This window comes from Novosphingobium sp. BL-A-41-Hi4A-0G, from assembly GCF_055521735.1.
Genome location: NZ_CM145501.1, coordinates 57,672 through 111,148 on the forward strand (window position 1 = coordinate 57,672; position 53,477 = coordinate 111,148).

Sequence of the window (53,477 nt, forward strand, 5' to 3'; positions counted from 1 at the left end):
ATGCCTGTCATCAGCGAACGTGCTGAATGGTATTGCGAAAACACGCCGACCGAGCAGTCCACAACGGTTGCGGCAGTTTCTGCGGTGATCGATGTCGAGTTGTCCGATTCGCTCTCGCTCACCTCGGTTTCGGGGTTCCGTGATCGCGAATACCTCGTGATCAGCCGGGACTTCTCGCGCCTGACCACCGCTCCCGCTGCACGCCAACAGCGTACCGCTGAAGAGTCCAACGGCTTCAGCCAGGAACTTCGTCTGAACTATACCGGAAACGGCTTCGACGTGGTGGGCGGGGTGTTCTACACCGACTTCGCGTTCGATCGCACGCCGATCGGCGAGCCGGTGATCTTCGGCAGTGCGCTGCCCGCCGAACGCGTCGGGTTCAGCGTCTGCAACTTCGCCGGAACCGTATGTCCCGTGCCGATCAGCTTCACGCGGGAAATCACGAACAACCGCACCTTGGCAGCCTTTGCCGACGTGACCGTCAACCTTACCGAACAGATCGAACTCTTCGGCGGTCTGCGTTACGACGATTACCGCAACACCACGCAGATCCAGGTATTTCGCAGCACCCCCGGTCCCGTCCGCACGCTGGAGCTTGAAGACGGCAATCTCTCGGGGCGTATCGGCCTGAGCTACCAGCCCAACGCCGACGTGAACATTTTCGGTTCGTTCTCGCGTGGCTACAAGCCGCCGGCAGTGGGCACCGATCCGTCGGGCGCGCTGTTCGTGCTCGATCCGGAATTGTCGGACGCTTTCGAAATCGGCGCGAAACTCGGAGTCGGGCGTCTCCAGCTTTCGGCCAACGCGTTCTACACCAAGCTGCGCAACTTCCAGAGCCAGGCGAACGTGCTGATCGGCGGGGCCCTGATCTCGCGGCCGCTCAATGTTCCGGAGACTGTGTCAAAGGGCTTCGAGCTGACCGCATTCGGCCAGATCACGCGCGGTTTCAGCGTGAATGCCGGATACCAGTACAACGATGTCCGGTATCCCACCGGGTTCGTGGGTGAAGATGGCCAGTCCCTGGGCGGCACCCAGCTGATCAATGCGCCGCGCCACAAGATCACGCTCTCTGCCGATTATGGCCATGAGGTGTCTGACGGGCTCGAGTTCTTCGCGAACACCAACGTTGTCTATCGCAGCGCCACACTGCTCGCGCCGCGGGCAGACCCGATTTACCGGTTCCGCGCCAATGCTCTCGTCAATCTCGGGCTTGGTGTGCGCCATCCCGAGGGCACCTGGACGGCGGCGCTGTTCGTGCGCAACCTGACCAAACAGCGTGTGCCGGTGGCCTATCTCGCCCACACCTTTGCCAATCTGCCCACCGGTGCCGTTCGTGCCCTGCCGGCGGCCGGGCAGACCGCGAGAGTGGTTGGCGCAAGGGTGGGTTTCCAGTTCTGAACCACCTGATGTGAAAACGGGGCGCGCCATCTTGTTGATGGCCGCCCCGCCGGATCCCGGACGCGCGAGGGGGAGCGGCCGGGATCACCCTGAAAGACGCATCCTGTCGCGCAGAACGTCGATCGCGATGCGCTCGATCTCCTCGGCAGGGCGTTCGGCGACGAGCAGGCGGCCCAGGGAGCGCTGTTTCTGGGCGATGAGGTCGATCGCCTGAAGTTTGTCCATGTGTTTCATGGCGATGTCCATGTCCATGCACAGGGATGCGCCGAGGGCTTCGACTTCCTCGGCGAGCTCCTCGAGCACGACGGCGATCTGCCGGTGCGTAGCCTGTTTGGGGGTGACTTCGGCCATGAGGCGGCGCTCCCTTCGCTCAGGCGGCTTCAGCAAGCTGGGCGCCGTCGGACAGCGCGGCAAGATTCAGGACCATGACCATGCGGTCCTCGATTGCGGCGAGGCCTTCGAGAAACGGGACGACGGTGTCTCCGGCCGAAGTCGGCGGCGGGGGCTGCAGCGTCTCGCTGTCGAGCGTGACGATATCGCTGACCGAATCGACGATCCAGCCCGAGATCTGCGCGCCCTGCTGGGTGACGATGATCGCGTGGCGGGGCGTTGCTTCGGTGGCACGCCAGCCGAGGCGGGCGGCGAGGTCGATCACCGGCAGGACGGTGCCGCGCAGGTTGACGACGCCTGCGACATAGGACGGCACGCGTGGCAGGCGCGTGGTGGGCGACCACGCGCGGATCTCGCGGATGGCCATGATGTCGAGGCCAAAGACCTGTCCCTCAACCTCGAACGTGATCAGTTCGCGCAGCATGGTCGGACTCCTCTCAAGAGATATCAGTGGGCTACGCGCCGGACAGCGGCGACGAGCTTTTCGGGATCGAAAGGCTTCACGATCCAGCCCGTAGCCCCCGCCGCGCGGGCACGGGCCTTCTTCTCGTCCGAGCTTTCGGTGGTGAGGACGAGGATCGGACGGTCGCGGTGGCGGCTGCCCTCGCGCAGGCGTTCGATAAGGCCGAAGCCGTCGAGGCGGGGCATGTTGATGTCGGTAATGACGACATCGACCTCGTTCATCGCCAGCCAGTCGAGTGCGGCCATGCCGTCCTCGGCCTGCGCCACGTCGAAGCCGTGGCCGGACAGGGCGTGATTGAGGAGGGCCCGCATGGACGGGCTGTCGTCTACAGTAAGGATCCGGGTGGTGTTGCTCATGGGATGGGCTCGCTTCTCGAAGATCAGAACAGTTCGACGTCGCCGCGGTCCACGGCCGGGCGTTGCGTGGGTTGGACGGGGGGCGCGAACCGGTCTTCCACCGTGCGGAGGCGGACCTGGCCCGATGCCGGGCGGAAATCGACGCGGCGGGCATTGGTGCCGCCCAGATCCTCGCGCATCAGGGCAATGCCTTCGCGCCGGAGGAATTCGCGCGCGAACTCGGCATTCATCGTGCCGATGCGCATCATGTTGCGGTTGACGTTGGCGCCGCCATAGAGGTGCGCCTTGAGGTTGGCCTTGCGCGCGCCGCGGCTGAGCATCTGGTTGACCAGCAGTTCCATCAGATAGACGCCGTAATGCTCGTCGACCTGCGCGCCGGGAACATTGGCGGGCGGTTCTGACAGCAGAAAGTGATTCATGCCGCCGACGTGGGCCGCTGGATCGAAGAGGCAGGTGGCGACGCAGGAGCCGAGCACGGTCGAATACTCGACCGAAGCACTGGCGCTGGCAAGCGCCTGTCCCTGCATCACGGTGATGCGGTCGAGCGGCGGGGTGCCGGGGATGGGGAGTTCAGCACTCATATCATGCGGCCTTGCTGAAGGCGTGGCGAGCGATGGCGCCCAGAGGAGCGACGATGCGCGCAGCGCCGAGGTTGATCGCAGCGCGGGGCATGCCGAAGACGGTGCAGGTGGCCTCGTCCTGCGCGATGGTGCGCGCGCCCTTCTGCGCCATGGCGAGCAGGCCCTGCGCGCCGTCTGCGCCCATGCCCGTCAGCAGGATGCCGACCGCGCGGGCACCGACGACCTCGGCAACCGAGGCGAACAGCACGTCGACGCTCGGCAGGTGGCCGGAGACCGGCGGACCGCTGCGGAGCTTGCAGTGGTAGGAGGCGCTGCCGCCAAGCGAGAGATGGCGTTCGTCGCCGGGTGCGAGGTAGACGTGGCCGTCCTTGAGCGGCATGTCGGGCTCGGCAACGAGGATGCGCGGCGGGCATGACTGGTCGAGCGTGCGCGCGACAGCCGGGGCGAAACGGGCGTTGATGTGCTGGACGATGACAGTTGGCGGGCAATCCGCCGGGAAGCCTGCCAGCACCGTCTGCAGTGCCTCGACCCCGCCGGTGGACGAGCCGATGGCGATCAGGGCGGGGCGGTCAGCCAGAAGGGTGCGCGCTTCGTTGGCGACAGTGCTCGCGGGGCGGGGTGCCGGACGGCTGGCCTGATGGTTCGATTGCGCGGCGCGGGGGGGGAACTGCACCTTGGCCGCCTCGCGGATCATCTGGGCGAGCTTGCCGGCATCGTCGAGGCCGGTGCCGCCGCCCGACTTGGCGTAGCAATCGACCGCGCCCAGTGCGAGCGCACGGGCGGTCATCTCGTTGCCCTGCTGGGTCGAGCCGGAGACAATGATCACCGGGGTGGGGCGCAGTTCCATGATCTTGGCGAGGAAATCCAGGCCGTTCATGCCGGGCATCTCGATATCGAGCGTGACCACGTCGGGGTCCAGCTCGCGGATCATCTGGCGCCCTTCGGCGGCATTGGCGGCAGCGGCCACGACTTCGATGTCGGGCTCCTTGCTCAGCCGATTGGTGAGGATCGCGCGCATGGTTGGCGAATCCTCGACGATGACGACGCGAATGGTCATGCGGCCCTCTTGCGGTAGATGGTGGGACCCTGGGTGGAAAGCAGATCGAGCGCCGGGCCGGTGACGCGTTCGGAATGGCCGATGTAGAGCCAGCCTCCGGGCGCGAGCTTTTCGGCAAAGCGCGCAACGAGGCGCTCCTTGGTCGGGCCGTCGAAATAGATCATCACGTTGCGGCAGAAGATCGTGTCGAACTGGCCCTGCATCGGCCATTCGCCGAGCAGGTTGAGAATGCGGAAGCGCGCGATCTGCTGGACTTCCGGCGCGATCACGGTCTCATCGCCCGAACTGCGCGTCCATGCCCGGCGCAAGCCTTCGGGCACGGGCTTGAGGTCTTCGCTGCGATAGGTTGCGGCACGGGCCTTGTTCACCGCGTGGGTGGCGATGTCGCTTGCGAGCAGGCGCAGGTCCTTGCGGGCGATGGCGGTGCCTTGCGAGGTATCCTCGCCGAGCAGGGTCATCAGCAGCGACCAGGTTTCCTCGCCGCTGGAGCAACCGGCCGACCAGAGGCGGATCTTGCCGCCGCGCTGGAGGCGGTCGAGGTAGCCGGGGCGGACGTCGCGGGCGAAATGCTCGAAGTGGTGGGCTTCGCGGTAGAAGAAGGTGTGGTTGGTGGTCAGCGCGCAGATCGCCCTCTGGCGCTCGGCAGCGTCCTCGCGGATGCGCATGACATAGGCACCGAAGGTGGCGCAGCCTGATTCACGGACCAGCGGGGAGATGCGCGAATAGACCAGCATGGCCTTGCCGGCAGCCAGCACGATACCGGCCTCGGCATGGGCGATTTCCGAGATGGCGCGGAAATCCGCCTCGTCGAACACCCCGGGGCTGACCCCGGGCATCGACGCATCGAGCGCGTCCATCAGGCTCATGCGGCTTCGGCCAGATTGGCGGCAGCATTGCCTGCAGAAGCGAGACTGCGCGAGACGAGGCTGTCGACATCGACGATCAGCGCGACACGGCCATCGCCGAGGATGGTAGCCCCCGCGACGCCCTCGACCGAGCGGTAATGGGTGTCGAGGCTCTTGATCACGACCTGGCGCTGGTCGCAGATCGCATCGACCATCAGCGCGGCCCGGCCTGCGCCTTCGGTCTCGACCACGATCAGCACGGCCTCGCGCGGATCGCTGACAGCCCGGGCGGCACCGACCGACTGGGCCAGCGAGATCACCGGAATGAAGCGGCCCCGCACGTTGATCATGCTGCGGTTTGCGCCCAACCCTTGCACTTCATGCGGTTCGGGACGCAGGCTCTCGACCACGTTGGCGAGCGGGACGACGAGCGTCTGGTCGCCGACGTTGACGACCATGCCGTCGGAAATCGCGAGGGTGAGCGGCAAGGTGAGGGTGAAGGTGGTGCCTTTGCCGGGCTCGGAATCGATGGTGATGCGCCCGCCCAGGTCCTTCACGTTCTGGCGCACGACATCCATCCCAACGCCGCGGCCCGAGATGTTCGAGACCTGCTGCGCGGTCGAGAAGCCCGGCGCGAAGATCAGGAGGTCGATCTCCTCCTTGGACAGGATGGTGTCGGCAGTGACGAGGCCCTTCTCGATCGCCTTGGCGAGCACGCGCTCGCGGTCGATGCCCTTGCCGTCGTCGGCGATGCGGATGAGGATGCGGCCCGAGCGGTGCTCTGCCGAGAGGGTGAGCGTGCCCTCCGCGGTCTTGCCGGCAGCGATGCGCTCGTCGGCCGGTTCGATGCCGTGATCGACCGCGTTGCGGATCAGGTGGGTCAGCGGCTCGCCGAGGCGTTCGATCACGGTCTTGTCGAGTTCGGTGCTTTCGCCCGAGACTTCGAGGCGGACGTGCTTGCCGGTGGACGAGGCCAGTTCGCGCAGGATGCGCGGCACGCGGCTGAATACCGAGCCGATCGGCTGGGCGCGGATGGCCATGGCCGATTCCTGGATGTCGCGGGTCAGGCCTTCGATCATCGCCATTTCCTCTGCAACGGCGAGACCTTGTCCGGCAAGTCGCTGTGCCATCATCGCCTGGGCAATGACCAGCTCGCCCACGGCATCGATCAGCTTGTCGAGCTTGTTCAGCTCGATGCGTATCGACTGGCCGGGTGCAGGAGGGGCGGGCGGCGCGGAGCCATTTGCGGGGGGAGGGGCAGCGCGTGCGCTTTCGCCATCGCTGGGCTTGACGGCTGCAACCGGGACGGATGGCGCAGCCGCAGCGGGCACGGGATCTGCCGCGGCGATGACGGGTGTCGGCGCCGGTGGAGCCACTTCGCGATGCTGCACAGGGGGCATCTCTGCGTCCGCACCCAATGCGAGCGAGCAATCGTCGCCGACGAAGTCGAAGACATCGCGCACGCTGGCTTCGCTGACATCGGCGGGAAAGCTGAAGGTCCAGCCGAGGTAGCCGGTGCCGGTATCGAAGGAATCGAGCGGGGGCACCGACGATACGTCGCAGACCTCGCAGCGGCCGCCGAGGTCGCTCATTTCGCGCAGCATGAGCAGGGGCTCGCTGCCGTTGCGCATGGCACCGGAATGCGGGCGCAGGCGAACGCTCCAGCGAGCTGGTGCGGGGGCGGCCTCGGTGGCATCTGCCTCGGGCTGAATCTCGCCGGAGATATCGTCGAGCAGGGCATCGAGATCGAGGTCGAAATCGAAGTCGTCCGACGAGCTTTCCGGTTCCGGAGACGTGGCGGCGACGGGTTCGGGCGGCGGCGCGACTGCGGGCGCAGGCGCAGGGGCCGCACCGGCATTGGCAGCCATCGAGGCGGTCAGTTCCGCCAGCAGGGCGCCGTCTTCGGGTGGCTCGCCGCCGTCCCGCGCAGCGGTAACGTGATCGCTCAGCGTATCGAGTGCGCGCAGGAGCAGGTCGGTGAGCGGTTCGGTGATGGCAACGGTGCCGTCGCGCACATCGGACAGCAGCGTCTCGAAGACATGGGTGAAACCCTGGAGCGCGACATAGCCGAACGCGCCCGCACCGCCCTTGATCGAGTGGACGCCGCGGAACACGGCGTTGACCGTGTCGCTGTCCTGCGTGCCTTCGCGGCAGGCGGCGAGGCCCTGCTCGGCGGCGGCGAGCGATTCTTCGCATTCGGCGAAGAAGATCGCCTGAATTTCTTCGGCGGTCATGCGATCAATCCGGAGAACAGTTCGTCGGTCAGACCGGTGAGCGCGGCAACGTCTTCCAGTGCGCGCGAGGGCAGGATCACTGCGCCTTCGCCGGTCTGGCGGGCGCTGACGAGGAGCTGCAGCATGGCCTGGCCGATCTGCTGGCACTCGCGCGCGTCTATCTGCAGGGCACCGGACCCCAGTGCCGCGATCATTTCCGGCAGCAGGGCTTCGGCAGCGGCGCGATCGCAGCGGGCTGGCAAGGTGATCGACGTCATGGAGATGCTCTTCCTCCGGCTCGTTTGGACCGGACCGACAGGACCGGCGCGGCAACAGGCTTTCCGGAATAGAGCAGGAGCGGAAAGGCAGGCTTTCGCGGGGCCTACGGTGAGATACGTAAGGCATGGCACAGGAATTGATCGGTGCTTCGCGCGTAGGACGGATGCAGGCCAAACAATGCCTTTGGAAGGTTCCGTTCAACATGAATGAAGCACGCGTTCTGGTTGTCGATGATTCCGCAGCGATGCGGGCACTCTTTTCCGACATTCTCGACCAGTCGAAGAACGTGACCGTGATCGGCGCGGCAGCGAATGCTGCAGAGGCACGCGAGCAGATCAAGGAACTGCGCCCGAACGTGGTCACGCTGGACGTTGAAATGCCCGGCATGAGCGGGATCGAGTTTCTGGAGGAGATCATGGGCAGCAATCCGCTGCCGGTGGTCATGCTCTCGAGCCTTACGCAAGCGGGCACCGAGACCTCGCTCAAGGCCTACGAGCTGGGCGCGGTAGAGTGCTTCCCCAAGCCATTGAAGGCAACGCCCGAGCAGTTCAGCAAGACCGTGGGCAAGCTTGGCAAGATCGTTCTGGCCGCGGCCAACAGCAACGTCAAGGACCGCAAGGCCCCGCGCGAGCGCAAGGTGGCCGATACCAACTTCGAATGGAACGGGCACATCCTTGCGATGTCGGCCTCGATGGGCGGCATCGACGCGCTGACGCAGCTTCTGGAGGATTTCCCCGAGAAGTGCCCGCCAACCGTCATCGCGCTCAATGCCGAACCTGGCATCGTCGAAACGTTCATCAAGCGCATGGAAAGCGAACTGAAGTGCTCGGTCAAAGCGGCAAAGGATGGCACGCCGCTGACCCAGGGTTCGATCCACATTGCCTACGATCCCGATCGCCACATGGTGATCGAGCCGGGCAGCCCGGCCAAGCTGCGCCTGATCGACCGCGATCCGGTGGAGGGAATGCGGCCTTCGGCAAACCTGCTGTTCGGATCGATCGCGCGTGGTTCGGTACCAGCGGCAGGTGCGGTGCTGACCGGCATGGGCGCCGATGGGGCCAAGGGCCTCAAGCTGATGCGCGACAGCGGCTGCAAGACATTCGCGCAGGATCGCAAGAGCGCGCTGGTATCCGAAGCGCCGGGTGCTGCGATCGATGCCGGGGCTGCGGAAAGCGAGCTCGATCTTGACGATCTTGGCACAGCGCTGATCGCGGCGTGCAGCATGGGATAGGTTCGACCCTGGAGTTCCCCCGCGTGCACGTCCCCTGCGCGCGAGGGAAACAAGCCCGGAGCCAGCAGTGGCCCCGGGCTTTTCCTGTTTCGATATTGCGTGAGTTCAGGCCGCTATGCTGCGCAGCATTGCTTCGCGTATCTCGCTGAAATCCTGACGGATCGTACGGAGCGTGTCGGCATCGAAGCGCGTCACGCAATCGAGGATCGCGTTGCGTGCAGACTGGTAGAGCTGGACCAGCGCGGCAGCGGTGGGGTTTGACACGTCCACGCCCATCTGCAGCGCGGTCAGCGCGGAAACGGCGCGGGTGAGCGCGGCGCTCTTGGCCGCGTTGTCCTGGCGCTCGTGCGCATGAATCGCGCGGCCGACAGAGCCAATGACCTGCTCGAGGCACAGATCGACAAGCTGGCGCGAATCCGCACCGCGTACGCGAGCGTCGAAATCGACGCGGCGGTAGGCTTCGGACGGGTCCTTGCGATGGTGCAGCATGTCAGTTCTTGCCCGATGCGTTCCAGGCGTCGATCTGCGCCTGTAGGAAGGTAAGCGTGGATTGCGAGCCGCTGACGCGGGTGTTCATCGATGCGAAGCGCGAAACCAGCTGCTGGCGCAGCGCTTCCTGCTTCTCGGTCAGGTCCGATGTCTTCTCGGTCGCACTCTTCTGCAGTGCTGTGTAGCGCGTGATCGAGCTGCCGAGCGAGATGCCGGTGGTCGAGGATGCCGCGCGGGCAATCTTGTCGACCGTGGCGAAGACGCCGAAGATGCCGGTGATCCACATCGCGCCCGCTTCCTGCGGGCTGGCCTTCAGCGTGTTCGAAAGACGCGTGCTGTCGAGGCTGAAAGTGCCGTCGCGCTCGATCTTGAGCCCGAGGTCGGCAAGGGTCGAAGGTTTGCCATCGGCAGCGTTGGGCATGATCTTCGTGCCCGGAAGTGCGGTCAGCGCGGTGCGCAGGGCGCGGGCACCGGGATCGTTGTTGAGCTCGCCGCTGGTCTTGTCCGTCGCGGTGTTGAGCTGCGAGACGACCTCGTTCAGTGCGTCGACCAGATCGGTCATCGCCGTGCTGATGCCGCCGGACGGATCGCTGAAGCTGATCGTCGCGGGATTGTCGATGTTGGTTGCGGTCAGCTTCATGCTGAGGCCGGGAACGATGTCGTTCACGGTATTGCTCTTCGACGTATAGCCGATCCCGTCGATGTTGAAGGCCGCGTCCGATGCCGTGGCCTTGAGGCGCGTGCCTGCGCTTGCCGGGGTCCATGCGAGATCGGCAAGAGCCTCTCCGCCGACATCGGGGGTGGTCTCGATGACGAAGCCGTTGGCCGCGCCTTCCTGGCCCTTGAGCACGATCTGCGCGCCCGCAGAGCCATTGGCCACATACGCCGTAACGCCTGTGTTCGCGTTGTTGATCGCGGTGGCAACGTCGGCCAGCGTCGCGCCCGTGGGGATCGCGATGTCCACCTGCGAGCGGCTGGCATCAGGGTTGAAACTTCCGCCCGACACCGTGCCGAAGCGCAGCGTCAGCGTACCCGAGCCGACCGTTGCAGTGGACGAGGCATAGGCGGGCGTCACCAGCTTCTGCGCATTGGCAAGGCTGGTCACTTCGAGGCTGTAGGTGCCGCTGCCGGTGGCCGTGCCCTTGCTGACGCTGGCGACGCTGCCGGCCGAGATCGACGGGTTCACGGCAAGGTCGCCGGTGCGGATCAGCGAGCCGATCGAGGATGCCAGCGTGGTCATCAGCGACCGCAGGTTCGAAGCGCTGGAGATCTGCGCGGTGAGCTTGTCATTCCGGGCAGAAAGCTGATCGAGCCGCGCCGCGAACTGTGCGGCAGCAAGCTGTTCGGCAAGCTGCGCGGTGTTGATCCCGCTGCCTCCGCCCAGCGCCGAGACGATCTGCGCGGTGGCCGAAGTCGAGGCGGTCGATGAAGGAGTTGTTGCCATGGGACTTAGGACGGCCGCGCGGGCGCGGTCTTAAGGTCGATCACGGCTTCAGGCCGCCCGTCTGCGTCGAACTGCATGTGGATCGGCAGGTCGATCGAAGGGAGGTCGGGATTGTCGCCGCGTTTGAGCGAAAGGACGAAGGCGAGGACCGAGGCGACGGCGGCGTAGAGGTCTTCGCGGATCATCTGGTTCTCGCGCGTGGTGAAGTAGACCGAGCGGGCGAGCGGCGGGATTTCTAGCGTTGGCACGCCCAGTTCCGCCGCCAGTTCGCGCATCGCCAGCGCCTTTTCGCCGCGGCCCTTGGCGAGGACGACGGGCGCGGGCGCAAGCTCGGGATCATAGACCATGGCGACGGAGAAGTGCGTCGGGTTGGTAATGACGAACTGCGCCTTCTGCATCGCCTGCTGCATGGCGCCCATGGCGAGCTGGCGCTGCTTGCCCCGGATCGCGGCCTTCTTTTCGGGCGAGCCCTCGGCGTCCTTGTGCTCGTCCTTCACCTCCTGCAGCGTCATGCGCAGGCGCAGGAAACGGCGCACCCACTGGATCGCGAAATCGACCAGCGCGATGACGATCAGGCCCGAGGCAAGCGCGAAGGCGAGGGATACGATGGTGTCCCATGCGGCGACGAGCTGGCCATGAATGCTGCCCTGGCCGAGGCCAACCATTCCGGCAATGCGGCCCGATGCCCACGAATATGCGATGGCGCCGAGCAGGATCAGCTTGGCAAGGCTCTTGGCGAGTTCGATCCACCCTTGCGCGCCGAACATGCGCTTGAGCCCCGAGAGCGGATTGATGCGCGAGGCCTTGGGGGCAAGGTTCGAGGGTATCCAGCGCCCGTCGGACAGGCCGATCTGCGAGAAGACCGACGCGGCCAGCACCATCAGGCCAAGCAGCATCACTGGCGGGAGGACCGCGATCAGTGCGCCGGTCAGCAGCTTGGCGGGGGCGAAGTCCTCGATGGCCGCGCGATCAAGCATGAACGAGGCGCGCAGGGTGTCCTGCAGTGCATCGAACATCCAGGGGCCGGCAAACTTCAGCCAGACCGCGCCGACGAGCACGCCGATGGCCGTGGTGAGGTCCTTGGAGCGCAGGACATCGCCGTTCTTCGCAGCGTCCTTCTTGCGCTTTTCTGTCGGGGCAAAGGACTTCTCGCCTTCCTGTTCGGCCATGCCCGCCTCCTATTTCAGGACCAGCGCGCCGGCGTTGGCGACGGCAGTGGCGGAGATGTCGACCATGACGTCGGTCAGCATCGGGGCGGCGGCGATCATCGCGGCAAGGCCTGCGAGCACGCCTGCGGGAAGGCCTAACGAGAACAGGTTGAGGCTGGGGGCAGAGCGGCTGATGATGCCGGTCGTAACCTGCACCAGCAGCAGGATCAGCGTGACGGGCAGGGCGATCAGGATCGCAGTCACGAACATCTGCGTGGCGAACTGGCCGATCAGGTCGATCCGGTTTGCCGCCAGCCACGAGGTGCCGGGCGGGAAGGTGCGGTAGCTGTCGACCAGCAGCGCGATCCAGTTGAGATGCGCCCCGGTGCCGAGAAAGATCACGGTGAGGACGACGGCGAAATACTGGCCCATCGCAGGCGAGTGCGCGCCGCTGACCGGGTCTGCGGTGGTAGCGATGGACATGCCCATGCCACCGCCGATCACTTCGGCGGCGAGTGTCGGGGCGGCGAAGGAGAGTTGCAGGGCAAAGCCCATCGCAAGGCCGATCAGCACTTCGTTGGCGGCAGACAGGATGCCGTTGATCGAAAGAAGTGCCGTCGGCGCTGCGACATCGGTCCAGCCACAGACCAGCAGGGCGATGGCGCCCGAGGCGACGATGCGGATCTGGTAGGGGACCGTTCCGGTGCCGAACAGCGGCGCTGCGAACATGGCGGCGGCGATGCGCGTCATCACGAACATCCAGCGCCAGAAGTCCGCCTCAAGCGCGCCGAAACCGAAGTCCATCTGCAGCACGTCAACTGTGCCCCGTCATGGCGATCTGGTCGAAGATCTCCTTGGTGAAATCGCCGATGAGGCCAAGCATGGCCGAGCCGAACAGCACCAGCACGATGGCAGTGACCGCAAGCTTGGGCACGAAGGTCAGCGTCTGCTCGTTGACCGAAGTCGCCGCCTGGATCACGCCGACGACGAGGCCGACCGCGAGCGAGGCAATGAGGATCGGCGCGGCGACGAGCGCGGTGATCCAAAGCATCCGGTCAGCGAGCGCGAGGAGGGAAGCGGTGTCGTCCATTGCCGCTTACCCGAAGCTTGCCGCGAGGCTGCCCATCAGCAGCGCCCAGCCATCGACGAGGACGAAGAGCAGCAGCTTGAACGGGAGCGAGACGATGGTCGGGCTCATCATCATCATCATGCCGAGGCTCATCAGCACGGAGGAAACGACGAGGTCGATCACCAGAAACGGCAGGAACAGCATGAAACCGATCTGGAACGCAGTCTTCAGCTCGCTGGTGACGTAGGCGGGGAGCAGGATCGAGTAGGGCACATCGGCGGGGCTGGCGAACTTGGGCGCCTTGGCCATTTCCGAGAACATGCGCAGGTCCGTCTCGCGGGTCTGGCGGATCATGAAGGCGTGGAATTCCCGGCCACCTGCCACGAAGGCCTGCTCCGCGCCGATCTGTCCGCTGGCATAGGGCTGGATCGCGTTTGCGTTCACCTTGTCGAGCGTGGGGCCCATGATGAACAGCGAAAGGAACAGCGACAGGCCGATCAGCACCTGATTGGGCGGCGACTGCTGCAGGCCCATCGCCTGGCGCAGGATCGACAGCACCACCAGAACCCGGGTGAAGCTGGTCATCATCAGGATCAGCGACGGCAGGATCGTCAGCAGCCCCATGATGAGCAGGAGCTGCAGCGACAGCGACAGCGACCCGCCGCTCTGCGCGCCGGCCATCTGGCCGAAGGCGCGATCCAATGCGCCCGAGATGGCGGCGGGCTGCTGGGCCGGGGCAGGGCCGGTGGCCTGTGCCATGGCGTAGTGCGGCAGTAGCATGAGCGCGGTCGCTGCCGTTGTCAGGAGCCGCTTCACTGGGCGTCCTCCGCTTCTGCCTTGGGCCGCGCGGGGGCTTCGGCGAGGCGGACTAGGCCGTTCTTGCCAGCGGATACGAGGATTTCGCGGCCGTGGAATTCCAGCACGGCAAGGCGCAGCGTCGGGGACAGCATCTGCGTTTCGACGATGCGGACCGATTTGGGCGCAGACCCGGCCATGAAACGGCCTTCCATGCGCTTGGCGAACTTGAGGCTGGCCCATGCAAGGCCACCGATCAGCGGCAACAGCACGAGCAGCTTGAGGATATACCAGAACATCAGTCGTCCCCGCCCTTGGCCGGTTTCTTCGCGGGGGTGGCCGCAGATGCTTCCTCCGGCTCGCTTCCCGCCAGTTCGACGATCCTGAGGCCGAAGCGATCGCCCTGTGCCACCACCTCGCCGCGCGCGATCAGCTTGCCGTTGACCATGACGTCGAGCAGCTCGTCGGTCATCCGGTCGAGCGTGACGACGGATTCCTCTGAAAGTGACAGAACGTCCCTGAGCTTCATCGCAGTGCGGCCGAGTTCTACGGTCAGGCGGACATCGACGTCCTTGAGGAAATCGAAACCGCGGGGCTGGAAGGTCATGTGCTGGTGGCCTCTTCGTGAAGTCAGGAAAGCTGGGTGATCTGGATGGCGACGCGATCATCGAGCGCGCCGATGGTGCCGTGGGCATAGGTCTTGGCTCCGACCTTGACCGGCACGTTGCGGGCGATGGGCACTGGCAGGACTTGTCCGACGCTGAGGGCCGAGACGGTGGCGAGCGGCAAACTCATGTCGACCAGCACGGCGGTGAGATCGATCGGCATGTCGGCAAAGGGTGCATCGGTCGGCTGGGCGGGGCCGCGCGCGGGCTTTGCCGGACGCTTGGCCTCGCCATGCGCGAACATCGCTGCCAGCGTGTCGAGCGGGAAAGCGAAGTTGATCGCCCAGGGCATTCGGCCCTGTTCCACAACGTTGAGCATGAGGCTGGCGACCGGCGTGGCATCGGGCATCGCCTGAAGCTGCGCCAAGCTGGCATCGCGCCGGATGCTGCGCACCGGGCCGCCCGCTCCGCCAAGCGACAAGGCAAGGCATGTGGCGAGCAGTTGCTCGATCCGGCCGATCATCAGGTCGGCGGAGAGCGGGAATTCCTTGGGCAGAGAGGAAGGCGTGTCGCCGGGGCCGCCGAAAGCGCGGTCGACCAGTCGCAGCACGTTCTCGCCCTCGATGCTGACCATGAACGGCGCGCTGCCGATCTGCATCAGGCTGTTGGCGGCAAGCCGCGGGATTTCCGAGCAGAAGTCGGCAAAGTCGGTCTGCATCGGCTTCATCGGATTGATCTGCGGTTCCGCCCCGCCGAGCAGCGGGATCAGCGCGCCGCGCACGGCTTTGGCCAGGCGCTCGCTCATCCGGGCGAGTGCCGGGACGAGGTCCGCCGCGCTGGGGCCGGAACGCAGCAGGACCGGATCGTGCCGGGCAATGGCACGTTCGGCGATGAAGGCGCGTTCGGGTTTCATGGGAGCCTTGTGGCCTGAGCCATCACTGGACGATGAAGGACTTGAAGTAGACGTTGTCGACGCCGCCAAAGCCCTCGTTCTCGGTGAGGACCTTGTTGATCGCTGCGGTCAGGCGCTTTTGCAGGCGGCCCTTGCCTTCGGGGCTGATCACGTCTTCCTCTGGCGTATCGGCGATAGCGATGAGCAGGGCCGAGCGGATCGCCAGTTCGTGCTTCTTCATCCACAGCACCACGCGATAATCGCGGCGGGTGGAGGCCGAGACGTTGACCTGCAGCAGCGCGTCGGTGTTCTTGAGGTTGGAGGTGAAGTCCTCGGGGAAGTTGTAATAGACGGTGCGGAACTCGCTGCCGCCTTCTCCCTCGACGTTGGCCATTTCGCCTTCGCCCTCGCCTTCCTTGGCCTTGGGGGCATAGGGGTCTTCCTCGCCCTTGCGGATAAGCTTGGGGCTGTTGTCCTTCTTCTCCTCTTCGGCATGGCCGCCGCCGATGACTCCGGCCGCGACGAGGCCGAACACGCCCCCGCCGCCAACGCCGAGCAGGGCCACGGCGCCGATGACCTTGACCATCATGCCGCCGCCCTTCTTCTTCTTAGGCTTGTCGTCCTTGTCGCTCTTGTCACTCATGCGGGTTCTCTCGAAGTTCGGGGGTCAGGATCAGGCGTAGATGTCGCGCGTATCGCGGCTGGTGGAGGCCTGTTCGGCCGATGCGTGGCGAGGCGCGGCGTTGGTGGCCGGACGCTGTCGGGCTTGCTCGTCCTGCGGCTGATGGCGCTGGCCTTGGCCCTGGCTGGTGCGGGCGTCGGCTGAGGACTGCTGGCGCGGAGCTTGCCCTGCGGTTTCGTTGCTTGCTGGCGGAGCATCGGCGGCGGCGCTGACCGCGCGGGCAAAGCCGGGGTCTGCGCTGCTCATTGCCACCGACAGCCCATTGTCCTCGTCACGCTCGAAGCGCAGCGAGACGCGACCGAACTCGGCATGGGTGACCGAGGCATGGATGGCGTGGGGCGATGCTTCTTCGCGGGCACGGGCGAGGGTGTCGACGAGCGTGGCGAAGTCGACCCGTGCCGGCGCGGGCTCTGTCCGAGAGCTGGCCGGGGCCTGCGGCTCAGTGCGCGATGGCTGGTCGAGGACGAGCAGGCCGACAGCTTCGGGATCTGGCGTTTCGGTGCCTAAGCGCTCATCGTGCGTGACCGCCTGTGCCTGCTGCGAACGCGTTGCGAGGGTTGCGAGAGTTGGGGGACTGGCGGCTTCGGGTGCAGTCGGCATGCGCTGCAGTGGGGCGCGGCGGCGTGTCGCGGCACTTGATGCGCTTGCGGCTGCGAGTTCCGATGAAGCTTCAATGTTCCCCGCGACAGCAACCTCGCTGGCATGCTGTTTCCCGGGCCTTGCTGCAGGCAGCAGTTCGATTTGCGCCGTGCTGGCGAGCGCCACGGTGGCCTGGGGTATGTTCGCCGGTGCAGCGCTAGATTGAGGCACCGCCACGAGTGGGCGCTGATCGGATGTCGTTGTGGCAACGGCATCCGGAACGAAAGCGTTCGCGGGTGGCAGGCGGTCCGGCGCCGCGAAGATTGCCGAAAGGATCGCCATGTCGGGCACAAGCATGTCCTGTTGTGGTTCCTCGGTCGGGAGCGCCGCATCGGCTTCCGTCTCTTCCTCCGGCAGGCGTTGCAGGCCCTTGCGTTCGATCTGGGACGGCGGGAGCAGGCGGGCGTTTGCCGGGTCCGGCAAGATCTTGCCGCTTTCCGGCAAGGCGATTGCCGGGGCAGGGGCCACGGATTGCAGGGCAAGCAGCGCGCCGAAACAGGGTGCAGGCGCAGGTGATGCTGCAACGCCTGCCGATTCCGTCGCGATTTCCGGCATCACCGCCTGCATTGCGGGGGCGGGCTGAAGCGCCGTTGGCAAGGGCAGGGCGGAAAGATCGAACATCGGCAGGGCTCCGTCGCGAAGGCGTCAGCCCTGACTATTCAAGGCCTGTGCCAGACCGCTTGGCCGAGGTGGCGGTAGGTATTGTTGCGGATTCGACCTTGCGGGCGATCAGCCGGGCCTGGGCCTCGGCGCGCTCCTCGACAGCCGCGCGGCGACGTTCGGCAGCGGCGGCCTCCTGCGCCTTGGTATCGGCTATGCGCCGCGCGGTTTCAGCATCGGCGCGGGTTCCGGTAGCGATGCGATCAAGCCCGGCGACGAAGTGCCGCAATTGCTGGAGGCCATGCGCGTCGCGAGCGTCTGTGCGCGCGGCGTAGTCAGCAGAGAGGCGCTGGGTTCGCTCGACCAGGCCTTGCAGTTGCGCCAACGTGCCCTCGGCCTTGCCCGCTTCAGCAAGAGCGTTCTGGCGGGCAATGTCGCGGATGCGTTCGAGGCGCTTGAGCCGGGCCAGGCGCGCGCGCTCGGCCTTCACGGGCCGATCAGCCCGGTCAGCGCGGCAATGCTCTCAGCCATCGGCACGACCTCGCGCTGGGGCTGGCCGATGAAGCCGGACAGCGCCTCGTGCATGGCTATGGCGCGGTCGAGCTGCGGGTCCGCACCTGCGCGATAGGCCCCCATCAGCACGAGATCGCGGTTCGCTTCATATGCGGCAACGAGCGCGCGGAAGGTGCGCGCGGCGCGCTGGTGGTCGGGCGCGGTGATGTCGTTCATCACGCGGCTGAGCGATGCGGCGATGTCGATGGCAGGGTACTGCCCGCGCTGGGCGAGATCGCGCGACAGCACGATGTGGCCATCGAGGATCGAGCGGGCGGTATCGACCACCGGGTCGTCCTGATTGTCGCCATCGGCGAGCACGGTGTAGAGCCCGGTGACCGAACCGCCGCTCTGCGCCGAATTGCCCGCGCGCTCGACCAGCTTGGTGATCGTGGCAAGTGCAGAGGGTGGATAGCCGCGTGCTGCGCCCGGTTCGCCCAGCAGCAGCGCGATCTCGCGTCCGGCGTGGGCGACGCGGGTGAGGCTGTCCATGATCAGCAGCACGCGCTTGCCCTTCGCCCGGAAGTATTCGGCAAGGCTGGTGGCAAGCATCGCCCCCCGGATGCGCAAGTTGGGCGCGTGGTCGGCAGGCACGGCAACGATGACCGAACGCTCGCGCTTCGACCTCTGCATGTGCCGTTCGACGAAATCGGACACTTCGCGCGCGCGCTCGCCGATCAGGCCGACGATGACGATTTCGGCCTCGGCCCCATGGGCGATCATGTCGAGCAGCACCGATTTGCCGACGCCTGAGCCTGCCATGATGCCGATGCGCTGGCCGACGCCGAAGGTGGTGAGGGCATTGAGGGCGCGCACGCCGGTATCGAAGCTTTCGCGCACCGGGGAGCGATCGAGCGCGGCAGCGCGCACGCCGCCTGCGGGCCATTCGCGGCGGCTGTGGATCGGGCCCATGCCGTCGATCGGCTTGCCCTCGCCGTCGATGGCGCGGCCGAGGAAGGCCTCGCCCACCGGAAGCATGCCGGGGCGGCCTTCTGGGCGCACCCTTGCGCCGGGGCGTAGCAGCACCGGATCGCCGAGCAGCATCATCAGCGTGCGGCCATTGCGGAAGCCGACGGTCTCCGCCGTCAGTGAGCCGGTGCCATGGGCGATGCGGCATTGCGTTCCGATGGGGACGGAGAGCCCTGAAACTTCGAGCATCCCGCCATCGCAGGCGGCCAGCAGGCCATAGCGCGACGGGGTGAAATCCGGCTCGCACAGCGCGAGGGAATCGAGCGTGCGTTCGAACAGCGCAGGCGTCGTTGCCTTCAGCACTGGCGCAGGGCTTCGTTGATGGCGCGGCGCCATTGTTCTGGGCCGTCCTCGACGCCACCCGCCGCGCCTTCGACGCGCAGCGCGCCACGCTCCAGTCCGGCGTCAGGTTCGAAGTGCCACTCCTCGGGCAGGCGCGCTGCAATCAGCGCGAGATCTTCGGGATGCAGCCGGATCACGCGCTGGTCCTCTGCGCGGGCAAGCATGGCGGCTGCCACCTGAACGCGCCGGGTCAGGGCATCGGGATCGAGCGCGGCGGGGGCAATCGCTGCCTCGCACAACGCGATCACGGTTTCGCGCAGGCGATCCTCGAGTTCGGATTGCATGGCGGCGTCGAGCTTGCCGAGGCCGAATTCGATGCGGCTGCGCGCTGCGTCCTGTTCGGCGATCAACTGCGCGGCGGCCTCCTGCGCATCGCCGAGCCCCTTGGCATAGCCTTCGGCCCAGGCTTCGGCCACGGGATCGCGCGGCTCCGCCGGATCGTGCTCGACCGGCGTGGTTTCTGGCTCGGGACCGACAAGCTGGCGGAAGAAGCGGCGGTCCCGCGCAAAGCCCGGCGAGGCATGTCCAAGATCCGCCAGCGAAACCGCACGCACGGCATCAGACATAGTCGTCGTCGCCCGCGCCGAACACGATCACGCCTTCGGCCGAGAGGCGGCGGGCGGCAGTGACCATGGCTTTCTGCGCTTCAATCACCTCCGCCATCTTCATACGGCCCCGCGCGGCGATTTCGTCGCGCACGCCATCGGCGGCGCGGCTCGACATCGAGCGGAAGAAGACTTCGCGCTGGTCCTCGGGGATGCCCTTGAGCGCCGCAATCAGTGCATCGCTGTCCACCTCGCGCAGCAGTGCGCCCATCGACTTGTCGTCGAGTACGAAGAGGTGCTCGAACTTGAACATCTCGTTCTCGATGGCCTTGGCCAGCTGGCGGTCCTGCTTTGCAATCTCGGGCATGACCCGCTTTTCCACCGCGCGGACCGAGGCGTTGATGATGTCTGCCGCCTCGCGCGGGCCACCCATGGTGAGCGCGCCCGTACCATGGCATTCGCCGATCCGCCGGTTGAGCAGTTCGTCGAGCATGGCGATGGCCTCGGGCGCGACCGGGCCGAGCGTAGCGATGCGGTGCACGACTTGCGGTTGCATCTCATCGGGCAGGCCATGCAGCACGGCGGCGGCCACCTCGGGATCAAGTTGCACCAGCAGCACGGCGATCGCCTGCGGATGTTCGTCGCGGATCAGCGGCACGATCACCTGCGGGGTTAGCCAGCGGGCGAGTTCGATGGTGGGGGTGCGCGAGGGATCGTCGGGCACGATGCGCTGCATCAGGCTGTCGGCCTTCACCTCGCCCACCGCCCGCGTCATGAGCGAACGCACCTGGCCTACGCGATCGTGCGCAATCAGGCCCAGGCGCTCGGTCTTCTCGACGAACCCGGCAATCGCCTGGGCAATGGCAACCGGGCCGATCTCGCCCAGCGCGCACATCTTCTCGCCGAGCAGGCGCAGTTCGGCAGGCTCCAGCTGCGCAAGGATCTGCGCGGCCTGATCGTCCTCCAGCAGCATGACCATCACGGCCGCGCGTTCGGGATCGGAAATGGCGGTCTCGGACATGGCGGGGGCCTCCATCAGGTCGCTCATGCGCTGGCACCTTCCTCTTCAGGGGTCTTGAGCATCTGCTTGAGCGCAACCACCGCGCTGTCGGGCTTCTCGACGACAAGGCGCTGCGCAAGGCTGACCTGCCGGGCGAGCGCTTCGGCATCGACCACGCCGGTCTGCGGGTCCTGCGCGGGCTGGATGGCCTGAGCCACTTCCTCGGGCGTGACGGCTTCGGGGCTCTCTTCGGCGTCGCCTTCGCCGTCATCATCATCATCATCGTCTGCGGCTTCGCCCTTTTTCCGCTTCTTGAGCGGCTTGCCCTCCGCGCTGGCGGGCTCTCGTTTCAACGCCTTGATGAGCGGCCTCACGCCGAGCAGCAGGACCAGCAGCACCGCAATCAGGGCGACCGCGTTGCGCAGGATCGTGGCGAACCACGGCGTCTCCCAGAACGGCGCCGGGGTAACCTCGGCGGGCTTGAACGCGCGCACGGCCACGGCAACCTGATCGCCGCGCGTGGCATCGGCACCGACGGCAGCGCTGACCAGTTGCTTGATCTGTTCGATGTCCTGCGGCTTGGCCTTGGCCATGATCTCTGCACTGAGCGCGACCGCGACCGAGAGGCGCTTTATCTTGCCCGGCGTCTGGTTCGATACCGCAACTTCGCGACCCAGTTCATATGTGCGGGTCGAACTGGATTCGCCATTGGCTCCTGCAGGAGCAGCGGCGGTCGTCGGCGTGCCTTGCGGCGCTCCGGCCTGCGCGGTTGTGGCAGGTGGCGGCGTGTTGGCAGTGACACCGGGTACGCCTTGCGCCGTGGTTGCGCCTGCCTGTTGCGAGGCGCTCTGCGTTTCGGAGCGGACGACGCCCTGCTTGTCATAGCTTTCCCGGGCCGATGTCACCTGATCCATGTCCAGATCGAGCTGGATCTCGGACGAGAAGTTGCCCTCGCCGAGCATGGGGGTAAGCAACTGGGCAACCTGCTGGCGCAGCTTCTCTTCCATGCGCTGTTGCAGTTCGAGCCGGTCGCCATCGGGTCCGGATGGGTCAGACAGCAGCGCGCCGTGCTGGTCCACCACGCGCACCGCATCTATCGACAGACCGGGAACCGACCCTGCCACAAGATTGACGATCGCGCGGACCTGGCTTTCCGAAAGCTGCCGCCCGCGCTTCAGCTTGACCATGACCGAGGCCGAGGGCGGCACGTTCTCGCGCACGAACACCGATTTTTCCGGTTCGGCGAGGTGAACCCGTACGGCTTCGACGCCGTCGATCTCCATCACCGTCAGTTCCAGCTCCCGCTCGCGCGCGGCCTGCAGGCGCTGCCCTTCAAGGCCGCGGCTCGCGCCCATCGGCAGCTTGTCGAGCATCTGCGTGCCGGTCTCGGGCGTGGCGATGGCGCCATCGGAAGCTGCGGCCATGCGCGCCTTGTAAAGATCGTCCTCGCCCACGGTGATCGCGCCGGTTGCGCTGTCGATCTGGTAGGGGATGCCCGCCTTTTCGAGGCTGGCGGTCACTTCGGCGCGCTCGCCGTCGGAAAGCTGGCTGTAGAGCATGCGCTGGGGCGCCGGGGCCATCGTCAGCCACAGTACGCCGGTCAGCCCTGCGGCAGATGCACCCGCGAACCACGGGATCATGCGCCGCACCGATGGCTGGGCGAGCATGGCTTTGGCCCGCGCGCCGATGCCTGTGCCAAGCGGATCGGTCAGTGAGACTGCGGGCGTGCCGGAAGGATTTGCCTCGGCCATTCAATCACACTCCCATCCGCATGATGTCCTGGTAGGCCGTCAGCAGCTTGTTGCGGACCTGCAGCGTCGCCTCGAAGGCAACGCCCGATTCCTGCCGGGCAAGCATGACCTTGGCGATGTCGACCGTCTCGCCGCGCTCATAGGCCTCGGTGATCGCGCTGGACTTCTGCTGCGCGGCATTGACGCTGTCGAGCGCGCCCTTGAGGCTTTCGGTGAAGCTCCCGGCGGGGCCGCTGGTGGCGCTGGCCGAAGTTGCGGTCTCGGGCGATCTGACCTGCTGGAGCAGCTGCGAGCGCTCCATGATCTGCTGGCGCAGGGCCATGATGTCCTGGATGCCGGAAGCCCGGCCGCCGATGCCTGAGACGCCGCTCATCGCCTGCCACCCATAGCACGACCGTTCACTTCGATCCCGGCATCACGGAAGCTGGCAAGGCGATAGCGCAAGGTCCGCTCGGAAATGCCAAGCTGGCGTGCTGCGGCAACGCGGCTGCCGTTGCAGGCCTCCAGCGTCGATAGGATCGCCTTAGCCTCGGACATCTGGACGATGTTGGACAGCTTGGCATCGCTGGTTGGCACCACCGCCAGCGGTTCGTTGATCAGGCGGGCGGGCCGGTCGAACACGATGTGCTCCGCGCCGATCACCCCCGCATTGCCGGCAAGGACAAGGGCGCGGCGCATCACGTTTTCCAGTTCGCGCACATTGCCGGGCCAGGAGTGGGCGCAAAGCATGGACAGCGCCTCGTCCGAAATCCACGGGCTGGCGGGCGAGTGACGCAGCGCCATGGCAAAGGCCAGCGGGGCAATGTCCTCGGGCCGCTCGCACAGCGCGCGCAGGGTCAGGGGGAAGACGTTGAGGCGGTAGTAAAGGTCGGCGCGGAAGCGGCCTTCCTCGACTTCGAGCGGCAGATCGCGGTTGGCGCAAGCGATCACGCGGACATCGACCTTGATCGGCTTGGTCGCGCCGAGCGGGACGACTTCGCCTTCCTGCAGCGCGCGCAGCAGCTTGGCCTGAAGAGTGAGAGGCATTTCGGCGATTTCGTCGAGCAGCAGGGTGCCGCCGGCAGCCGCGCGGAAGAAGCCTTCGCTGGCGGTATTGGCCCCGGTGAATGCCCCCTTCTGATGGCCGAACAGCAGCGCTTCGAGCATCGCTTCGGGCATGGCGGCGCAGTTGATCGCAACGAAGGGCTTGTCCTTGCGCGCCGAGCGCTCGTGGATGAAGCGGCTCAATACTTCCTTGCCGGTGCCGGTCGGGCCGTTGATCAGGACAGGAATATCTGAGGCGGCAATCCGCGTGGCAAGGGCGAGGACGGACAGGCTCTCCGGGTCTGCTGCAATCGGCGCGCCGGGACGGGCGGCGCAGGCGAGCAGGGCGGCAAGGGCGGCCTCGCCTGCGCCATCGGCATAGCGCAGCGTTGCAATGCGGCTCCCCGCCTGCCGCTCGATCGCCGGCACTTGCGAGCGTTCCAGCAGGACGACCGGCTTGCGCGGGGCGAGGGTAGCGTTCTCGAAGGCATCGGCCAGCATGGCATCGCCCGGCTCGCCATAGCTCGACAGCACTGCCGCCGCGCGCTGGACCAGCGCCGGATGGGCTTTCGCCGCCGCTTCCGTGAACTGCAGTGCTCCGCAATCGCGAATCATTTCAAGACCCCTGTTAACCATTCCGTCCGAGGCCCTTGTTTCGCGCGAGACCGACAAACAGGTTGAAACTTTAAGGGGTCGGGAATTGCTAAGGGCCAGTACCTAGGGGTGGCAGGCTTTTGCCGGGGGGTGGCTTAATTCCGGCGGCGCTTTGCCGGTCTTTGTTCCGACAGCCGTGTCGATCCTCTGACCGGCGGTCCTATCGGGAACGACACACCACCTACCGGAGAATGGAAAATGGCGGTTATCAATACCAACATCAGCGCCATCAAGGCTGCAAACTCGTCGACTTCGGCGAGCAAGATGCTCGGCACGGCGATGGAACGCCTGTCGACCGGCAAGCGCATCAACGGTGCCAAGGACGACGCCGCAGGCCTCGCCATCAGCACCACGATGACCTCGCAGATCAAGGGCATGGCCCAGGGCGTGCGCAATGCCAACGACGGCATCTCGCTGGCCCAGACGGCCGAAGGTGCGCTGAGCGAAGTGACCAACATGCTGCAGCGCGTGCGCGAGCTGGCGGTTCAGGCCAAGTCGGCGACCTATCAGGAATCCGACCGTGACTACATGAACACGGAAGTCCAGGAACTGCAGGACCAGATCAACGCGGTCCTCTCCGACACCAAGTTCAACGGCAACACCGTGTTCGACAGCGCCGCCGACAAGACCTTTGACATCCAGGTCGGTTCGGAAACCGCGACCACGGTGACGATCACCTCGAAGCAGATCAACACGGTCGCCTTCGACGTCAGCGGCACTGACGGCACCAACGCCGGCACGACCATCGACGATGTCGATACTGCGCTCGGCGAAGTGAACGCCGCCCGTGCGACCTTCGGTGCCGGCCAGAACCGTCTGGAATCGGTGGTGAACAACCTCAACGACAACATCACCAACCTGTCCGACGCCCGTTCGCGCATCCAGGACACCGACTATTCGGCGGAAACGACGCAGATGGCCAAGGCCCAGATCCTCTCGCAGGCTTCGACCGCGATGATCGCGCAGGCCAACCAGAGCCAGCAGAACGTCCTCTCGCTGCTGCGCTAAGCCATGACATACGCCTGTCTCCACCAGGCGTGATCACGAGCCCGGCGGTTCTTGCGCGGACCGCCGGGCCTTCGTGCGTTCTCCGGTAACGAAGAAGGGCGGCTCCTTGCGGGGCCGCCCTTCGATTCGTTAACGATACTGGGATTTCTACTTCACCCCGATTGGGAAGCTCACGCCATTCGCAGCGGCGGTTGAGGTGCGTCCGTCGTTGCGCGGGCCACCGATGAGCACGAGTCCCGCAAGGTGCGGGGTAGCCATCGAAGTGCCCGATATAGTGTTGTAGCCACCGCTCAGCCAGGTCGACAGGATCGAAACGCCGGGCTCGGCAAAGTCGACTGGCGAGCCGACTGCGGAGTAGTTCGAGAAGCTGGCGAAAGCATCGCTGCTGTTGACGGCGGCCACGGTGTAGATGTTCGGTCCCTGCGCGCGAGCGGGCGAATGCAGGTTCGCGTCCTCGCTTTCGTTGCCGGCTGCAAGTGCGAAGATGACGCCGCTGCTGTTCGAGGCGTTGATCACCGCCTGATCCAGAGCATCCGAGACCGGTCCGCCAAGGCTCATGTTGGCAACGTCGCCCGGCTTGCCGATCTTCGCGACGTAGTCGACGCCTGCGATAACCGCAGAGTATGCACCACTTCCACGGCGATCGAGCACGCGCACAGCAACGAGCAAGGCCCCGGGGGCAACGCCTACGACGCCTGCGCCGTTGATCTTGGCGGCGATCGTGCCGGCAACGTGGCTGCCGTGTCCGTTCAGGTCATTAGGCGACTTTTCACGCGCGACGAAGTTCTTGCTGTTGACCTTGTCAACGTTGAGATCGGGGTGGGTAAGGTCGATGCCGGTATCGATGACGAACGCGCGACCCGAAATCGGGTTTGCCGCGTTGCCACCGCCGACACGGGTAATACCCGCCGGGATCGTTTCGGTTGCCGAAGCGTTCACGCCGCCCCCTGCATTGGCAAGCGCATTGACCGGGTCGATCACCGTCGCGACCTGATCGGCCTCGCACTTTTCGATCTTCGGATTGTGGGCTGCGATCGCTGCTGCGTTCTGCGCCTTGGCGTTGATCGAGAAGCCCTGCAGGGCGACGGAATAGACATGGCCGACGCGGCCACCGGCCTTGCCAGCAACGCTGTTGGCTTCAGCCTGTTCGGAACCCCGGGTGACCGAGCCCTTGCGGAACACGCAGATCCAGCTGTCAGGAATCACGGCGCTTGCCGCCATGGCACTTGTCGTGGCCTGCGCGGAAGCCGGGGCCGAGGCGCCGGTTGCTGCCGGCAGCAGGACCGCTCCGGACCCTGCAGTCTTGTTGCCACCTGCGGCGGCAAACACCATTCCGGCCAGCGCCAGGGCGGATACCGTGGCCAACGCTGCAATCTTCTTCATTGAATTCTTGCTCCCTGTCGTGCTGCGTGGCTCGGGCTTGTGGCCCGGCGCACCGCCACGCTCGCGACAGGCTGCCTTCATCCGGTTGCTGATGCAACCGGAAGATTCATCCAAAGTTTAAGAACCTGACCGGTCTTTCGTTAATCAGTAACTAAGCAGAATTGACATGCGCCGGTTGCGCGGGTCAGCCGGATCGTTCTGTACCAGCGGCTCACGGTCAGCCACGCCCTCAATGCGGCGGAAGCGCGCCTCGCCGATGCCTTGGCGCATCAGTGCCTGTCGCGTCGTCTCGGCGCGGCCGGCCGAAAGCGACCAGTTGTTGGCCACGCCGTTCTTCCACGGCAGCGAATCCGTGTGGCCACGAATGGTCAACTGGCTCGGCTCGGGTGCGATGGCCTGGCCGATCGCGCGCAGAAGTTCTGCTGCGTCGGGCGTCAGCACCGTGGTGCCGAGCAGGAACATCGAGAAATCGGCATCGTCCACCAGATCGAGGCGGATGCCTTCGGGCGTTTCGGTCATGCGCACCTGTCGCGCCAGCTTCTTGAGCTTTTCGGACTGGGCGAGCTTCTGCGCGATGCGCTCCTTCATCACTTGGCTGCGCTTGATCTTGCTGCCGCCTTCCTTGGGACCGCCGGTCGCATCGCGCGGGATCGAGATGGTCTTGTTGCCGGTCTGCCCGGCGCGGTGGGGGTAATCGTCGGCATCGGTCAGCGATGAGCCGCCGAGCACGCCATAGCCGCCCGCGCTGCCCTGCCGCACCTTGACCAGCGTGGGGGTGAAGTAGTCGGCGATGCCCTTGCGCTGTTTCTCCGTGGTCGCACCCAGCAGCCACATCAGCAGGAAGAACGCCATCATCGCGGTCACGAAGTCGGCATAGGCAACCTTCCACGCCCCGCCATGGTGGCCGCCTGCAATCACCGTGATCTTCTTGACGATGATCGGCTTGGGGGGCTCGTTCTTGCCCTTGGCGGGTGCCTTGGCCATCTTTTATCTTCCGCGCAGGGCGTCGAGCAGTTCCGACAGGCCGGGACGGAAGGCATGGCCCAACCCCGAGCGCGCGCTTTCGACGACCAGCGGCTGTGGCCAGCCATGCAGGCTGGCGATGATCACCTGCTTGACCGCCTGGAAGATCATCTCGTCCTGATCGAGCACCTGTTTGAGGCGGCCCGCAATCGGCGCGACGATGCCATAGGCCAGCAGCACGCCCATGAAGGTCCCGACCAGCGCCGAGCCGATCATCGCACCCAGGATCGAGGGCGGCTTGTCGATCGAGCCCATGGTCTTGACCACGCCAAGCACGGCCGCGACGATGCCGAGCGCGGGCAGAGCGTCGGCCAGGCCCTGCAGCGCATGCTGTGCCTCGGCCTCTTCGTGGAAGTGGGTCTTCATCGCGTGATCCATCACGTCCTCGACCGCGTGGACTTCAAGCGTTCCCGAGGAGACCACGATCAGGGTCAGCGTGTCGCAAATCAGCGAGACCAGCGCGGCATTGCCGAGGAGGCGGGGATATTCGGCGAAGATCGGGGAGTTCTTCGGGTCGGTCACGTGGCTTTCGAGCGCCACCGGGCCGTCGCTGCGCAGGATCTTCATCAGCTTGGTGCACAGCACGATCGCGTCGACATGATCCTGCTTGTTGTGCTGCGGCCCCTTGAAAACTTTCTTGAAACCGCCGCCGATGCCCTTCAGCTCGTGCATCGAGTTGCCGGTGACCACCGCGCCGAGCGCTGCGCCACCGATGATCAGCATTTCGTGAGGGATCGCATGCATCACCGGGCCGAGCGCGCCGCCGGTAATGGCAAAGCCGCCGAAGACCATGGCGAGCAGGATGACGATGCCGACGATCACGAACATTTGCAGCTATTCCCGGTACGTTGGGTCGCGCTCAGTTCAGCACGCTGAACAGCGAAAGGTTGGCGAGCTTGGAAAAGCTGGCCTGACTGGCCTGCAGCACCAGCATGGTGTTCTGCAGGCGGGCGATGGATTCCGTCAGGTCCGCGCCGCCAACTTCGGTCTTCTCGTCGGTGCGCATTTCCGCAAGCGAGGTTCGGCGCTCGGTATTGAGATCGATCCAGTTGAGGCGCGAGCCGACGACCGTCTGCGCCGTGGTGATCGCGTTCAGGCCATCGCCCAAGGCAGTGAGCGCGGCGTTGGCCGTGGCGGCTCCGCCCGTGCCGGACTTCAGGTCATCGGCCAGAGCCTTGGTCATGGCCAGCAGGTCGACAGTCGCGCCGCCCGACTGGAACTGGAGAAAATCCGGCCCCGTCACCCCGCGCGAGACCGACTGGCCTCCGCCGAGCGAGATCACGCCCGCTGCGCCGGTCCCGGCATAAGTCGCATTGCCCGCCGCATCGAGCGTGTAGGCGTCCGATGCGCTCTCACCGCCGAACAGGGCGTTGCCGTTCCCGTCGCGCGTGTTGGCCAGCGCAACGAGGTTATCGCGGATCTGCGCCACTTCCTCGCCGATGCCTGCGCGTTGGCTGGTGCTCAGCGTCGATGATGCGGCCTGGGTGGCCAGTTCCTGCAGGCGCGTGACGAAGTTGGCGAACTGCGACAGGGCGTTGTCTGTCAGGTTGAGGTCCGTCGTGGCGCGGTTGGTCGCGGCGGTATCGATGTCGTCGAACACGTCCGCGCGCGCGAGCTGTCGCAGGCGCGAAGCGGCGACCGGATCGTCGGAGGACCGCTGCAGGCGCTCGCCGCTCGACATCTCGGCCTGCGTCTCCTCGGCCTGCTTGCGCAGGGCGGTAAGGTCCATCAGGGACCTTTCGAAGAATGCGGCTGTAGATGTGCCGAAGATCGTGCTCATGGCTGGTTACCTGATTCCCAGAAGGGTGTCGAAGATGTCGGATGATACCTGCATGACCTTTCCGGACGCCTGAAAGGCCTGCTGGAATCTTACTAGGTTCACCGCTTCCTGATCGAGATCGACGCCCGATTGCGCCGAAAGCGCGACCTTGGCGGTATCAGCAATCGTCTGGAGCGCGCCGAGCGTCACGTTGCGTCCGGCGAGCGTGCCCGAAACGTCGAACAGGATCGCGTCCATCGTGCCCGAAGGGTTGACGCCAGCCAGCGCATTGCGGATCGCGGTGAGGTTCGTGGCGTCGCGGTTGCCTGCGGTTGTGCTGCTGGCAGGGGCCGTGGCGATCTTGCGGCCATCCTCTACGGCGAGTGCCATGAAGGCCGCAGTGGTGCCTGCGAAGATCGGCACGCCGATGGCATTGTCGAGATCGCGGCCGCCGGTCTGCGCGTTGTTGAAGGCGTCGACGATGTCGCGGGCGAGCGTGTCGATGTCGGTCTTGAGCTGCGCGCCCTTGGCAAGCGCGAGTTGCTGTCCCGCCAGGCTTCCGCCTGCGAGAGTTAGGGCTGTGCCTCCGAGAGTGTAGCTTACGGTGCCATCAGTTGGAGATGTGGTGATCGCCATGGTCGCGGCGGTGTTGCCGGTTACGAGGTCCTCGCCACCGCTGCCGCCGATCTTCACCGCGACTTGTCCATCGGCGGAAAACTCGGTCGCGATGTTGGCATAGCCGCTCAATTCCTCGAGCAGCTTGTCGCGCTGGTCGAGCAGGGCCGTCTTGTCGCTGCTGGCGTCGGAGGCGCGGGCGAGGCGGGTGTTGGTACGCGCCAGTTCCTGTGCGATGCGGTTGACCTGCGTCACGCCATCGGTGGCAAGGAAACGCAGACCATCGGCGGCGGCGTCCATTTCCTGCGAGGCGATCTGGAAGGTGCCGACCATCGTCCGCGCCTTCTCGATCACCGAAGCGCGCAGCGAAGTGTCGGTCGGGTTCTGGGTCAGCTGCTGCAGCGAGGATTCGAAGCCGACGATGGCATCGAACACCCCCGATTGCTCGATAGCGGATTCGATATTCTGCAGGCCTGAAACCTCGGCGCTCGCCCGCGCCACGTCAGATCCGGTGCGGCGCACTTCGGCCTGGCGGAAGGCATCGGCGTTGCGCACGATGCCATCGAGCCGAACGCCCGACAGCGAGAGGTCGCCGATGCGATAGGCGCCGCCGCTCGATGCTACCTCGCGGAATGCCGCGGAGCGACGGACGTAGCCGGTGGACGAGGCGTTGGCGATGTTCTGGGCAGTAACGTCAAGCCCGATGCGGGCGGCCTGTACGCCGCTGCGGGCAATGGAGAGGAGGTCGGACGCCATGGCTTATGCGCCTCCTTCAGTATTCTGGCCGGGCAGTAGCGCGGCAAGGTGGTTCTCGATCTGTTTCGCAAAGCCCAGCGCGCCGGTCTGCGAGGCGATTTCGGCAAAGCGTTCATCGCGCATCTGGACGAAGGTCTGGTCCATCTTGCCGAACACATCGTCACCGCCGAAGTCGACGGCGCGGGCGCTGGCCAGCATCTGCCGCAGGAAGATCGCCTCGAATTGCTTGGCCGCGCCCGAAAGCTTCTCGCGCTCGTTCGGCGCCTTGGGCGTGAGCGAGAGGGTGGGCGAGGGGGTGGAGATCGCGGTCATATCACCACCATCTCCGCCTTCAGCGCGCCCGCCTGCTTGAGCGCTTCGAGGATTGCGACAAGGTCCGAAGGGCTGGTGCCGAGCTTGTTCAGCGCATCGACCAGCGAGGAGAGCGAAGCGCCGGGCTTGAACAGCGCGACCTTTGCTTCCTTTTCTTCCGCTGCGATCTGGCTGTTGGGCACGACGGCCGTCTGGCCCCGGCTGAACGGCGCGGGCTGCGAGACTTGCGGCTTCTCGTCGATCTTCACCACCAGCTTGCCGTGGCTGATGGCAGCGGGCGAAAGGCGCACCGCGCTGTTGATCACGACGGTGCCGGTGCGGCTGTTGACGATGACCTTGGCGGCGGTTTCGGCGGGGGTCACCTCGATCATCTCGATCGCAGCCATGGTCGTGGCGCGACTGTCGGCGCCTGCGGGCAGGCGCAGCGCCAGCGTCACGCCATCCTCGATCGTCGCGGATTGCGGAAAGCGCGCATTGATCGCATCGCGCACGCGCTGGGCGGTCATGAAATCGGCATCGAACAGGTTCCAGCGCAGCACCTCGCCGCTGTCGAACCCTGTGGCGGCAGCGCGCTCCACGCTGGCCCCTTCGGCGATGCGTCCCACGGTCGGCACGTTGACGGTCAGCTGCGAGCCATCGCGCGCGGCGATGCCGAGGCCGCCGACGGCCAGATTGCCCTGTGCCATCGCGTAGATCTGCCCGTCCGCGCCACAGAGCGGCGCAAGGATCAATGCCCCGCCGCGCAGGGACTTGGCCTTGCCGATGGTCGATACGGTCACGTCGATACGCTGGCCAGGCTTGGCGAAAGCGGGAAGCTCTGCGGTCACCAGCACGGCGGCGGCGTTCTTGAGGCCTGGCGAGATACCCACCGGCAGCTGCACGCCGAGGCGGCCCGCCGTGCCCTTCATTGCCTGCGTCAGGTATTCAAGATTGTCGTCGCCCGTTCCGGCAAGCCCGACCACCACGCCGTAGCCGGTGAGCTGGTTGGCGCGAACGCCCTGGAACTCGCCAAGGTCGCGCACGCGCTCGGCCATGGCGGGCGCAGGCATAGCCGCTGCGAAGGCTGCAAGGACAGGGAGGATGAACCGGACCAGCATTGTCATGACCTTCAGAACGGCGAGATCGCGTTGAAGAACTTCGAGAGCCAGCCCTCACGGCTTGCCCGGCCGACTGAACCGTTGCCGGTGTATTCAACCCGCGCATCCGCGACCTGGCTCGACAGGATGCGGTTCTCCTGATCGATGTCGCCAAGGCGCACGATCCCTGAAAACTGCACCCATTCCTGCCCCTGGCTCAGCATCATGCGCTTTTCTCCGCGCACCAGTGCCGTGCCGTTGGACCGCACTTCCGCAATCGTCACCGCAACCTCGCCGGCGAGCGTGCTCGTCTGCGAGGCATTGCCCTGACCATTGAACGACGATCCGCCTGAAGCATTAAGGGCAGTCGGCTTGATGAAGGAGAGCGGGCCAGTGGTGGGCGGGGTTACCGAGAACTGCCCGGTCTTCTGGGTTCTGGCGACTGCGGTCTTTGCCGATGTCATGTTCTCGACCAGCGTGACCGTGATCAGATCGCCCACAGAATGGGCACGGCGGCCTTCGACCATGCCGGTGTATCCGGCGCTGACGTTGAAAATCGAACCGGCGGTCGGGGCCGCGGTCTGAACCGGCAGGGGCGGCGCGACGACCGGCTCGAAGCCCTTCTTGGGCTTGGCTGCAGAGGCCGGGTCCATGCCGAAAACGACAGCGGCGGCGACCAGCGATCCGACCAGCAAGGCACGCACAGCGGTCTTGCGACGGCGCGGGCTCTCGTTGTGTTCCGGGGCAAAGTGGCGATCGAAGGGGGTTTCCATGGCAATCACAGCGTCTGGTTGGCGTTCTGGAGCATTTCGTCGACCGCAGAGATCATCTTGGAATTGATCTCGTAGGCGCGCTGGCACTCGATCATGTCGACCAGTTCCTCGACGACGTTGACGTTCGAACCTTCGAGGTAGCCCTGCTGGATCTTGCCGCGCCCCAGTTCCCCTGGAACACCGACCTGCGCCGCGCCCGAGGCTGCGGTTTCCTGCAGAAAGTTGTCGCCCATCGAGCGCAGGCCGCCGGGGTTGGCGAAGCTGGCAACGGTGATCTGGCCAAGCTGCGCAGGCTCGTTTTGCCCCGCAATCGTGGCCGAGACGGTGCCGTCATTGGCGATGGTTATCGCACTCGCGCCTTCGGGAATGGTGATTGCCGGATTGAGCGGATAGCCCTGCGCCGTCACCAGCACACCTTCTGCCGAGCGCGAAAAGTTGCCCGCGCGGGTATAGGCAAGCTGCCCTCCCGGCATGGTCACCTGAAAGTAGCCCTCGCCATCCAGCGCAAGGTCCAGCGCGTTGCTCGTGCTTTGCAGCGTGCCCTGGCTGTCGATGCGGGTGGTCGCTTGCACCGCAACGCCGGTGCCGAGGTTGAGGCCGGTAGCATAGGCCGTCTCGTTCGATGACTGCTGCCCGGCCACGCGTGCGTCTTGATAGGCGAGCGTGGCGAAGTTGGCGCGGTCGCGCTTGAAGCCGGTGGTGCCGACGTTGGCGAGGTTGTTGGCGATCACGCGCATCCGCGTGTCCTGCGCTTCCAGACCGGTCCGGGCGACGTGAAGGGCTGAGCTTGGCATCTGGGTTTACCTCTCGAAATCAGGAAATGCGCATCAGGGAGGCGCTGGATTCGTCGACTTCCTTGGCCTGGGAGACGACCTTGGTGCGCATGTCGAAAAGGCGCTGGGCCTCGACCATCTCGACGAGGATGCGGGTGGGATCGACGTTCGATTGTTCCAGACTGCCGACCATCAGCCTGGCCTCTTCGTCCTGCGGCAAGACGCCGGGTTCGCCGTTCTGCCCAGCCACGCGGAACAGGCCGTCGAGGCCCTTCTCGAGTCGGCTGCCGGTGGTCGATGCGATCTTGATGCGCCCGACGAGCTGGGGCGGCTGGTCTGGTGTCTCGGGATTGGCAACGGAGACGCCACCGTCGGGCGAAATCGTGACCTTCGAACCCAACGGAACCGTGATCGGACCGTTCTCGCCGATGACCGGGCGGCCATCGCCGTTCTCCAGCACGCCACCCGCGCTCACGGTCAGATCGCCGCGCCGCGAATAGACCTCGCTGCCGTCCTCGGCCTGCAGCGCAAGCATGGTGTCGCCGGTCAGCGCAACGTCCAGTGGCTTGCCGGTCGAGATCAGCGTACCTTGCGCCATCGACGATCCGCGCACTTCGCCATCGGTCATGGCGCGCGCCTCGAGGCTGGGACCCTTCAGCGTCATCGGCGTGGTCGTCAGCATCTCGGCGCGGAAACCGATGGTCTGCGCGTTCGCCATGTTGCTGGCGATCACGCGCTGGCGCACGGTCGACCCGGTCATGCCGGAATAGGCGGTGTAGATCAGGCGATCCATAATTCAGTCTCCGGTGAACTAAGACAGATCAGGTCTGCAGCTGGATCACGGTCTGCGAGATCTGCGTGGCGGTATCGATGGCCTTGGCGTTGGCCTGGAAGTTGCGCTGTGCGGTGATCAGGCTGACCAGTTCCTCGGCGATGTCGACGTTCGAGCGTTCCAGTGCGCCCGATAGCAACGACCCGTACTGGCCGGTGCTCGGCTGGCCATAGTTCGGTGCGCCCGAAATGCCGGTCGTCACCCAGTTCGATGAGCCGATCTGCTTGAGGCCCTGCGGCGCGATGAAGCTGGCCAGCGCGACCTTGCCGATGATCACGTTCGACCCGTCCGCATAGGATGCCGTCACTGCGCCATCGCTGCCGACGGTGATGCCTGCGAACTCGTTCGGATTGCCGCTGGCGTCGGTACCGTTCGTAGCCGGGATCAGCGCATCGGCAGGCGTGGTCGACGTGATCGTGCCCGCGGCATCGGTCGGGAAGACCTGCAGGCGGTTGCCCGATCCGTCAGAGACAAAGCCCGCGCCGTCCACCGTCAGGCTGCCATTGCGGGTGAACAGCGTCTGGCCGGTCACGACGTTCTTTGTGGTAAAGAAGCCATCGCCGTTGATGGCAAGATCAAGCGCGGAGCCGGTCTGCTCGATCGGTCCCAACGCGAAGTTCTGGCTGATCGATTCCACTGCCGCGCCGATCCCGACGACCAGCTTGGGATTGGTGAAGGCGCTGCCCACGACGATGTCGGCAAACTCGGTGCGGCTCTTCTTGAAGCCGGTGGTTTCGGCGTTGGCGATATTGTGGCTGATCACGCCAAGGTCGGTCTGGGCGTTCTTCAACCCGTTGAGCGATGTGTAGAAGGACATGCGCGTCTCCTGCGGGGCTTAGGCTTTTGGGGGCGTGGGCTGGCTGGCGAGCAGCTTGGCAACGGTGCTGTTCAGCGTGTCGAGCTTGGTCGAGATGGCGGACAGGGTGTCCGATTGCTTGGTCATGGTGCCCAGCGAGTCCTTCATGTCGTTGAGGTTCGACAACGAGGAGAACTGCGCGAGCTGGGCCAGCATCTGGGTGTTGTCGACCGGCTCGGTCGGGTCCTGGTTCTGCAGCTGCGTGGTCAGCAGCTTGACGAAGTCCTCGGCGCCCATTGCGCCCCATCCCTGTCCTGCCTTGGACGAGGTCTTGGCGCCGTTGACACCGTTGGTGGAAGTGACGGAAGCGACTGACATTATTTCATCCTCATCGTTTCGAGCATGAGCTGCTTTGCGGTCTGCATCGCCTCGACCACGTTCTGGTACTGGCGGGAGCTTTCGAGCATCTCGACCATCTCGGCGTTCTCATCGACCGGGGCAGTCCAGACATCGCCATTGGCATCGGCGAGCGGGTGGCCCGGATCGTGCTGGCGGATTGGCGTGGCGTCCGAACGCTTCACGGCGGCGACGCGCACGGTCGACAGGCCGTTCGCCTGATCGAGCTGTTCGGCAAAGACCGGGCGCAGTGGGCGATAGGCTTCCTGCTCGGTCGTGGTGACGGTGCCGGCGTTGGCAAGGTTCGAGGCGGCGGCGTTCATGCGCACGAGCTGTGCCGACATGGCCCGGCCGGTGACCTGGAACAGGGTGAGGGGATTGCTGCCAGCCATCGCTTATTCTCCCCGGATCGCGCGGGTGATCGTCTCGACCCGGCCCTTGAGGAAGTTGAGCGTGGCTGAATAGCCGACCGCGTTTTCGGCAAAGGCGGTCTGCTCGGTCGCCATCTCCACGGTGTTGCCATCGAGGCTCGGCATGACCGGAACGCGGTAGCGCGTGGCCGAGGCAATCGCCTTGTCCTCGCTCATCCCGGCGGTGCGTGCCTTCAGCGCTGTGGCGAAATCGATGTCCTTGGCCTTGAAGCCCGGCGTTGCGGCATTGGCGATGTTCGAAGTCAGCAGGCCCATGCGCTGGGACCGCAGTTCCAGCGCCGCGCCGTGGATGCCGAAGAGGGATTCGCTCATGGGGTGTGCCTTCACTGGCTGACGAAATTGCTGCCGGTGTTTCAGCAAGCAGCGTGCCAACTGCGCAAAAGCGGGACTTCCGACGCTGCCTGATGGCACCGGCGGCAAAGTCTTGCCGGATGGCGGCAGATTGCAGGCGCAAATCGGCAAAGGGGCCTGAAAAAGCCTGCCCGCCTGCCGTCCTGATGCCTGAGGAGAACCCCGGTCAATGCCATCCGCCCCGCTGTTCGACGGACTGTCTCTTGGCATCGTGCTGGGCGGGACGGCGCTTGCCACCGTGCTGCGTTCAGGGCGGCGGGAACTGGCCGTGACCATGCGCGCGCTCGCAGGGCTTTTCACCGCGCGCTTCTCGGCCGCACAGGCCAAGGCCGATCTCGCCGGACAAGTCTCCGCGATCCGCCGTGACGGCATCCTGCGCGCGCACTCTGGCCCCATCGGCGACCGCGAGTTCGATGATGCGACCGACGCGTTGTTCCGCTCGCGCTCGCTCGACGTGCTGATCGAGCGCCACCACAGCCACCGCCGCGCCCGTCTCGCCGCTGCGGAAATGGCGGTGCGCACACTTGCCCAGGCGGCAGAGTTGGGACCAGTGTTCGGCATGATCGGCACGCTCGTCTCGCTCAGCCGCCTGCCCACGACCGGACTCGATCAGGGGGCGCTCAATGCGACCGTTGCCATGGCGGTGATGACCACGCTCTACGGCCTGCTGCTCGCCAATCTCGTGCTCGCCCCGCTCGCCCGCGCGGTTGAGAGGCGCTCGCAGGACGAGGAGCGCCAGCGGCAGGACGTGATCGAATGGCTCTCAGGCCAGCTCGAACCGGCGCTGTCGCATCACGCAACCGTCCAGCGCCTGCATCCTCGCGGGAGGGCTGGCGGGTGATCGTGCGCGCCGGGACGGGCTGGCAATATGCGATTGCCGACCTTTCGCTGATCCTCTTCCTCGTCACCGCCTCCGCCCTTGCCCATGCAGGCGGCGGCAAGGCCGCAGCTTCTCCGCCCCCGCCACCGGTCGCAGCCGCGATCGACAGTGAGCCTGTTGCCGTCTGGAGCCCCGGCCCCGAAGCGCCGTCGCTCGCAGAGTGGCTGGCGCAAGTGGGCGAAGACCCCCGCCTCGAAGTTCGCATCGTGGTCCGCTACGCCAGCGGCGCGCGCGCGGCGGCCATGGCCCAGGCCGTGGATCTGGCCGCAGAGGGCGGAACTCGCGCGGCGAAAGCGCGCATCCTCGTCGAGCCCGGCGAGCGTGCCAGGGCGAGTGTGGCGCTGGTCTATTCGCGCGAGGCGGTGGTGACCCCTGTCGCTCTGGCACGATGATTGCTGGATCGGGGCATTGCACTTTCCTTCGCGGATGCCGTCGATGACCAGATCCCTGCCTTTAGTCCTGCCCGCCCTGATTGCCGCCTCTGCCGCGCAGGCGCAGACCTCGCCGTTCCATGACCTCGTCGCCATCGACCGCGAAGTGGCCGCCTTTCTCGGCGCGGGGATCGGGGAGGCGGGCGGCGCGACCTTGCCGGTCGACCGTCGCCTGCGGCTTGCCGCCTGCCGGTCGCAGCTTTCGCTTGGCTGGCAGGGCACGCGTCAGGATACCGTGCTTGTACAGTGTCCTGATGCCGGTGGATGGCGGCTGTTCGTTGCCGTTGGCGGCACGAACCGGCAAGGCGCTGCCGCCGCTCCTGCCGCTGCGCCAGCTGTCGCCCGCGGCGATGCCCTGACGATCGCCGTTGCAGGCGAGGGCTTTTCTGTCAGCCAAGCGGGGGAGGCCATGGAATCCGGTCCCGTCGGGGGCTGGATCCGGGTGCGCACAAGCGCCCGCGCCACCCCGATCCGCGCCCGGATCGAGCGGCCCGGCCTCGTCGTCGTCCCGGTCGACTGACAGCGGCACAGGTCGGTTTTTCACGAACCGGCAAAATTTTTCCGCATCCGCCCTTAACGCGTCGGCAAGACCGCCGTTCTTGTCTGTATCAAACGCTAGGAGCGGTACCATGTCACCAATTGAAATCGGTGCATCGCGCCCGGTTGGGCCGGTGCAGGTCAGTACGCCCAAGTCTGCCAAGACGGCCTCGACAGCCTCTCTCGCCGACACGGCATCGGTTGCGGATACCGGTGCGGCGGCGCAGGTCGAGAAGTCCAGCGCGCTCGATGCAGGGCAGTCTGCCCCCGTCGACTCGGAACGCGTGAAGGACATTCGTCATGCGATCGAGACCGGCACTTACCCGATCATTCCCGCCAAGATTGCCGATGCGATCATCGCCGCCGGCATGCTGCTGAGGACTGCCCAGTAATGGCCACTTCCACCGTCGCTCGCCCTTCGGACCTTCGCGACACGCTTCGGCAGATGCTTGCCGTCCTGCAAGAGGAACGGCACGCACTTGCAGGCCTCGATCTTGACATGATCATGGGCTGCGCATCGCACAAGGCGGACCTGTGTGGCACGCTGGCCGATGTCGATCATGCGCTGGTGGATGAGGAATGCCGGGGCCTGCTCGATGCCGCACGTCGCCAGAACGAGGCCAACCGCAAGGTGCGCAACCTGATTGCGGCCAATGTCTCGGCGCGGCTCGATGCGCTGGCTGGCACGGCCCCGCTCTATCGTGCAAACGCACAGGTCCACCGTCTGCGCACTGCCTGATGGCAACTTGGCACGGGCCTTGCTGAATACCTTCCGTCACGCCGCAAGCCTGCGGCCGGAAGGAACGTCCAGTGAGTTCAGCCGACGCTTTTGCCTTGCCTGGTTCCCCGGCCGCCACGAGCGGAGCCGGGGCAAGCGTGCGTGGCGCGATTGCCGGAGCCGCGCAGGCCACCGGCACCGACTTTGCCTATCTGATGGCGCAGGCCAGGCTCGAATCCAGCCTCGATCCCTTGGCCCGTTCGCGCACGTCGAGCGCTTCGGGGCTCTACCAGTTCACATCTGGCACATGGTTGCGCACGCTTGAAAAGCATGGGGCCGAACATGGCCTTGGCTGGGCCAGTGACATTATCCGCAGCGGTGCGGCGAGCGATCCTTCGGCCCGCGCCCAGTTGCTCGCGCTGCGCTTCGACCCGCAAGTCGCCGCGACGATGGCAGGCGAACTGGCGGGCGACAACGGCGATTACCTGACCGGCGTGCTCGGCCGCCAGCCCGACCATGCCGAGCTGTATCTGGCGCACTTCTTCGGCGCCGAAGGGGCAGGCCGCTTCCTCACGGCGCTGGGCAGCGACCCTTCGCAAAGCGCCGCCGCGCTTCTGCCTTCAGCCGCTGCGTCCAACCGCTCCACCTTCTACGATCGCAGCGGCAATCCCCGCTCCGTGGGTGAGGTGATGAACCTGATCCGCACCCGGATGGCAGGTGCCAGTGAAGGTGCGACTGGCGACGAAGCGCTGCAATGGGCCGCCAGGATGGGTGTGGCGCCTGCTCAGGCCCCGCAGTTTACCGGCGGCCCGGTCGCCCGGGAGTTCCAGGCAACGGCGGCAAGCAACGGCAATCCGGTGCCGCCACCGGCAAGCTCGATGGCCGATACCTTGCGGCAGGCCTTCGCCCTGAACGACGGCAGCAATGCGCCCGCCCACGTCCGGCAGGCCTATGGCCGCCTTTCCGCGCTGGGGCTCTAGGCCATGCTGAAGCGCTTCGGCTCGCCCGCCGCGATGGCCTTGCCCGGCGGCATCCTCATGCTGATCGTGCTGATGGTCGTGCCGATCCCGGCCGTCCTGCTCGACGTGTTCTTCGTCCTCAACATCGCGCTTTCGGTCGCGATCCTGATGGCGGCGATGAACGCGGAGAAGCCGCTTGATTTCTCGTCGTTCCCCTCCGTCCTGCTCTTTGCCACGCTGCTGCGCCTTGCACTCAACGTGGCGTCCACGCGCATCGTGCTGGTCAACGGCCACGAAGGCGGCGCGGCGGCAGGCCACGTCATCGAGGCCTTCGGCGCGTTCCTGATCGGCGGCAATTTCGCGGTCGGCCTGTTCGTGTTCATGATCCTGATGATCATCAACATGGTCGTCGTCACCAAGGGCGCAGGCCGCGTTTCGGAAGTGTCCGCGCGGTTCACCCTCGATGCCTTGCCGGGCAAGCAGATGGCGATCGACTCCGATCTCGCCGCAGGCCTGCTCACCGCCGATGAAGCCAAGGCTCGCCGTCGCGAAGTCGCCACCGAGGCGGATTTCTACGGCTCGATGGACGGCTCGTCCAAGTTCGTGAAGGGCGATGCCATCGCTGCCCTGCTGATCCTTGGCGTCAACATCATCGCCGGCTTCTGCCTCGGCATGATCAGCCATGGCCTGACCGCGTCTCAGGCCGCCGAGTTCTACATCACGCTCGCCATCGGTGACGCGCTGGTGGCGCAAGTGCCTTCGCTGCTGCTGTCCATCGCCGCTGCCGTGATCGTAACCCGCGTCTCCGACAGCCGTGACCTGACCGGCCAGATCGGCGGCCAGTTCTCGAACCCCGCAATCTGGCTGCCGGTGGCCGTGATCCTCGGCGCGATCGGTGCAATCCCGGCCATGCCGCAGATCGTGTTCCTGCCCGCTGCCGGTCTTGCCGGATGGCTGTGGTGGACTCTCAAGAAGCGCGCGGACCGTCCCGCCCCCGTCGCGGTCGTGGCACCCGAACCGATCGATCCCAACCGCATCACGCTCGAGGACGTCAGCGACCACACGCTTGTCACCATCGAGATGGGCTATGGCCTGATCCATCTGGTCGACGAACGCCGCGGCTCGCCGCTGGTCGCTCGCCTCACCGGTGTGCGCAAACAGCTAAGCCAGGCCTTCGGCTTCATCGTCCCGCAGTTCCGCGTGCGCGATTCGCTGGAGCTCGGGGCCAATTCCTATCGCATCCTCCTGGGCGGCGTACCGGTCGGCATCGCGGACATGCGCCCCGACAAGATCCTCGCCATCGATGCGGGCGAGGCCAGCCCCGACCACGGTTTGCGCGGCGAGGCCACTCGCGATCCCAGCTTCGGTTGCCCCGCCATCTGGATCGAACCGGCGCAGCGCGATCTCGCCATCGCGGAAGGATTCCTCACCGTCGATGCCAGCACCGTCGTTGCCACCCACCTCAATCAGGTTCTGGGCGACCGGCCCTCTGCGCTGCTCGGCCCCGACGAGGTCAAGGCGATCCTCGAAGCGGTCAAGGAACGTGCGGCGGGCCTGGTCGAGACGATCCACCCGCAGCCGATGTCGCTGGGCGCGCTCACCCGCCTGTTCCACGCCCTGCTCGACGACGGTATCTCCATCGCCCACCCGCTGCCGATCCTCTCGGCGCTGAGCGAGGCGCTGCAACAGACCAACGATCACGACCGTCTGGTCGATCTCCTGCGCGCAGACCTTGGCGCGATGATCGTCGGGCGCATCTGCGCACCCGACGAATGCCTGCCCGTCGTCACGCTCGAAGCCGGGCTCGAACAGATGATCGTTGGCGGGATGCATGATCCCGCCACCGGCCAACCGGTGATCGAACCCGATCTTGCGCGCGGTATTGGCGAGCGCATCTCGGCCCTGATCGCCGAGCGCGGCCCAGCCGCTCCGCCTGTCGCCCTGATCGTCCAGCCGCGCGCCCGCCGCCCGCTCGCTGCCCTGCTGCGCCTGCGCGCGCCGAACTGCCTCGTCATGTCGATTTCCGAACTGCCGCCCGCCCAGCCGATCGAGGTGATCTCGGTCATCGGCGGCGAAGCGCCACCCCCCGTCCAGCACGAATTGCCTGAGGGACTTGCTGCATGAAACACGACCACCGCGGTTTTGCCGCCGCCCGCGCCTATGCGCAGAACGAGGCCGCCGATCGCATCCGCCGCTTCCTGCCGATGGTGAAGCGCCTCGCCTGGCACGTCCACGGCTCGGGCCGCGCCGGGATAGAGGTCGAGGATCTGGTTCAGGCCGGGCTCGTCGCCCTCACCGAATGCGCCCAGCGACACGACGGCCCCACCGAGGACGGCTTTGCCGCCTATGCCAAGCTGCGCGTGCGCGGGGCAATGGTCGATCTGGTGCGCCGCTCCACCCCGCTCTCGCGCTCGGCAACCGAACGCCGCCGCCTGCTGCGCGAGAAGACCACGGCGCTGACCAACGAACTCGGCCGCCCCCCCAGTGACGACGAGCTTGCCGCCGCGATGGGTCTGACCACGCGCGAACTGGCCGACCAGAACGCCGCCGACCAGCCCTTGCGTTTCGAGGCCATCGACGATGCCTATTCGGACAGCAACGCCGCCTTTGCCGACGATCGCCCCGATGCTTTCGCCATGCTCGCCGATTCCGAAATGCGCAGTGCGGTCGCCTCGGCCATTTCCGACCTGCCCGAACGCTTGCAGATGATCATCCAGCTCTACTTCGTCGAGGAACTGAACCTTGCCGAGATCGCCGAAGTTCTCGGCGTCAGCATCCCCCGCGTCCACCAGTTGAAGGCGCAAGCGCTCGACAAGCTGCGCGCCGCGCTGGGCGAGGACTACGATATTCTCTGACCCCGCTTGCCAAGCCCGTCGAGTCAGTTTAACCGATCAGTTAAACGACATGGGGAGTGGCAGGAATGGCTATCCGTACGCGCATCACCGAGATGCTCGGTATCGAGCATCCGATCGTGCAGGGCGGCATGATGAACGTGGGCTACGCGGAACTCGCCAGCGCCGTGTCCAACGCAGGCGGCCTCGGCATCATCACCGCGCTGACCCAGCCGACTCCGCAAGCCTTGCGTGACGAGATCGAGCGCACGAAGGTGATGACGTCCAAGCCCTTCGGCGTGAACATGACGATCTTCCCGACCGTCAATTCTCCCGACTACAAGGCCTATGCCCAGGCGATCATCGACGGCGGGGTGAAGATCGTCGAGACAGCGGGCACGCAGGCCGTCCGCGAGATCTGGGAAATGCTCAAGCCGCACGGCGTGACGATCCTGCACAAATGCACCGCCGTCCGCCACGCGCTTTCGGCTGAACGCGCAGGCTGCGACGTGATCTCGATCGATGGCTTCGAATGCGCCGGTCACCCCGGCGAGGACGACATTCCCGGCCTGATCCTGATCCCGGCTGCGGCGGACAAGGTGAAGATCCCGATGCTCGCCTCGGGCGGCTTTGGCGACGGGCGCGGCCTTGTCGCAGCGCTGTCGCTCGGGGCCGAGGGCATCAACATGGGCACCCGCTTCTGCGCCACGGTCGAAGCGCCGATCCACGACAACGTCAAGCAGGCCTATATCCAGAACGATGAGCGCGGGAGCTTCCTGATCTTCCGCAACTTCAAGAACACCGCGCGCGTCGGCCGCAGCGAGGTTTCGGAAGAAGTCGTGCGCCGTCTGTCAAAGCCCGACGCCGTATTCGAGGACGTTCGCGAACTCGTCGCAGGTACGGCAGGCAAGGAACTGCTCCAAACCGGCGATCTCACCAAGGGCGTGTTCTGGGCGGGCATGGTGCAGGGCCTGATCCACGACATCCCCACCTGCCAACAACTGATCGACCGCATCGTCGGCGATGCCGAGGAGATCATCCGCGGCCGTCTCGGGAGCCTGCTGGCATGAAGATCGACAGCACCCTGAGCGCCGTCGTCACCGGCGGTGCCTCGGGCCTCGGCCGCGCCACGGCAGAGGCGCTGGCGGCGGCAGGCGTCAAGGTGGCCGTCTTTGACATCAACGAAGAGCAGGGCGAGGCTGTCGCACAGGCCATCGGCGGCCTGTTCTGCAAGGTCGACATTACCTCCGAAGAATCGGTGGTCGCAGGTTTCGCCAAGGCGCGCGCCGCCCACGGGCAGGAGCGCATCTGCGTCCACTGCGCGATGACCCATCGCAAGGGCAAGACCGTCAGCCGAGACCGCGAGACCGGCACGTTTACCCGTCTTTCGACCGAGGACTACGAATACGCCGCGCAAGGCATTCTGATCGCCAGCTACCGTGTTGCCTCGCTTTCCGCACTCGGCATGGCGAGCCTCGATCCGCTGGAGGATGGCGAGCGCGGTACGATCATCCTCACGGCCTCGGTCGCCGCGCAGGACGCACAGATCGGGCAGGTCGCCTATGGTTCACTCAAGGCCGGCGTGAACGGCCTCGTCCTGCCGATGGCGCGCGATCTGATGGACCTCGGCATCCGCGTCAACGCGATCATGCCGGGCATCTTCGGCACCCCGCTGCTGGGCCGCCTGCCCGACAAGGTGCTCGACAGTCTCAACGCTTCGGTGCCCTTCCCCAAGCGCCTCGGCAAGCCCGACGAGTTCGCCAGCCTCGCCATGGAACTGGTGCGCAACAGCTATTTCAACGGCCAGGCGATCCGTCTCGACGGCGCGATCCGCATGGCCCCCCGCTAAGGACTTCCGCATGACCCGATCACCCTTCCGCGACGACGTCCTTGCCGGAAAAACCGCGTTCATCGCGGGCGGCACCAGCGGCATCAACCTCGGCATCGCCAAGCGCTTTGCCGAACTCGGCGCACGCGTCGCTGTGCTCGGGCGCAACCCGGAAAAAGCTTCCGCAGCTGCTGACGAGATCGGCCACGGCGCGATCTGGCGGGCGGCCGACGTGCGGGATTACGGCGCGATCTGCGAGGCCATGAAGTCCGTCCGCGACGAAATCGGCGCGCTCGATATCGTGATCTCGGGCGCAGCTGGCAACTTCCTCGCCCCCGTCCTCGGCATGTCGGCCAATGCCTTCAAGACCGTGGTCGACATCGACCTGCTCGGCACTTTCAACGTCTTCCGGGGCTGTCACGAACTGCTGAACCCCGGCGCCTCGCTGATCGCGATTACCGCGGGGCAGGCAGAGCAGGCCATGGCGATGCAGGCCCATGCCTGCGCGGCCAAGGCCGGGATCAACCAGCTCGTCCGCACGCTGGCCATCGAATGGGGCCCGGACGTGCGCGTCAACGGCATTTCGCCCGGACCCATCGCCGACACCGAAGGCATGGCCCGCCTCGCCCCCGACGAGACCACCCGGCAGGCCCACTACGCCCGCATCCCGATGAAGCGCTGGGGCACGGCCTACGAAATCGCCGAAGCCGCCGTCTATCTCTCGACGCCAGCGGCCAGCTACGTCACCGGCGCGATCCTCGATGTCGATGGCGGCAGCTCGGTCGGCGATGCTTCGCGGACGAGCACGGACAAGGGGCTGGCCTAAGTCCCTCCACCTTCGTCATTCCCGCGCAGGCGGGAATCCACCGACGAACAACTCGTCGCCGCGCGACGTCATTCTGTGCCGCACTGGATCCCCGCCTGCGCGGGGATGACGAACCTTTGGTTTTGCAGATTACGAACGCGCGGCCTCAGCCCGCGTGTTCGCCCGTCAGGATCGGATCGCCCACCTGCATGGTCTTGCCATCGGTGACGATCACCTTGTCACCCAGCGAGGCGATGCGGAACAGCTTTTCGGCAAAGGCATCAGGCACGCCGATGCAGCCGTTGGTGGCATAGCCCGCCTCGACCTTGCTGCCGTGGATCGAGACGCCATCGTTGGTCAGTCGCATCATCCACGGCATCGGCGCGTCGTAGATGTTCGAGACGTGGTCGGCGTCCTTCTCGGAAATCGGGAAAATGCCGGTCGGCGTCGGCTTCTCGCCATAGCCCTTGAGAATTGCGGCTGCACCGATCTCGTGCCCGTCGCGGAATACGGAGATCACGCGCGCTGTCAGGTCCACCGTGACGACCAGCTTGCCCGAGGCAGGCGCACGGGTCTCGTCCCAGTAGAACTTGCCGAACTTGATCGGCTCGTTGATCGGCAGGATCGATTTGACCACGAACGGCCCGTCTAGCGGCTTTTGCGCCACGGCCGGAACGGGCTTGGCCACCGGAGCCATGACGGCTGCCGCTTCGGCCTTGCCGCCGCCGAAGGCCACTTCGGCCACGTTCTGCCCGACATGGAACGCTAGCAGCGATGCGGCACCGGTCACCAGAAAGCCCAGCGGCATGCGCACCCAGCGCTTATCCCACCAACCCTTCATCAATGACATCGCGACCGCTCCTTTCCCGTTAAGGAATAAGCGTTAACACAGCACCTTGCGAGTCCCCATTGGCGGGCGTCCCCCTGCGGGACGCGGGCACTCTTGCAGGTTACCAGTCGTGGTTAATGCTGACCGGGCAGTGCCAGCCTCCGCCACAGCCGCTCCAGCGGTCCCTGCCCGAAGCGGGCCAGCCACCACTGCGGCCAGGCGAGCATGCCGATCCACCCCAGCAGCACGAAGGCGGGCAACCAAACCCTCGGCAGTTCCGGCCCAAGACCGAGCCCCCAGCCCGAAAAGATCGCGCCCATCAGCACGGTGGTGCCGATGTAGTTGCTGAACGCACACTTGCCTGCTGCCACCAGCGCCCGCGCCAATGCCCACTCGCGCACAGCGGGGAACACCAGCAGCAACGCCGCCGCATAGCCCAGCGCCATCATCAGGTGGGGCAGGGCCATGCCATGCTCGATCGCCGCGAACATCGCGCGGGGCGGCCAGCCATGATGCCACAGCCAGAGCGTTGCCAGCACGGTCGGCACCCCGCCGCCCAGAATTCCGATCCCGGCGATGGAGGCAAGCCGCCGCCGCGGCCAGTCGGTGAAGAACCCGCTGCGCACCATGGCCATGCCGACCAGCATCAGCGGCAGCGTCTCGCTGAAGGTCGAAAGCGTCGTGGTCAGCGGTTGCAGCGGCGCGCTCGACAGCTTGAACCGGATCGCATCGAGGAACCCGGCGTTGAGTACCGCCACGTCCTTGGCAATTGATGCCGCGATCCGACCCATCATCGCCGCCTGCTCGGCCACGTCCGATGGTGGCGCAGTCCCGGCCAGCACCGCCTGTTCGGTGAACACGCCCGGCAAGGCAAACAGCGCTTCGATGCCTTGGGCCAGCAGGTAGAAGGGCAGGGCAATGCCTAGCAACTGGATCGGCTCGAGCCTGCGCAGCGCCAGCGCGCCAAGCCCGCACAGCGCATAGAGGAACAGGATGTCGCCCCACCACAGCAGCGCAAAATGGAGGTAGCCGAACAGCAGTAGCCACGCGAGCCGCCGCAACTGTGCAAGGTCCGGGTCCGCGCCCTGCCGCTCGGCACTCTGCGCAAACAGCACCATGCTCGCGCCGAACAGCAGGCTGAACAGCGCGCGCATCTTGCCCTCGAACAGGACGAAGGCGACAGCGAACCACGGGTCTGAACCGGTCGCAAACGCAGGAATACGCGGCGAGAACGTGGCGAGCGACGGACCCCAGAACCCGGTCACGTTGATCGCCAGAATCCCCAGCACGGCCACGCCGCGCAGGAAATCGATCGCCTCTATGCGTGTTCGGGGAGTGTCTTCGTCCAAGCCATCAGGGCTTTACCACCAGGCAAGTGAAGCCGCCAGCCTTGAGCGCGCCGCAAGCCTTGTCCGCCTCGGCCTGTCCGCCAAAGCCGCCTGCAAGCAGCCTCGTGACCGCGCCCGAGGGCAGGTCGATCCGGCCATGGCCCGCCAGTTCCGGGCGGCCCTTGACCTTGCTCCACAACCCGTCCGCATTGGCCTTCACCCCGAACGCGCCGAGCTGGACGCGCCAGTTGCCCTTTGCCGGAGCGGTAGAGGCTGGCTTGGGCGTCGCAGGTTTGGGTGCGGCAGGCTTGGGGTCGGCAGGCTTGGCCACAGCCGCCTTCACTGCAGGCTTCTCGCCGACATGGATCGTCACCGGCACAGGCTTCTGACCCGGCGCATTGGCCCCGACCACGCGCTTGGGCGCGGGCATCGTCACCGGGTTGGCATAGTCTGCCCCTGCGGTGATCACAGAGGGCGGCAGCTCTGTCTTCTCGAGCGAACCGCCGGGCACGACAGGACGCAGCGGCGCGGTGGGTGACGCCTTGACGCCAAGATCTGCCGCCGCGAACTGCTGCGAGCGCTTGGCCTGCGCCTTCTGTTCAAGCTCGGCTGCCAGCGAAACGCCCATCTGCCGCTGCTCGAGCGGGATCATCCCGTCCATCGTGGCAAGGCTGCGCGTCGCCTGATCGAGACCACTGCCCGCAGCCCGGGTCATCAGCGCATAGGCGCGAACCCAGTCCTTGCCGACCGTGTCGCCATTGAAGTGGGCAACGCCCAGAATATACATCGCGCGCGGCTCGCCCCGTTCGGCCGAAGCCTGCAGGAACGGCATGGCATCGGCCTTGCGGTTGTCCTGAAACAGCAGCAGGCCCAGCGTGTCGGCGGCCTTGATGTGGCCCTGCTCTGCCGCCTTGCGATACCATGCCTCGGCACGCTTCAGGTCCTGCGGCACGCCTTTGCCGAGCTTGAAGGCCTGCCCCATGTTGAACTGCGCATCGGCATCGCCTTTCGCCGCCGGACCGAGCCATTCCCTGACCGCCGCCTCGTGATCGCCGCGCGACCAGGCGTCGACCCCGGCCTTGGTGTCGGCCCAGGCCTTGCCGGAAAGCGTTGCGGCCACCAGAGCGGCAGCCAGTGCAGTCGTGCGCGTGAAGTCCCTCATGTTCGACAATGCCCGTCTTCTTCGCTGGACCCCGGTAGCGGCCGGTCACGTGCGCGGCGCGGCCCTCGGCGTCATTTCGTTGGCGCTTATAGTCAACGAGGCGTTAGCGAAGTCTTATCGGCGATTACGAGGCCGAAAAGCCCGCCAGCCTGCGACTTCTGCGTGGCTATGCATTCGCGCCCTGACGGCCGAATTGAACGCGCGTTAACCGAAATTTCAGCCCGATCTGCGAATCCGGACGCCGAAGGTTTGTGTTTTTCGGGGGAAATGGGCTTTGCGCGTACTGGCATTGGCATCGCAGAAGGGCGGATCGGGCAAGACGACCCTGTCCGGCCACCTCGCCGTCCAGGCGCAGCGCGCTGGCGCTGGCCCCGTCGTCCTGATCGACATCGACCCGCAAGGCTCCCTGTCCGACTGGTGGAACGAGCGCGAGGCAGAATTCCCCGCCTTTGCCCAGACCACCGTCGCCCGCCTCGCCTCGGACCTCGCAATCCTGCGCCAGCAGGGCTTCAAGCTTGCCGTGATCGATACCCCGCCCGCCATCACCATGGCGATCCAGTCGGTGATCTCGGTTGCCGAACTGATCGTCGTGCCGACCCGCCCCAGCCCGCATGACCTGCGCGCCGTCGGTGCCACGGTCGATCTTTGCGACCGCGCGGGCAAGCCGCTGATCTTCGTCGTCAACGCCGCCACCCCCAAGGCGCGAATCACCTCCGAAGCTGCCGTCGCGCTTTCGCAGCACGGCACTGTCGCGCCGGTCACGCTGCACCACCGCACCGATTTTGCCGCCTCGATGATCGATGGCCGCACGGTCATGGAATGCGATCCGGGCGGCAAGTCCGCCGCCGAAGTGACCGCGCTGTGGACCTACATTTCCGAGCGGCTCGAGAAGAACTTCCGCCGCACCGTCTTTGCCGTGCCGCAGCAGGCCGCCGCCGTGCCGATGGCAGGTGCCCAGCGCCCGATGGGCGGCTTCGGCCGCCGCGTCGTCGGTTCGTGAAGGGGCCGCGGGAGATGAGCGCATCGAAGCCTCTCGCATCGCTTTCGCCCAGCCTGCTCGCCCGCAAGGGTGCTGCACGCCCGGCCATGCGCCCGCAACTGGCGATCAGCTTCGAGGAACAGAGCCGCGTCCTAACGCAGGATGACCTTGGCTGGAACGATCTGGGCGAGGACCTCGCCGCTGAAGAGACCGCGCCGGTCGAGCAGCCAGTGATCGTCCAGCAGATCGAGACGCTCGCCGACAAGGTCGCTGCCTTCGACAAGCCCGCGCCCGCATCCGACTTCGCCTCGGCCAGTTCGGTCAAGATCGTGCGCAACCGCACCAAGGGCGGCAAGTCCGTGCGCTCGGCCCTGCAGGAAGGCCGCAAGGCTGCCTTCACGCTGCGCCTCGACAACTACCGCCACTTGCGCCTCCGCCTTGCCTGCACGCTCGAAGACAGCAGTGCGCAGGATCTGGTGACGCAGGCGCTCGACAGATTTCTCGACGAACTCCCCGGGCTCGAGGACCTCGCCCGGCGCGCCATCACGCGCAACTGACTGCCGAAGGAAACCTGAGCATGACGAACCGCTTCTCTGCCTTCGCTGCCACCCTGGGCGCCCCCAGCCGGGCGACCCGCCTGGCCATCTCCACCGCGCTTGCCGCAGGCGTCCTGACCGGCTGCAGCGCCGGCGGTGCCCACCCGGACAAGTTCGCCTCCTCGGCCCAGACCGCACTGGCCAAGGGCTCGGCCACGGCTGCTGTCGACAATGCCGAAAAGGCCGTGCTCGCCGACCCGCGCAACCCGGCCTATCGCGTCCTGCTGGGCAATGCCTACCTCAAGGCGGGCCGCTTCGAATCCGCGCGCCAGGCCTATGACGAGGCGATGGACCTCGGCGAGGACTCGAGCCGCACCGCGCTCAGCCTCGCGCTGGCCGATATCGCGCTCGGCCGCCACGGCGAAGCGGTCGACACGCTGAATTCCTACCGCGACAGCCTCCCCGCCTCGGACTACGGCCTCGCCCTCGCACTCGCCGGGCAGCCGCAGCAAGGCGCGCAGATCCTCGGCCGCGCCCTTCGCGGTGGCGAGAACACCCCGAAGGTCCGCCAGAACCTCGCGCTGGCCTATGCGCTTGCCGGACAGTGGCGCGAAGCCCGCACAATGGCCGCGCAGGACGTGCCCGCCGACCAGCTCGGCGACCGCATGGAGCAGTGGGCGCTGATGGGCTATTCCGAACGCACCCGCGACCGCGTTGCCACCCTGCTCGGCGTGCCGCTGCGCGGTGACACCGGCCAGCCGCAGGCGCTGGCCCTTGCCAACTTCCCCGCTGCCGAACAGCTGGCAGCCGAAGCCGCAACCCGCGCCGAACCGGCTGCCGCCGCGCCCGCGCTGGCGGAAGCTGCGGTCATGGAACTGCCCGGAACCGAAACCTCGACGCCTGCCCCTGCGCTCGCCGACTCCTCGTCGCAGTCGCAGCAGACCCAGCTAGCCCTGATCGACCTTCCCGCTTCGCAGCCATATGTCCGCCCTGCTGCCGCCGCACCGGCGCGCAAGGTGGCGGTGGCCGCTGCCAAGCCGGTCGCCACGCCTGCCAAGGCTGGCACGCATCTCGTCCAGCTCGGCTCGTTCTCGACCCCCGAAGGCGCCCGTCGCGCATGGCGGCACTACACCGCGCGCAATCCTTCGCTGAAGGGCTTCACCAACGTGACCACGCAGGTCACCGTCAATGGCAAGCAGTTCTGGCGCGTTCAGGCAGCGGGCTTCGGCGGCTATGCCTCGGCCAGTTCGATGTGCGGCTCGGTCAAGTCGCGCGGCGGCGTCTGCCTGGTACTGCGCGGCAACGGCCCCGCCACGCCCGGCCAGCAGCGCCCGACCGAAACGCGCATGGCCAAGCGATAAAAGTTACCGTGTGAGAGCGGTGAAGGGGCGCGGGACCGCAGGGTTCCGCGCCCTTTCTCGTATCAATCGATCCGCGCGCCGCCCTTGAACAGCGCGGACACGCGGCCCTCAACCGGCCTGCGATCGAACGGCGTGTTGCCCGCTGCAGCCGCCATCTTGTCGGAATTGACGATCCATGGCCGCGCCGGATCGACAATCGCGATATCAGCCTCAGTCCCGACCTCAAGCCGCCCGGCCTCAACGCCCAGCAGCCTTGCCGGATTGGCGGCGAGCAGTTCGAAGGCCCGGGCCATATCGATCACGCCATCGCGCACCAGCGTCAGCGTCAGCGGCAGCAGCGTCTCGGCGCCCGCCATCCCCGGCTCGGCATCGGCAAAGGGCAGGCGCTTGTCTTCCGGCCCGCGCGGATCGTGGCCGGATGAGATCACGTCGATCGTGCCGTCGCCAATCGCCGCAACCACCGCCTTGCGGTCCGAGTCCTGCCGCAGCGGCGGGGACATCCGGCAGAAAGTACGGAAGACGACGAGTTCAAGGTCCGACAGGATGAAGTGCGCTGGCGTCACCCCAGCCGTCACCTTCACGCCCCGCGACTTGGCCGCGCGCACCAGATCGAGCGCCCGCGCCGTCGTCACCTGCCGGAAATGCACGTGTGCGCCGGAAAGCTCGGCCAGCGCAATGTCGCGCGCCACGGCCAGCGCCTCGGCCTCTGCCGGAGCGCTCGGCAGCCCGAGCCGCGTCGCCACATCGCCCGCCGTCGCCACTGCGCTGCCGGTAACCCCGGCGTCCTCGGCGTGGGTCACCACGACCAACCCCAGCATCGCGCAATAGCGCAGCAGCCGCAGCATCACGCCTGAATCGCCGATCCAGCCGCGTCCGGTAGCTACCGCCTTGGCCCCGGCATCGCGCATCAGCGCGAGTTCGGCGAGTTCGCTGCCTTCAAGCCCTCGCGTTGCCGCCGCCAGCGGGTGGACCCACATGTCCGGCTTGCCCGACTGCGCCGCAAAGCGCACCCGCGCGGGGTGGTCAAGCGGCGGACCCTGATCGGGCATCAGCGCGGCGCGCGTGATCCCGCCGAAGTGGAACGCCGGCTTGTCGATGGCAAAGACGCCAAGATCGACCAGTCCCGGCGCGATCATCTTTCCGCCAGCGTCGAACACCTCGTCGCCATCCCGCGGCGTCACATCGCCAACCGCGACAATCCGCCCGCCCTCACAGCGCAAAGCGCCCGCAACCGGCTCGCCCGCACCCAGAACCAGCTTCCCGCCGGTAATCGTCAGAGGCCGCGCGATCATGCTGCCGCTCCCTTCCCGATTTCATTGGCAGCTTCCCAGCCCGGCACGCCGCGCGCCCGGCGCGTGAGCACTTCAAGGCAGGCCATGCGGATCGCCACGCCCATTTCCACCTGCCGCGTGATCAGGCTGCGCGTCGGGTGATCGGCCACGGTCGAATCGATCTCGATCCCCCGGTTCATCGGCCCCGGATGCATCACGAAGGCATCTGGCTCGGCCTTGGCCAGCCGCTCCGGCGTCAGCCCGTAGAGATGGCGGTATTCGCGCGGGGAGGGGATGAACTGCCCGGACATGCGCTCCTGCTGCAACCGCAGCATCATCACCACGTTCGCGCCTTTCAGCGCCGCGTCGAAATCGAAGAACGGCGTCACGCCCATCGCCTCGACCTCGGCCGGCATCAGCGCAGGCGGTGCGCAGACCCGCACGTCGGCCCCCAGCGCGGTCAGGCTCAGGATGTTCGAGCGCGCCACGCGGCTGTGCAGGATGTCCCCGCAGATCGTCACTTTCAGCCCGTTGAGGTCGGACCCGATCGGCAGCCCCAGCGCGTGCCGCATGGTCAGCGCATCCAATAGCGCCTGCGTCGGATGCTCATGCTGCCCGTCGCCCGCGTTGAGCACCGGGCAATCGACCTTCTCGGCGATCAAGCGCACCGCGCCCGAGCTGGCATGGCGGATCACGATGGCATCGGCGCGCATGGCGTTGAGCGTC

At 66.2% G+C, this 53,477-nt stretch carries 62 protein-coding genes (2 of these 62 cut by a window edge); 17 read left to right on the plus strand and 45 right to left on the minus strand.

Features of this window, described 5'->3' with window-relative positions:
• Positions 1 to 1,398 carry the 3' portion of a TonB-dependent receptor gene (locus ACZ1JX_RS00315; protein WP_465124853.1) on the plus strand. Its footprint begins 912 nt before the window's first position, so 1,398 of the gene's 2,310 nt are visible here — the last part of the coding sequence; the start codon falls outside the window, past its left edge; it ends in the stop codon at positions 1,396 to 1,398.
• 84 nt (positions 1,399 to 1,482) lie between these two features.
• Here the strand turns inward: ACZ1JX_RS00315 and ACZ1JX_RS00320 are convergent, their stop codons facing one another.
• Genes ACZ1JX_RS00320 through ACZ1JX_RS00355 form a run of 8 tightly spaced genes read right to left on the minus strand, consistent with a single transcriptional unit; the run spans position 1,483 to position 7,581 of the window.
• A complete protein-coding gene (locus ACZ1JX_RS00320) occupies positions 1,483 to 1,749 on the minus strand; it encodes a hypothetical protein (RefSeq protein ID WP_465124854.1) in 267 nt (88 codons plus the stop codon).
• Positions 1,750 to 1,768: 19 nt separating this feature from the next.
• A complete protein-coding gene (locus tag ACZ1JX_RS00325) occupies positions 1,769 to 2,212 on the minus strand; it encodes a chemotaxis protein CheW (RefSeq protein ID WP_465124855.1) in 444 nt (147 codons plus the stop codon).
• A 23-nt stretch (positions 2,213 to 2,235) separates the two neighbouring features.
• A complete protein-coding gene (locus ACZ1JX_RS00330; protein ID WP_465124856.1) occupies positions 2,236 to 2,607 on the minus strand; it encodes a response regulator in 372 nt (123 codons plus the stop codon).
• 23 nt (positions 2,608 to 2,630) lie between these two features.
• Entirely contained in the window at positions 2,631 to 3,188 is a 558-nt protein-coding gene (locus tag ACZ1JX_RS00335) for a chemotaxis protein CheD (RefSeq protein WP_465124857.1), read from the minus strand.
• Position 3,189: 1 nt separating this feature from the next.
• On the minus strand, positions 3,190 to 4,245 hold the full coding sequence (locus ACZ1JX_RS00340) for a protein-glutamate methylesterase/protein-glutamine glutaminase (protein WP_465124858.1): 1,056 nt from the start codon (positions 4,243 to 4,245) through the stop codon (positions 3,190 to 3,192).
• Entirely contained in the window at positions 4,242 to 5,111 is an 870-nt protein-coding gene (locus ACZ1JX_RS00345) for a CheR family methyltransferase (protein WP_465124859.1), read from the minus strand. The genes ACZ1JX_RS00340 and ACZ1JX_RS00345 overlap by 4 nt, the downstream gene beginning before the upstream one ends.
• Positions 5,108 to 7,324, minus strand: coding sequence for a chemotaxis protein CheA (locus ACZ1JX_RS00350; RefSeq protein WP_465124860.1), 2,217 nt, complete (start codon positions 7,322 to 7,324; stop codon positions 5,108 to 5,110). The genes ACZ1JX_RS00345 and ACZ1JX_RS00350 overlap by 4 nt, the downstream gene beginning before the upstream one ends.
• Positions 7,321 to 7,581 (minus strand): chemotaxis protein CheX, encoded by a 261-nt coding sequence (locus ACZ1JX_RS00355; protein WP_465124861.1) that lies wholly within the window; start codon positions 7,579 to 7,581, stop codon positions 7,321 to 7,323. Before ACZ1JX_RS00355 ends, ACZ1JX_RS00350 begins: the two co-directional genes overlap by 4 nt.
• Before the next feature lie 203 nt (positions 7,582 to 7,784).
• Between ACZ1JX_RS00355 and ACZ1JX_RS00360 the strand changes: the two genes are divergently transcribed.
• Positions 7,785 to 8,813: a chemotaxis protein CheB gene (locus ACZ1JX_RS00360; protein WP_465124862.1), complete on the plus strand. Its 1,029-nt coding sequence runs from the start codon at positions 7,785 to 7,787 to the stop codon at positions 8,811 to 8,813.
• Between the two features lie 105 nt (positions 8,814 to 8,918).
• Here the strand turns inward: ACZ1JX_RS00360 and ACZ1JX_RS00365 are convergent, their stop codons facing one another.
• The 18 genes from ACZ1JX_RS00365 to ACZ1JX_RS00450 are packed head-to-tail and all read right to left on the minus strand — an operon-like array spanning position 8,919 to position 23,973.
• Positions 8,919 to 9,302: a flagellar export chaperone FliS gene (locus ACZ1JX_RS00365; RefSeq protein WP_465124863.1), complete on the minus strand. Its 384-nt coding sequence runs from the start codon at positions 9,300 to 9,302 to the stop codon at positions 8,919 to 8,921.
• Position 9,303: 1 nt separating this feature from the next.
• A complete protein-coding gene (fliD, locus tag ACZ1JX_RS00370; protein WP_465124864.1) occupies positions 9,304 to 10,746 on the minus strand; it encodes a flagellar filament capping protein FliD in 1,443 nt (480 codons plus the stop codon).
• Positions 10,747 to 10,751: 5 nt separating this feature from the next.
• The gene (locus ACZ1JX_RS00375; RefSeq protein WP_465124865.1) at positions 10,752 to 11,915 is read right to left on the minus strand and encodes an EscU/YscU/HrcU family type III secretion system export apparatus switch protein; all 1,164 of its coding nucleotides are present in this window, start codon (positions 11,913 to 11,915) and stop codon (positions 10,752 to 10,754) included.
• A gap of 9 nt (positions 11,916 to 11,924) precedes the next feature.
• Positions 11,925 to 12,698 (minus strand): flagellar biosynthetic protein FliR, encoded by a 774-nt coding sequence (gene fliR, locus ACZ1JX_RS00380; protein ID WP_465126456.1) that lies wholly within the window; start codon positions 12,696 to 12,698, stop codon positions 11,925 to 11,927.
• Positions 12,699 to 12,708: 10 nt separating this feature from the next.
• The gene (locus tag ACZ1JX_RS00385) at positions 12,709 to 12,984 is read right to left on the minus strand and encodes a flagellar biosynthetic protein FliQ (protein ID WP_465124866.1); all 276 of its coding nucleotides are present in this window, start codon (positions 12,982 to 12,984) and stop codon (positions 12,709 to 12,711) included.
• Between the two features lie 6 nt (positions 12,985 to 12,990).
• The gene (fliP, locus tag ACZ1JX_RS00390) at positions 12,991 to 13,722 is read right to left on the minus strand and encodes a flagellar type III secretion system pore protein FliP (protein WP_465126457.1); all 732 of its coding nucleotides are present in this window, start codon (positions 13,720 to 13,722) and stop codon (positions 12,991 to 12,993) included.
• 53 nt (positions 13,723 to 13,775) lie between these two features.
• Positions 13,776 to 14,057 carry a flagellar biosynthetic protein FliO gene (locus ACZ1JX_RS00395; RefSeq protein ID WP_465124867.1) on the minus strand — a complete coding sequence of 94 codons (282 nt, stop codon included), beginning with the start codon at positions 14,055 to 14,057 and terminating at the stop codon, positions 13,776 to 13,778.
• Positions 14,057 to 14,365, minus strand: coding sequence for a flagellar motor switch protein FliN (fliN, locus tag ACZ1JX_RS00400; protein WP_465124868.1), 309 nt, complete (start codon positions 14,363 to 14,365; stop codon positions 14,057 to 14,059). Before fliN ends, ACZ1JX_RS00395 begins: the two co-directional genes overlap by 1 nt.
• A gap of 23 nt (positions 14,366 to 14,388) precedes the next feature.
• Entirely contained in the window at positions 14,389 to 15,276 is an 888-nt protein-coding gene (locus ACZ1JX_RS00405) for a FliM/FliN family flagellar motor switch protein (RefSeq protein ID WP_465124869.1), read from the minus strand.
• A gap of 22 nt (positions 15,277 to 15,298) precedes the next feature.
• On the minus strand, positions 15,299 to 15,898 hold the full coding sequence (locus ACZ1JX_RS00410) for a flagellar basal body-associated FliL family protein (RefSeq protein WP_465124870.1): 600 nt from the start codon (positions 15,896 to 15,898) through the stop codon (positions 15,299 to 15,301).
• A 30-nt stretch (positions 15,899 to 15,928) separates the two neighbouring features.
• Positions 15,929 to 17,197, minus strand: coding sequence for a hypothetical protein (locus ACZ1JX_RS00415; RefSeq protein WP_465124871.1), 1,269 nt, complete (start codon positions 17,195 to 17,197; stop codon positions 15,929 to 15,931).
• A 34-nt stretch (positions 17,198 to 17,231) separates the two neighbouring features.
• The gene (locus tag ACZ1JX_RS00420; protein WP_465124872.1) at positions 17,232 to 17,666 is read right to left on the minus strand and encodes a hypothetical protein; all 435 of its coding nucleotides are present in this window, start codon (positions 17,664 to 17,666) and stop codon (positions 17,232 to 17,234) included.
• Positions 17,663 to 18,946 (minus strand): FliI/YscN family ATPase, encoded by a 1,284-nt coding sequence (locus tag ACZ1JX_RS00425; RefSeq protein WP_465126458.1) that lies wholly within the window; start codon positions 18,944 to 18,946, stop codon positions 17,663 to 17,665. Before ACZ1JX_RS00425 ends, ACZ1JX_RS00420 begins: the two co-directional genes overlap by 4 nt.
• Before the next feature lie 47 nt (positions 18,947 to 18,993).
• Entirely contained in the window at positions 18,994 to 19,605 is a 612-nt protein-coding gene (locus tag ACZ1JX_RS00430) for a FliH/SctL family protein (RefSeq protein ID WP_465124873.1), read from the minus strand.
• On the minus strand, positions 19,598 to 20,632 hold the full coding sequence (fliG, locus tag ACZ1JX_RS00435; RefSeq protein ID WP_465124874.1) for a flagellar motor switch protein FliG: 1,035 nt from the start codon (positions 20,630 to 20,632) through the stop codon (positions 19,598 to 19,600). Before fliG ends, ACZ1JX_RS00430 begins: the two co-directional genes overlap by 8 nt.
• Positions 20,629 to 22,335: a flagellar basal-body MS-ring/collar protein FliF gene (fliF, locus tag ACZ1JX_RS00440; RefSeq protein ID WP_465124875.1), complete on the minus strand. Its 1,707-nt coding sequence runs from the start codon at positions 22,333 to 22,335 to the stop codon at positions 20,629 to 20,631. The genes fliG and fliF overlap by 4 nt, the downstream gene beginning before the upstream one ends.
• A 4-nt stretch (positions 22,336 to 22,339) precedes the next feature.
• Complete coding sequence (gene fliE, locus ACZ1JX_RS00445; RefSeq protein ID WP_465124876.1) at positions 22,340 to 22,708, minus strand: flagellar hook-basal body complex protein FliE; 369 nt, start codon at positions 22,706 to 22,708, stop codon at positions 22,340 to 22,342.
• Positions 22,705 to 23,973 (minus strand): sigma-54 interaction domain-containing protein, encoded by a 1,269-nt coding sequence (locus ACZ1JX_RS00450; RefSeq protein ID WP_465124877.1) that lies wholly within the window; start codon positions 23,971 to 23,973, stop codon positions 22,705 to 22,707. Before ACZ1JX_RS00450 ends, fliE begins: the two co-directional genes overlap by 4 nt.
• Positions 23,974 to 24,210: 237 nt before the next feature.
• Between ACZ1JX_RS00450 and ACZ1JX_RS00455 the strand changes: the two genes are divergently transcribed.
• Positions 24,211 to 25,020: a flagellin N-terminal helical domain-containing protein gene (locus ACZ1JX_RS00455; protein ID WP_465124878.1), complete on the plus strand. Its 810-nt coding sequence runs from the start codon at positions 24,211 to 24,213 to the stop codon at positions 25,018 to 25,020.
• Positions 25,021 to 25,167: 147 nt separating this feature from the next.
• On the opposite strand, the gene ACZ1JX_RS00460 is transcribed toward ACZ1JX_RS00455, so the two are convergent.
• The 14 genes from ACZ1JX_RS00460 to flgB all read right to left on the minus strand — a co-directional run bounded on the left by ACZ1JX_RS00460 (position 25,168) and on the right by flgB (position 36,257).
• Positions 25,168 to 26,403 (minus strand): S8 family serine peptidase, encoded by a 1,236-nt coding sequence (locus ACZ1JX_RS00460; RefSeq protein ID WP_465124879.1) that lies wholly within the window; start codon positions 26,401 to 26,403, stop codon positions 25,168 to 25,170.
• A gap of 144 nt (positions 26,404 to 26,547) precedes the next feature.
• Positions 26,548 to 27,387 (minus strand): flagellar motor protein MotB, encoded by an 840-nt coding sequence (locus ACZ1JX_RS00465; protein WP_465124880.1) that lies wholly within the window; start codon positions 27,385 to 27,387, stop codon positions 26,548 to 26,550.
• 3 nt (positions 27,388 to 27,390) lie between these two features.
• A complete protein-coding gene (motA, locus tag ACZ1JX_RS00470; RefSeq protein WP_465124881.1) occupies positions 27,391 to 28,254 on the minus strand; it encodes a flagellar motor stator protein MotA in 864 nt (287 codons plus the stop codon).
• Between the two features lie 31 nt (positions 28,255 to 28,285).
• Positions 28,286 to 29,206 carry a flagellin N-terminal helical domain-containing protein gene (locus tag ACZ1JX_RS00475; RefSeq protein ID WP_465124882.1) on the minus strand — a complete coding sequence of 307 codons (921 nt, stop codon included), beginning with the start codon at positions 29,204 to 29,206 and terminating at the stop codon, positions 28,286 to 28,288.
• 6 nt (positions 29,207 to 29,212) lie between these two features.
• Positions 29,213 to 30,556, minus strand: a complete 1,344-nt coding sequence (gene flgK / locus ACZ1JX_RS00480) for a flagellar hook-associated protein FlgK (protein WP_465124883.1) — start codon at positions 30,554 to 30,556, stop codon at positions 29,213 to 29,215.
• Positions 30,557 to 30,559: 3 nt separating this feature from the next.
• Complete coding sequence (locus ACZ1JX_RS00485; protein WP_465124884.1) at positions 30,560 to 30,868, minus strand: rod-binding protein; 309 nt, start codon at positions 30,866 to 30,868, stop codon at positions 30,560 to 30,562.
• Positions 30,865 to 31,965 carry a flagellar basal body P-ring protein FlgI gene (locus ACZ1JX_RS00490; RefSeq protein ID WP_465126459.1) on the minus strand — a complete coding sequence of 367 codons (1,101 nt, stop codon included), beginning with the start codon at positions 31,963 to 31,965 and terminating at the stop codon, positions 30,865 to 30,867. The genes ACZ1JX_RS00485 and ACZ1JX_RS00490 overlap by 4 nt, the downstream gene beginning before the upstream one ends.
• 11 nt (positions 31,966 to 31,976) lie before the next feature.
• Positions 31,977 to 32,717, minus strand: a complete 741-nt coding sequence (locus tag ACZ1JX_RS00495) for a flagellar basal body L-ring protein FlgH (RefSeq protein ID WP_465124885.1) — start codon at positions 32,715 to 32,717, stop codon at positions 31,977 to 31,979.
• Between the two features lie 5 nt (positions 32,718 to 32,722).
• Positions 32,723 to 33,511 (minus strand): flagellar basal-body rod protein FlgG, encoded by a 789-nt coding sequence (flgG, locus tag ACZ1JX_RS00500; protein ID WP_465124886.1) that lies wholly within the window; start codon positions 33,509 to 33,511, stop codon positions 32,723 to 32,725.
• Between the two features lie 19 nt (positions 33,512 to 33,530).
• Entirely contained in the window at positions 33,531 to 34,283 is a 753-nt protein-coding gene (locus ACZ1JX_RS00505) for a flagellar basal body rod protein FlgF (protein WP_465124887.1), read from the minus strand.
• A gap of 28 nt (positions 34,284 to 34,311) precedes the next feature.
• Positions 34,312 to 35,139 carry a flagellar hook-basal body complex protein gene (locus ACZ1JX_RS00510; protein WP_465124888.1) on the minus strand — a complete coding sequence of 276 codons (828 nt, stop codon included), beginning with the start codon at positions 35,137 to 35,139 and terminating at the stop codon, positions 34,312 to 34,314.
• Positions 35,140 to 35,157: 18 nt separating this feature from the next.
• Positions 35,158 to 35,496, minus strand: coding sequence for a flagellar hook assembly protein FlgD (locus ACZ1JX_RS00515; RefSeq protein ID WP_465124889.1), 339 nt, complete (start codon positions 35,494 to 35,496; stop codon positions 35,158 to 35,160).
• Positions 35,496 to 35,906: a flagellar basal body rod protein FlgC gene (gene flgC / locus ACZ1JX_RS00520; RefSeq protein WP_144902771.1), complete on the minus strand. Its 411-nt coding sequence runs from the start codon at positions 35,904 to 35,906 to the stop codon at positions 35,496 to 35,498. Before flgC ends, ACZ1JX_RS00515 begins: the two co-directional genes overlap by 1 nt.
• 3 nt (positions 35,907 to 35,909) lie before the next feature.
• Positions 35,910 to 36,257, minus strand: coding sequence for a flagellar basal body rod protein FlgB (flgB, locus tag ACZ1JX_RS00525; RefSeq protein WP_465124890.1), 348 nt, complete (start codon positions 36,255 to 36,257; stop codon positions 35,910 to 35,912).
• 208 nt (positions 36,258 to 36,465) lie between these two features.
• On the opposite strand from flgB, the gene ACZ1JX_RS00530 reads away from it, so the two are divergent.
• The 11 genes from ACZ1JX_RS00530 to ACZ1JX_RS00580 all read left to right on the plus strand — a co-directional run bounded on the left by ACZ1JX_RS00530 (position 36,466) and on the right by ACZ1JX_RS00580 (position 45,306).
• Positions 36,466 to 37,137: a MotA/TolQ/ExbB proton channel family protein gene (locus ACZ1JX_RS00530; RefSeq protein WP_465124891.1), complete on the plus strand. Its 672-nt coding sequence runs from the start codon at positions 36,466 to 36,468 to the stop codon at positions 37,135 to 37,137.
• Positions 37,134 to 37,568 (plus strand): hypothetical protein, encoded by a 435-nt coding sequence (locus tag ACZ1JX_RS00535; RefSeq protein ID WP_465124892.1) that lies wholly within the window; start codon positions 37,134 to 37,136, stop codon positions 37,566 to 37,568. The genes ACZ1JX_RS00530 and ACZ1JX_RS00535 overlap by 4 nt, the downstream gene beginning before the upstream one ends.
• 43 nt (positions 37,569 to 37,611) lie before the next feature.
• On the plus strand, positions 37,612 to 38,127 hold the full coding sequence (locus ACZ1JX_RS00540) for a flagella basal body P-ring formation protein FlgA (protein WP_465124893.1): 516 nt from the start codon (positions 37,612 to 37,614) through the stop codon (positions 38,125 to 38,127).
• Between the two features lie 109 nt (positions 38,128 to 38,236).
• Positions 38,237 to 38,536, plus strand: coding sequence for a flagellar biosynthesis anti-sigma factor FlgM (gene flgM / locus ACZ1JX_RS00545; protein ID WP_465124894.1), 300 nt, complete (start codon positions 38,237 to 38,239; stop codon positions 38,534 to 38,536).
• Positions 38,536 to 38,883: a flagellar protein FlgN gene (locus ACZ1JX_RS00550; protein ID WP_465124895.1), complete on the plus strand. Its 348-nt coding sequence runs from the start codon at positions 38,536 to 38,538 to the stop codon at positions 38,881 to 38,883. Before flgM ends, ACZ1JX_RS00550 begins: the two co-directional genes overlap by 1 nt.
• Before the next feature lie 71 nt (positions 38,884 to 38,954).
• Complete coding sequence (locus ACZ1JX_RS00555; RefSeq protein ID WP_465124896.1) at positions 38,955 to 39,842, plus strand: lytic transglycosylase domain-containing protein; 888 nt, start codon at positions 38,955 to 38,957, stop codon at positions 39,840 to 39,842.
• Positions 39,843 to 39,845: 3 nt separating this feature from the next.
• Complete coding sequence (locus ACZ1JX_RS00560) at positions 39,846 to 41,945, plus strand: flagellar biosynthesis protein FlhA (protein WP_465124897.1); 2,100 nt, start codon at positions 39,846 to 39,848, stop codon at positions 41,943 to 41,945.
• Complete coding sequence (locus tag ACZ1JX_RS00565) at positions 41,942 to 42,676, plus strand: sigma-70 family RNA polymerase sigma factor (RefSeq protein WP_465124898.1); 735 nt, start codon at positions 41,942 to 41,944, stop codon at positions 42,674 to 42,676. The genes ACZ1JX_RS00560 and ACZ1JX_RS00565 overlap by 4 nt, the downstream gene beginning before the upstream one ends.
• A 65-nt stretch (positions 42,677 to 42,741) precedes the next feature.
• Entirely contained in the window at positions 42,742 to 43,722 is a 981-nt protein-coding gene (locus ACZ1JX_RS00570) for an NAD(P)H-dependent flavin oxidoreductase (RefSeq protein WP_465124899.1), read from the plus strand.
• Positions 43,719 to 44,501, plus strand: a complete 783-nt coding sequence (locus ACZ1JX_RS00575) for an SDR family oxidoreductase (protein ID WP_465124900.1) — start codon at positions 43,719 to 43,721, stop codon at positions 44,499 to 44,501. The genes ACZ1JX_RS00570 and ACZ1JX_RS00575 overlap by 4 nt, the downstream gene beginning before the upstream one ends.
• A 10-nt stretch (positions 44,502 to 44,511) precedes the next feature.
• Positions 44,512 to 45,306, plus strand: a complete 795-nt coding sequence (locus tag ACZ1JX_RS00580; RefSeq protein ID WP_465124901.1) for an SDR family oxidoreductase — start codon at positions 44,512 to 44,514, stop codon at positions 45,304 to 45,306.
• 145 nt (positions 45,307 to 45,451) lie between these two features.
• Here ACZ1JX_RS00580 and ACZ1JX_RS00585 read toward each other — a convergent pair whose 3' ends face one another.
• The 3 genes from ACZ1JX_RS00585 to ACZ1JX_RS00595 form a co-directional block, all read right to left on the minus strand.
• Positions 45,452 to 46,135 (minus strand): L,D-transpeptidase family protein, encoded by a 684-nt coding sequence (locus ACZ1JX_RS00585; RefSeq protein ID WP_465124902.1) that lies wholly within the window; start codon positions 46,133 to 46,135, stop codon positions 45,452 to 45,454.
• Between the two features lie 113 nt (positions 46,136 to 46,248).
• Positions 46,249 to 47,463, minus strand: a complete 1,215-nt coding sequence (locus ACZ1JX_RS00590; RefSeq protein ID WP_465124903.1) for a DUF418 domain-containing protein — start codon at positions 47,461 to 47,463, stop codon at positions 46,249 to 46,251.
• Between the two features lie 4 nt (positions 47,464 to 47,467).
• On the minus strand, positions 47,468 to 48,604 hold the full coding sequence (locus ACZ1JX_RS00595; protein ID WP_465126460.1) for an SPOR domain-containing protein: 1,137 nt from the start codon (positions 48,602 to 48,604) through the stop codon (positions 47,468 to 47,470).
• Between the two features lie 274 nt (positions 48,605 to 48,878).
• On the opposite strand from ACZ1JX_RS00595, the gene ACZ1JX_RS00600 reads away from it, so the two are divergent.
• Genes ACZ1JX_RS00600 through ACZ1JX_RS00610 form a run of 3 tightly spaced genes read left to right on the plus strand, consistent with a single transcriptional unit; the run spans position 48,879 to position 51,480 of the window.
• Complete coding sequence (locus tag ACZ1JX_RS00600) at positions 48,879 to 49,604, plus strand: AAA family ATPase (RefSeq protein ID WP_465124904.1); 726 nt, start codon at positions 48,879 to 48,881, stop codon at positions 49,602 to 49,604.
• A gap of 14 nt (positions 49,605 to 49,618) precedes the next feature.
• The gene (locus tag ACZ1JX_RS00605) at positions 49,619 to 50,140 is read left to right on the plus strand and encodes a hypothetical protein (RefSeq protein WP_465124905.1); all 522 of its coding nucleotides are present in this window, start codon (positions 49,619 to 49,621) and stop codon (positions 50,138 to 50,140) included.
• 20 nt (positions 50,141 to 50,160) lie between these two features.
• Positions 50,161 to 51,480, plus strand: coding sequence for an SPOR domain-containing protein (locus ACZ1JX_RS00610; RefSeq protein WP_465124906.1), 1,320 nt, complete (start codon positions 50,161 to 50,163; stop codon positions 51,478 to 51,480).
• Positions 51,481 to 51,542: 62 nt separating this feature from the next.
• Here ACZ1JX_RS00610 and ACZ1JX_RS00615 read toward each other — a convergent pair whose 3' ends face one another.
• Both ACZ1JX_RS00615 and ACZ1JX_RS00620 read right to left on the minus strand, forming a co-directional pair.
• Complete coding sequence (locus tag ACZ1JX_RS00615; RefSeq protein ID WP_465124907.1) at positions 51,543 to 52,772, minus strand: dihydroorotase; 1,230 nt, start codon at positions 52,770 to 52,772, stop codon at positions 51,543 to 51,545.
• Positions 52,769 to 53,477, minus strand: partial view of an aspartate carbamoyltransferase catalytic subunit gene (locus tag ACZ1JX_RS00620; protein ID WP_465124908.1) — the 3' portion only. It continues 332 nt past the right edge of the window; the window shows 709 of its 1,041 coding nt (coding positions 333-1,041); its start codon lies off the right edge, out of view; the stop codon is at positions 52,769 to 52,771. The genes ACZ1JX_RS00615 and ACZ1JX_RS00620 overlap by 4 nt, the downstream gene beginning before the upstream one ends.

Coding starts and splice junctions, on each gene's coding strand:
- ACZ1JX_RS00320 (WP_465124854.1), bottom strand. CDS start 1,749: ATGGCCGAAGTCACCCCCAAACAGGCTACGCACCGGCAGATCGCCGTC.
- ACZ1JX_RS00325 (WP_465124855.1), bottom strand. CDS start 2,212: ATGCTGCGCGAACTGATCACGTTCGAGGTTGAGGGACAGGTCTTTGGC.
- ACZ1JX_RS00330 (WP_465124856.1), bottom strand. CDS start 2,607: ATGAGCAACACCACCCGGATCCTTACTGTAGACGACAGCCCGTCCATG.
- ACZ1JX_RS00335 (WP_465124857.1), bottom strand. CDS start 3,188: ATGAGTGCTGAACTCCCCATCCCCGGCACCCCGCCGCTCGACCGCATC.
- ACZ1JX_RS00340 (WP_465124858.1), bottom strand. CDS start 4,245: ATGACCATTCGCGTCGTCATCGTCGAGGATTCGCCAACCATGCGCGCG.
- ACZ1JX_RS00345 (WP_465124859.1), bottom strand. CDS start 5,111: ATGAGCCTGATGGACGCGCTCGATGCGTCGATGCCCGGGGTCAGCCCC.
- ACZ1JX_RS00350 (WP_465124860.1), bottom strand. CDS start 7,324: ATGACCGCCGAAGAAATTCAGGCGATCTTCTTCGCCGAATGCGAAGAA.
- ACZ1JX_RS00355 (WP_465124861.1), bottom strand. CDS start 7,581: ATGACGTCGATCACCTTGCCAGCCCGCTGCGATCGCGCCGCTGCCGAA.
- ACZ1JX_RS00360 (WP_465124862.1), top strand. CDS start 7,785: ATGAATGAAGCACGCGTTCTGGTTGTCGATGATTCCGCAGCGATGCGG.
- ACZ1JX_RS00365 (WP_465124863.1), bottom strand. CDS start 9,302: ATGCTGCACCATCGCAAGGACCCGTCCGAAGCCTACCGCCGCGTCGAT.
- fliD (WP_465124864.1), bottom strand. CDS start 10,746: ATGGCAACAACTCCTTCATCGACCGCCTCGACTTCGGCCACCGCGCAG.
- ACZ1JX_RS00375 (WP_465124865.1), bottom strand. CDS start 11,915: ATGGCCGAACAGGAAGGCGAGAAGTCCTTTGCCCCGACAGAAAAGCGC.
- fliR (WP_465126456.1), bottom strand. CDS start 12,698: ATGGACTTCGGTTTCGGCGCGCTTGAGGCGGACTTCTGGCGCTGGATG.
- ACZ1JX_RS00385 (WP_465124866.1), bottom strand. CDS start 12,984: ATGGACGACACCGCTTCCCTCCTCGCGCTCGCTGACCGGATGCTTTGG.
- fliP (WP_465126457.1), bottom strand. CDS start 13,722: ATGGCACAGGCCACCGGCCCTGCCCCGGCCCAGCAGCCCGCCGCCATC.
- ACZ1JX_RS00395 (WP_465124867.1), bottom strand. CDS start 14,057: ATGTTCTGGTATATCCTCAAGCTGCTCGTGCTGTTGCCGCTGATCGGT.
- fliN (WP_465124868.1), bottom strand. CDS start 14,365: ATGACCTTCCAGCCCCGCGGTTTCGATTTCCTCAAGGACGTCGATGTC.
- ACZ1JX_RS00405 (WP_465124869.1), bottom strand. CDS start 15,276: ATGAAACCCGAACGCGCCTTCATCGCCGAACGTGCCATTGCCCGGCAC.
- ACZ1JX_RS00410 (WP_465124870.1), bottom strand. CDS start 15,898: ATGAGTGACAAGAGCGACAAGGACGACAAGCCTAAGAAGAAGAAGGGC.
- ACZ1JX_RS00415 (WP_465124871.1), bottom strand. CDS start 17,197: ATGTTCGATCTTTCCGCCCTGCCCTTGCCAACGGCGCTTCAGCCCGCC.
- ACZ1JX_RS00430 (WP_465124873.1), bottom strand. CDS start 19,605: ATGTCTGATGCCGTGCGTGCGGTTTCGCTGGCGGATCTTGGACATGCC.
- fliG (WP_465124874.1), bottom strand. CDS start 20,632: ATGAGCGACCTGATGGAGGCCCCCGCCATGTCCGAGACCGCCATTTCC.
- fliF (WP_465124875.1), bottom strand. CDS start 22,335: ATGGCCGAGGCAAATCCTTCCGGCACGCCCGCAGTCTCACTGACCGAT.
- fliE (WP_465124876.1), bottom strand. CDS start 22,708: ATGAGCGGCGTCTCAGGCATCGGCGGCCGGGCTTCCGGCATCCAGGAC.
- ACZ1JX_RS00450 (WP_465124877.1), bottom strand. CDS start 23,973: ATGATTCGCGATTGCGGAGCACTGCAGTTCACGGAAGCGGCGGCGAAA.
- ACZ1JX_RS00455 (WP_465124878.1), top strand. CDS start 24,211: ATGGCGGTTATCAATACCAACATCAGCGCCATCAAGGCTGCAAACTCG.
- ACZ1JX_RS00460 (WP_465124879.1), bottom strand. CDS start 26,403: ATGAAGAAGATTGCAGCGTTGGCCACGGTATCCGCCCTGGCGCTGGCC.
- ACZ1JX_RS00465 (WP_465124880.1), bottom strand. CDS start 27,387: ATGGCCAAGGCACCCGCCAAGGGCAAGAACGAGCCCCCCAAGCCGATC.
- motA (WP_465124881.1), bottom strand. CDS start 28,254: ATGTTCGTGATCGTCGGCATCGTCATCCTGCTCGCCATGGTCTTCGGC.
- ACZ1JX_RS00475 (WP_465124882.1), bottom strand. CDS start 29,206: ATGAGCACGATCTTCGGCACATCTACAGCCGCATTCTTCGAAAGGTCC.
- flgK (WP_465124883.1), bottom strand. CDS start 30,556: ATGGCGTCCGACCTCCTCTCCATTGCCCGCAGCGGCGTACAGGCCGCC.
- ACZ1JX_RS00485 (WP_465124884.1), bottom strand. CDS start 30,868: ATGACCGCGATCTCCACCCCCTCGCCCACCCTCTCGCTCACGCCCAAG.
- ACZ1JX_RS00490 (WP_465126459.1), bottom strand. CDS start 31,965: ATGCTGGTCCGGTTCATCCTCCCTGTCCTTGCAGCCTTCGCAGCGGCT.
- ACZ1JX_RS00495 (WP_465124885.1), bottom strand. CDS start 32,717: ATGGAAACCCCCTTCGATCGCCACTTTGCCCCGGAACACAACGAGAGC.
- flgG (WP_465124886.1), bottom strand. CDS start 33,511: ATGCCAAGCTCAGCCCTTCACGTCGCCCGGACCGGTCTGGAAGCGCAG.
- ACZ1JX_RS00505 (WP_465124887.1), bottom strand. CDS start 34,283: ATGGATCGCCTGATCTACACCGCCTATTCCGGCATGACCGGGTCGACC.
- ACZ1JX_RS00510 (WP_465124888.1), bottom strand. CDS start 35,139: ATGTCCTTCTACACATCGCTCAACGGGTTGAAGAACGCCCAGACCGAC.
- ACZ1JX_RS00515 (WP_465124889.1), bottom strand. CDS start 35,496: ATGTCAGTCGCTTCCGTCACTTCCACCAACGGTGTCAACGGCGCCAAG.
- flgC (WP_144902771.1), bottom strand. CDS start 35,906: ATGGCTGGCAGCAATCCCCTCACCCTGTTCCAGGTCACCGGCCGGGCC.
- flgB (WP_465124890.1), bottom strand. CDS start 36,257: ATGAGCGAATCCCTCTTCGGCATCCACGGCGCGGCGCTGGAACTGCGG.
- ACZ1JX_RS00530 (WP_465124891.1), top strand. CDS start 36,466: ATGCCATCCGCCCCGCTGTTCGACGGACTGTCTCTTGGCATCGTGCTG.
- ACZ1JX_RS00540 (WP_465124893.1), top strand. CDS start 37,612: ATGACCAGATCCCTGCCTTTAGTCCTGCCCGCCCTGATTGCCGCCTCT.
- flgM (WP_465124894.1), top strand. CDS start 38,237: ATGTCACCAATTGAAATCGGTGCATCGCGCCCGGTTGGGCCGGTGCAG.
- ACZ1JX_RS00550 (WP_465124895.1), top strand. CDS start 38,536: ATGGCCACTTCCACCGTCGCTCGCCCTTCGGACCTTCGCGACACGCTT.
- ACZ1JX_RS00560 (WP_465124897.1), top strand. CDS start 39,846: ATGCTGAAGCGCTTCGGCTCGCCCGCCGCGATGGCCTTGCCCGGCGGC.
- ACZ1JX_RS00565 (WP_465124898.1), top strand. CDS start 41,942: ATGAAACACGACCACCGCGGTTTTGCCGCCGCCCGCGCCTATGCGCAG.
- ACZ1JX_RS00570 (WP_465124899.1), top strand. CDS start 42,742: ATGGCTATCCGTACGCGCATCACCGAGATGCTCGGTATCGAGCATCCG.
- ACZ1JX_RS00575 (WP_465124900.1), top strand. CDS start 43,719: ATGAAGATCGACAGCACCCTGAGCGCCGTCGTCACCGGCGGTGCCTCG.
- ACZ1JX_RS00580 (WP_465124901.1), top strand. CDS start 44,512: ATGACCCGATCACCCTTCCGCGACGACGTCCTTGCCGGAAAAACCGCG.
- ACZ1JX_RS00585 (WP_465124902.1), bottom strand. CDS start 46,135: ATGTCATTGATGAAGGGTTGGTGGGATAAGCGCTGGGTGCGCATGCCG.
- ACZ1JX_RS00595 (WP_465126460.1), bottom strand. CDS start 48,604: ATGAGGGACTTCACGCGCACGACTGCACTGGCTGCCGCTCTGGTGGCC.
- ACZ1JX_RS00605 (WP_465124905.1), top strand. CDS start 49,619: ATGAGCGCATCGAAGCCTCTCGCATCGCTTTCGCCCAGCCTGCTCGCC.
- ACZ1JX_RS00610 (WP_465124906.1), top strand. CDS start 50,161: ATGACGAACCGCTTCTCTGCCTTCGCTGCCACCCTGGGCGCCCCCAGC.
- ACZ1JX_RS00615 (WP_465124907.1), bottom strand. CDS start 52,772: ATGATCGCGCGGCCTCTGACGATTACCGGCGGGAAGCTGGTTCTGGGT.